The organism is Oerskovia sp. NPDC057915, from assembly GCF_042887685.1.
Lineage (GTDB): Bacteria > Actinomycetota > Actinomycetes > Actinomycetales > Cellulomonadaceae > Oerskovia.
In genome coordinates this window covers 1-56,816 of sequence record NZ_JBHVOS010000022.1, presented here as the reverse complement: position 1 = coordinate 56,816, position 56,816 = coordinate 1, and the positions used below count along the sequence as shown (strand labels likewise).

49 protein-coding genes (1 of these 49 running past the window's edge) are annotated in these 56,816 nt (G+C 72.9%); 24 read left to right on the top strand and 25 right to left on the bottom strand.

The window, feature by feature from the left end:
• A protein-coding gene (locus tag ACFVQ3_RS14965; protein WP_387640533.1) for an LLM class flavin-dependent oxidoreductase crosses the window boundary here: on the top strand, nt 1-554 show its 3' portion. It extends 457 nt beyond the left edge of the window; the window shows 554 of its 1,011 coding nt (coding positions 458-1,011); its start codon lies off the left edge, out of view; the stop codon is at nt 552-554.
• A gap of 67 nt (nt 555-621) precedes the next feature.
• On the opposite strand, the gene ACFVQ3_RS14960 is transcribed toward ACFVQ3_RS14965, so the two are convergent.
• Together ACFVQ3_RS14960 and ACFVQ3_RS14955 are read right to left on the bottom strand one after the other, a co-directional pair.
• Nucleotides 622-996, bottom strand: a complete 375-nt coding sequence (locus ACFVQ3_RS14960) for a UBP-type zinc finger domain-containing protein (RefSeq protein WP_387640530.1) — start codon at nt 994-996, stop codon at nt 622-624.
• Nucleotides 993-1,655, bottom strand: a complete 663-nt coding sequence (locus ACFVQ3_RS14955) for a hypothetical protein (RefSeq protein WP_138827149.1) — start codon at nt 1,653-1,655, stop codon at nt 993-995. Before ACFVQ3_RS14955 ends, ACFVQ3_RS14960 begins: the two co-directional genes overlap by 4 nt.
• A gap of 510 nt (nt 1,656-2,165) precedes the next feature.
• Here ACFVQ3_RS14955 and ACFVQ3_RS14950 point away from each other — a divergent pair.
• From ACFVQ3_RS14950 to ACFVQ3_RS14940, 3 genes are all read left to right on the top strand, one after another.
• Entirely contained in the window at nt 2,166-2,336 is a 171-nt protein-coding gene (locus ACFVQ3_RS14950) for a hypothetical protein (RefSeq protein ID WP_387640527.1), read from the top strand.
• Nucleotides 2,337-2,497: 161 nt separating this feature from the next.
• Nucleotides 2,498-5,464 carry an AAA family ATPase gene (locus tag ACFVQ3_RS14945; RefSeq protein WP_387640525.1) on the top strand — a complete coding sequence of 989 codons (2,967 nt, stop codon included), beginning with the start codon at nt 2,498-2,500 and terminating at the stop codon, nt 5,462-5,464.
• Nucleotides 5,465-5,492: 28 nt separating this feature from the next.
• Nucleotides 5,493-6,353 (top strand): 2,3-bisphosphoglycerate-dependent phosphoglycerate mutase, encoded by an 861-nt coding sequence (locus ACFVQ3_RS14940; RefSeq protein WP_387640523.1) that lies wholly within the window; start codon nt 5,493-5,495, stop codon nt 6,351-6,353.
• A gap of 1 nt (nt 6,354) precedes the next feature.
• Here ACFVQ3_RS14940 and ACFVQ3_RS14935 read toward each other — a convergent pair whose 3' ends face one another.
• The 3 genes from ACFVQ3_RS14935 to ACFVQ3_RS14925 are packed head-to-tail and all read right to left on the bottom strand — an operon-like array spanning nt 6,355 to nt 8,767.
• A complete protein-coding gene (locus tag ACFVQ3_RS14935; protein ID WP_387640520.1) occupies nt 6,355-7,515 on the bottom strand; it encodes a hypothetical protein in 1,161 nt (386 codons plus the stop codon).
• Nucleotides 7,512-8,207 carry a SigE family RNA polymerase sigma factor gene (locus tag ACFVQ3_RS14930; protein WP_387640517.1) on the bottom strand — a complete coding sequence of 232 codons (696 nt, stop codon included), beginning with the start codon at nt 8,205-8,207 and terminating at the stop codon, nt 7,512-7,514. Before ACFVQ3_RS14930 ends, ACFVQ3_RS14935 begins: the two co-directional genes overlap by 4 nt.
• Entirely contained in the window at nt 8,204-8,767 is a 564-nt protein-coding gene (locus tag ACFVQ3_RS14925; RefSeq protein ID WP_387640514.1) for a hypothetical protein, read from the bottom strand. The genes ACFVQ3_RS14930 and ACFVQ3_RS14925 overlap by 4 nt, the downstream gene beginning before the upstream one ends.
• Nucleotides 8,768-9,059: 292 nt before the next feature.
• Here ACFVQ3_RS14925 and ACFVQ3_RS14920 point away from each other — a divergent pair, with 292 nt between their 5' ends.
• Complete coding sequence (locus ACFVQ3_RS14920; protein ID WP_387640511.1) at nt 9,060-10,847, top strand: AMP-binding protein; 1,788 nt, start codon at nt 9,060-9,062, stop codon at nt 10,845-10,847.
• 84 nt (nt 10,848-10,931) lie between these two features.
• Here ACFVQ3_RS14920 and ACFVQ3_RS14915 read toward each other — a convergent pair whose 3' ends face one another.
• The 7 genes from ACFVQ3_RS14915 to ACFVQ3_RS14885 all read right to left on the bottom strand — a co-directional run bounded on the left by ACFVQ3_RS14915 (nt 10,932) and on the right by ACFVQ3_RS14885 (nt 17,299).
• On the bottom strand, nt 10,932-11,330 hold the full coding sequence (locus tag ACFVQ3_RS14915) for a low molecular weight phosphatase family protein (RefSeq protein ID WP_387640508.1): 399 nt from the start codon (nt 11,328-11,330) through the stop codon (nt 10,932-10,934).
• A gap of 97 nt (nt 11,331-11,427) precedes the next feature.
• The gene (locus ACFVQ3_RS14910; protein ID WP_387640505.1) at nt 11,428-12,201 is read right to left on the bottom strand and encodes a GNAT family N-acetyltransferase; all 774 of its coding nucleotides are present in this window, start codon (nt 12,199-12,201) and stop codon (nt 11,428-11,430) included.
• Between the two features lie 138 nt (nt 12,202-12,339).
• Complete coding sequence (locus ACFVQ3_RS14905) at nt 12,340-13,656, bottom strand: hemolysin family protein (RefSeq protein ID WP_387640503.1); 1,317 nt, start codon at nt 13,654-13,656, stop codon at nt 12,340-12,342.
• A 111-nt stretch (nt 13,657-13,767) separates the two neighbouring features.
• Nucleotides 13,768-14,352, bottom strand: coding sequence for a dienelactone hydrolase family protein (locus ACFVQ3_RS14900; protein WP_387640500.1), 585 nt, complete (start codon nt 14,350-14,352; stop codon nt 13,768-13,770).
• Nucleotides 14,353-14,367: 15 nt separating this feature from the next.
• Nucleotides 14,368-15,558, bottom strand: a complete 1,191-nt coding sequence (zapE, locus tag ACFVQ3_RS14895; protein WP_387640497.1) for a cell division protein ZapE — start codon at nt 15,556-15,558, stop codon at nt 14,368-14,370.
• Nucleotides 15,559-15,747: 189 nt separating this feature from the next.
• The gene (locus ACFVQ3_RS14890; RefSeq protein ID WP_387487249.1) at nt 15,748-16,128 is read right to left on the bottom strand and encodes an SHOCT domain-containing protein; all 381 of its coding nucleotides are present in this window, start codon (nt 16,126-16,128) and stop codon (nt 15,748-15,750) included.
• Nucleotides 16,129-16,267: 139 nt separating this feature from the next.
• A complete protein-coding gene (locus tag ACFVQ3_RS14885; RefSeq protein WP_387640495.1) occupies nt 16,268-17,299 on the bottom strand; it encodes a LacI family DNA-binding transcriptional regulator in 1,032 nt (343 codons plus the stop codon).
• A 235-nt stretch (nt 17,300-17,534) separates the two neighbouring features.
• Between ACFVQ3_RS14885 and ACFVQ3_RS14880 the strand changes: the two genes are divergently transcribed.
• From ACFVQ3_RS14880 to ACFVQ3_RS14845, 8 genes are all read left to right on the top strand, one after another.
• Nucleotides 17,535-18,473, top strand: coding sequence for a carbohydrate ABC transporter permease (locus ACFVQ3_RS14880; RefSeq protein WP_387640493.1), 939 nt, complete (start codon nt 17,535-17,537; stop codon nt 18,471-18,473).
• A gap of 3 nt (nt 18,474-18,476) precedes the next feature.
• A complete protein-coding gene (locus tag ACFVQ3_RS14875) occupies nt 18,477-19,403 on the top strand; it encodes a carbohydrate ABC transporter permease (protein WP_387640490.1) in 927 nt (308 codons plus the stop codon).
• A 90-nt stretch (nt 19,404-19,493) separates the two neighbouring features.
• Complete coding sequence (locus ACFVQ3_RS14870; protein WP_387640487.1) at nt 19,494-20,834, top strand: ABC transporter substrate-binding protein; 1,341 nt, start codon at nt 19,494-19,496, stop codon at nt 20,832-20,834.
• 89 nt (nt 20,835-20,923) lie between these two features.
• Complete coding sequence (locus tag ACFVQ3_RS14865) at nt 20,924-22,978, top strand: beta-galactosidase (protein WP_387640485.1); 2,055 nt, start codon at nt 20,924-20,926, stop codon at nt 22,976-22,978.
• Between the two features lie 180 nt (nt 22,979-23,158).
• Nucleotides 23,159-25,477, top strand: a complete 2,319-nt coding sequence (locus tag ACFVQ3_RS14860) for an RICIN domain-containing protein (RefSeq protein ID WP_387640483.1) — start codon at nt 23,159-23,161, stop codon at nt 25,475-25,477.
• A complete protein-coding gene (locus tag ACFVQ3_RS14855) occupies nt 25,441-26,676 on the top strand; it encodes a discoidin domain-containing protein (protein WP_387640481.1) in 1,236 nt (411 codons plus the stop codon). The genes ACFVQ3_RS14860 and ACFVQ3_RS14855 overlap by 37 nt, the downstream gene beginning before the upstream one ends.
• Nucleotides 26,677-27,107: 431 nt before the next feature.
• Nucleotides 27,108-29,273 carry a SpoIIE family protein phosphatase gene (locus ACFVQ3_RS14850; protein WP_387640478.1) on the top strand — a complete coding sequence of 722 codons (2,166 nt, stop codon included), beginning with the start codon at nt 27,108-27,110 and terminating at the stop codon, nt 29,271-29,273.
• A gap of 66 nt (nt 29,274-29,339) precedes the next feature.
• Nucleotides 29,340-30,353: a sigma-70 family RNA polymerase sigma factor gene (locus tag ACFVQ3_RS14845; RefSeq protein WP_387640475.1), complete on the top strand. Its 1,014-nt coding sequence runs from the start codon at nt 29,340-29,342 to the stop codon at nt 30,351-30,353.
• 66 nt (nt 30,354-30,419) lie between these two features.
• On the opposite strand, the gene ACFVQ3_RS14840 is transcribed toward ACFVQ3_RS14845, so the two are convergent.
• The 4 genes from ACFVQ3_RS14840 to ACFVQ3_RS14825 all read right to left on the bottom strand — a co-directional run bounded on the left by ACFVQ3_RS14840 (nt 30,420) and on the right by ACFVQ3_RS14825 (nt 32,381).
• Nucleotides 30,420-30,902, bottom strand: a complete 483-nt coding sequence (locus tag ACFVQ3_RS14840) for a DUF1269 domain-containing protein (RefSeq protein WP_387640473.1) — start codon at nt 30,900-30,902, stop codon at nt 30,420-30,422.
• A 106-nt stretch (nt 30,903-31,008) separates the two neighbouring features.
• The gene (locus ACFVQ3_RS14835) at nt 31,009-31,371 is read right to left on the bottom strand and encodes an SHOCT domain-containing protein (protein WP_387640470.1); all 363 of its coding nucleotides are present in this window, start codon (nt 31,369-31,371) and stop codon (nt 31,009-31,011) included.
• Between the two features lie 85 nt (nt 31,372-31,456).
• On the bottom strand, nt 31,457-31,888 hold the full coding sequence (locus ACFVQ3_RS14830) for a DUF6325 family protein (RefSeq protein ID WP_387640467.1): 432 nt from the start codon (nt 31,886-31,888) through the stop codon (nt 31,457-31,459).
• 73 nt (nt 31,889-31,961) lie between these two features.
• Nucleotides 31,962-32,381 carry a hypothetical protein gene (locus ACFVQ3_RS14825; protein WP_387640465.1) on the bottom strand — a complete coding sequence of 140 codons (420 nt, stop codon included), beginning with the start codon at nt 32,379-32,381 and terminating at the stop codon, nt 31,962-31,964.
• Nucleotides 32,382-32,531: 150 nt separating this feature from the next.
• On the opposite strand from ACFVQ3_RS14825, the gene ACFVQ3_RS14820 reads away from it, so the two are divergent.
• Complete coding sequence (locus tag ACFVQ3_RS14820) at nt 32,532-33,758, top strand: cation:proton antiporter (RefSeq protein ID WP_387640461.1); 1,227 nt, start codon at nt 32,532-32,534, stop codon at nt 33,756-33,758.
• Nucleotides 33,759-33,860: 102 nt separating this feature from the next.
• Nucleotides 33,861-35,159 carry an AI-2E family transporter gene (locus ACFVQ3_RS14815; protein ID WP_387640459.1) on the top strand — a complete coding sequence of 433 codons (1,299 nt, stop codon included), beginning with the start codon at nt 33,861-33,863 and terminating at the stop codon, nt 35,157-35,159.
• Nucleotides 35,160-35,226: 67 nt separating this feature from the next.
• Here ACFVQ3_RS14815 and ACFVQ3_RS14810 read toward each other — a convergent pair whose 3' ends face one another.
• Nucleotides 35,227-39,168 carry a VWA domain-containing protein gene (locus tag ACFVQ3_RS14810; protein WP_387640456.1) on the bottom strand — a complete coding sequence of 1,314 codons (3,942 nt, stop codon included), beginning with the start codon at nt 39,166-39,168 and terminating at the stop codon, nt 35,227-35,229.
• A gap of 171 nt (nt 39,169-39,339) precedes the next feature.
• On the opposite strand from ACFVQ3_RS14810, the gene ACFVQ3_RS14805 reads away from it, so the two are divergent.
• The 4 genes from ACFVQ3_RS14805 (at nt 39,340) to ACFVQ3_RS14790 (ending at nt 43,711) form a co-directional block, all read left to right on the top strand.
• On the top strand, nt 39,340-39,768 hold the full coding sequence (locus ACFVQ3_RS14805) for a universal stress protein (protein ID WP_387640454.1): 429 nt from the start codon (nt 39,340-39,342) through the stop codon (nt 39,766-39,768).
• Nucleotides 39,769-39,924: 156 nt separating this feature from the next.
• Nucleotides 39,925-40,617 (top strand): hypothetical protein, encoded by a 693-nt coding sequence (locus ACFVQ3_RS14800; protein WP_387640451.1) that lies wholly within the window; start codon nt 39,925-39,927, stop codon nt 40,615-40,617.
• A gap of 185 nt (nt 40,618-40,802) precedes the next feature.
• Nucleotides 40,803-43,049: a histidine kinase gene (locus ACFVQ3_RS14795; RefSeq protein WP_387640448.1), complete on the top strand. Its 2,247-nt coding sequence runs from the start codon at nt 40,803-40,805 to the stop codon at nt 43,047-43,049.
• Nucleotides 43,046-43,711 carry a response regulator gene (locus ACFVQ3_RS14790; RefSeq protein ID WP_387640445.1) on the top strand — a complete coding sequence of 222 codons (666 nt, stop codon included), beginning with the start codon at nt 43,046-43,048 and terminating at the stop codon, nt 43,709-43,711. Before ACFVQ3_RS14795 ends, ACFVQ3_RS14790 begins: the two co-directional genes overlap by 4 nt.
• Nucleotides 43,712-43,874: 163 nt before the next feature.
• On the opposite strand, the gene ACFVQ3_RS14785 is transcribed toward ACFVQ3_RS14790, so the two are convergent.
• Nucleotides 43,875-44,930, bottom strand: a complete 1,056-nt coding sequence (locus tag ACFVQ3_RS14785) for a 2,3-butanediol dehydrogenase (protein ID WP_387640442.1) — start codon at nt 44,928-44,930, stop codon at nt 43,875-43,877.
• 270 nt (nt 44,931-45,200) lie between these two features.
• Between ACFVQ3_RS14785 and ACFVQ3_RS14780 the strand changes: the two genes are divergently transcribed.
• A complete protein-coding gene (locus tag ACFVQ3_RS14780; protein ID WP_387640439.1) occupies nt 45,201-46,256 on the top strand; it encodes a 5'-3' exonuclease H3TH domain-containing protein in 1,056 nt (351 codons plus the stop codon).
• Between the two features lie 27 nt (nt 46,257-46,283).
• On the opposite strand, the gene ACFVQ3_RS14775 is transcribed toward ACFVQ3_RS14780, so the two are convergent.
• Nucleotides 46,284-46,424 (bottom strand): hypothetical protein, encoded by a 141-nt coding sequence (locus ACFVQ3_RS14775; protein WP_387640437.1) that lies wholly within the window; start codon nt 46,422-46,424, stop codon nt 46,284-46,286.
• A gap of 179 nt (nt 46,425-46,603) precedes the next feature.
• On the opposite strand from ACFVQ3_RS14775, the gene ACFVQ3_RS14770 reads away from it, so the two are divergent.
• Entirely contained in the window at nt 46,604-47,530 is a 927-nt protein-coding gene (locus ACFVQ3_RS14770) for a carbohydrate kinase (RefSeq protein ID WP_387640434.1), read from the top strand.
• Between the two features lie 115 nt (nt 47,531-47,645).
• Here the strand turns inward: ACFVQ3_RS14770 and ACFVQ3_RS14765 are convergent, their stop codons facing one another.
• From ACFVQ3_RS14765 to ACFVQ3_RS14740, 6 genes are all read right to left on the bottom strand, one after another.
• On the bottom strand, nt 47,646-48,386 hold the full coding sequence (locus ACFVQ3_RS14765) for an ABC transporter ATP-binding protein (protein WP_387640431.1): 741 nt from the start codon (nt 48,384-48,386) through the stop codon (nt 47,646-47,648).
• Nucleotides 48,383-49,288 carry an ABC transporter permease gene (locus tag ACFVQ3_RS14760; RefSeq protein WP_387640428.1) on the bottom strand — a complete coding sequence of 302 codons (906 nt, stop codon included), beginning with the start codon at nt 49,286-49,288 and terminating at the stop codon, nt 48,383-48,385. The genes ACFVQ3_RS14765 and ACFVQ3_RS14760 overlap by 4 nt, the downstream gene beginning before the upstream one ends.
• A complete protein-coding gene (locus ACFVQ3_RS14755) occupies nt 49,285-50,292 on the bottom strand; it encodes an ABC transporter substrate-binding protein (protein ID WP_387640425.1) in 1,008 nt (335 codons plus the stop codon). The genes ACFVQ3_RS14760 and ACFVQ3_RS14755 overlap by 4 nt, the downstream gene beginning before the upstream one ends.
• The gene (locus ACFVQ3_RS14750; protein WP_387640422.1) at nt 50,289-50,750 is read right to left on the bottom strand and encodes a 4Fe-4S dicluster domain-containing protein; all 462 of its coding nucleotides are present in this window, start codon (nt 50,748-50,750) and stop codon (nt 50,289-50,291) included. The genes ACFVQ3_RS14755 and ACFVQ3_RS14750 overlap by 4 nt, the downstream gene beginning before the upstream one ends.
• Entirely contained in the window at nt 50,747-52,516 is a 1,770-nt protein-coding gene (locus ACFVQ3_RS14745; protein WP_387640420.1) for an FAD-dependent oxidoreductase, read from the bottom strand. Before ACFVQ3_RS14745 ends, ACFVQ3_RS14750 begins: the two co-directional genes overlap by 4 nt.
• 727 nt (nt 52,517-53,243) lie before the next feature.
• A complete protein-coding gene (locus ACFVQ3_RS14740; RefSeq protein ID WP_387640418.1) occupies nt 53,244-53,750 on the bottom strand; it encodes an RrF2 family transcriptional regulator in 507 nt (168 codons plus the stop codon).
• A 116-nt stretch (nt 53,751-53,866) separates the two neighbouring features.
• On the opposite strand from ACFVQ3_RS14740, the gene ACFVQ3_RS14735 reads away from it, so the two are divergent.
• The 3 genes from ACFVQ3_RS14735 (at nt 53,867) to ACFVQ3_RS14725 (ending at nt 56,560) form a co-directional block, all read left to right on the top strand.
• Nucleotides 53,867-54,172, top strand: a complete 306-nt coding sequence (locus tag ACFVQ3_RS14735) for a hypothetical protein (RefSeq protein WP_387640416.1) — start codon at nt 53,867-53,869, stop codon at nt 54,170-54,172.
• A gap of 118 nt (nt 54,173-54,290) precedes the next feature.
• On the top strand, nt 54,291-55,250 hold the full coding sequence (locus tag ACFVQ3_RS14730) for a zinc-binding dehydrogenase (RefSeq protein ID WP_387640413.1): 960 nt from the start codon (nt 54,291-54,293) through the stop codon (nt 55,248-55,250).
• Entirely contained in the window at nt 55,247-56,560 is a 1,314-nt protein-coding gene (locus ACFVQ3_RS14725; RefSeq protein WP_387640410.1) for an alpha/beta hydrolase, read from the top strand. Before ACFVQ3_RS14730 ends, ACFVQ3_RS14725 begins: the two co-directional genes overlap by 4 nt.
• Nucleotides 56,561-56,816: the final 256 nt, after the last annotated feature.

Here is a 56,816-nt window from a genome sequence, read left to right as displayed (position 1 = left end):
TCGCTCCGCCGGTCCTCAACGGGGTGCGCGGGCCCAGGTCCCTGGAGGTCTCGGGCCGCGTCGCCGACGGCACGATCCTCGACATGCCCGTGACCCCCGAGTACCTGGGCGTCGTCCGCGCGGCGGTCGAGCGCGGGCGGTCCGCGGCCGGTCCGGCCGCCCCGCCCGAGCACACGCTCGTCGCGTTCTCGCTCGCCGTGGTGCACGACGACGTCGCGACCGCCCGCGAGATCGTCCGGCCCGCACTGGCCACCTTCGGCGCCGCCGACTGGTCCGCGCAGATCGACCCGCTGCCGTTCGCGGCCGCGTTCCGGGAGCTGCGCGACGCGAGCCCGAGCCCCGAGGCCTTCGCCCGCACGATGCCCGACGAGTGGGTCGACCGGCTCGCGATCGTCGGCCCGCCCGACGTCGTCCGTGCCCGGCTCGCCGCGCTCGAGACGAACGGCGTCAGCAGCGTCGTCGTCGTGCCGACGAGCCCCGACCCCGAGCGGCCCGACGACCCGTTCGCGGCGCTCGACGCGCTCGCACAGGTCGTGTCGTCCGCCGAGAAGTGATCTGACGCCCCTGATCCGCGCGGATCAGGGGCGCCACCTCACGGCTCGACCAGCTGGCACCCCGTGCTCAATGGATGAGCTCGCGCCAGTTCTCCGGGACCCGCTGCGCGGGCCCCGGCGTCGTCTGGTCCTCGGGGTGCGCGATCGGCGGGGCGAGGTCCGGTCCCTCGAACGACTGCTCCGAGACGTAGTCCCAGTACCAGTCCTCACCGGGCTCGTACGTGCGCATGAGCCGATGACCGGTCTCCCGGTAGTGCGCCGTGGCGTGCTGGGAGGGCGACGTGTCGCAGCAGCCCACGTGACCGCACTGCGCGCACCGCCGCAGGTGCACCCACCAGCCGTCGGACGACTCGCACTCGGCGCAGCCGGGACCGCTCGGCGGCACCGTCAGGTCGAGGGACTCCTCGAGGCCGGGGGTGCCGCCGTCGTCGGCCGCCGTCAAACCTGCGCCCCGACGCTCCGGACGACCGGCTCCCAGTCGCTGGGCTCGAGCGGCTCGGCGGGCTCGGCCGCTGCCCAGCCCCTCGCTGCCTCGATCGTCGACGAGAGCAGCTCGTAGAGCGCGTCGTCGGCGTCACGGGAGCCCGCCTCCGAGATGCCCTGGACCGCGGCGGCGACGATGCTCGGAGCGGCGTCGCGCGCGAACCGTGCGGGACGCAACCGCGAGCCCTTGCAGAACGACTCGGCCCAGGCCGCCGTGCGCGGCACCATGTTCAGCGCGTCCTGCGACGCCTGCGTCCGGGTGCCGGGCTCACGGCCCTCGAGCTGGTCGAGCATGCGCTCGCCCGCGATGATCGCGACCGCGAGGACGTCCTGCCGGTCGCTCGGCGAGACGGGCAGCGCCGTCTGCGCCGCGCGCAGCGAGATCCACACGCTCCAGCGCGGGTCGTCGGACCGCAGCCCGATCACGGACGGGATGAGGATCGCCAGGCGTGGCCTGGCTGCATCGCTCGTGAGGTCGTTGACCGCTCGCGCGAGCATCGCGACCAGCGGGTGCGTGCACTGGGGATGGTCGCTCCAGCGCTCGCCGGCCAGGTACGACGCGAGCTCCATGAAGCACGCGCCCTTCTTCGGGTTGCGGTGCTTGCCGCGTCCTAGCATGGGTAGCACGTCGTACGTCGATGTCACGAGGGCACCTCCATCAAGGGGTCCGGTCCATTCCAGTCTGCGACCGGTACCCGGTGTTGGCAACGGGTGGGCACCTACCCGCTCGCCGGGCCGGGCCGACGTGGCAGCGCCGTGTCGCCGGAGCGCCGGTCGAGCCACGCGAGGAACGGTCCGACGACGATCGCCGCCGGCACCTCGTGACCCGCCGCGCCGGGGTGGTAGCCGTCGCCCTCTCGCACCTCACGTCGCCATAGCCGGCTCCGCACGGTCCCCGTGGACGGGTCGACGAGGGCCTCGTCCATCTCGCCTTCCGGACGGTCGTCGCCCGGCGACCTCACCCCTAAGGCACCTCAGACCACCTCAGGCGAGATACGCCGTCGGGCCTGAGGTGGTAGGGGCCCAGAACCTACCCGCTCGACCGATGCACGACGGGCCCGCTCAGCACGAGAGTGAGGATCACAGCGGGCACCAGGTCCGCTGCCGACGAGCAGGACGGGAACGACCATGAACGAGATGTACGTGATGGGCTTCGAGACCGAGGTGGCCTATCGCCAGCAGCAGGTCCGCGCGGACTACGACCACCAGGAGAACGTGCTGATGCACTGGCTCCGCAACCACCGCCCGGGGCACAGGACGCACAGTACCCACGCGAACTCCACCGGTCAGAGCGGATGACGGAGCCCTCTTCCGGTCGGGTGGGCCGAGGACGACCGTCGCCCTCGGCACCGCCAGGACCCCGGTTCCCGGCCGGACCGGAAGAGGGGTTCGTCACACCGGGCGGCGAGTATCAGGAAACTTCGTGGCAGGCGTCACAGGCCACTGCGAGGATGGGCGGTATGCCGCGCCCCTCCCAGGCCCACTTCGTCGCACGAGCGCACCAGCTCGACGTGATCGCCGCGGCAGTGGGCCGCGCTGCCGCCGGGGACCCCGGCGCGATCCTCCTCGGCGCCGACGCCGGGGTCGGCAAGTCGCGCCTCCTGGTCCGCGCCGCCGAGCTCGCGCGGGGCACAGGAGCCACTGTCGTCGTGAGCCACTGCGTCGACCTCGGCGACGTCGGCCTGCCCTACCTGCCGTTCACCGAGGCGCTGTCCGAGCTCCGGTCGAGCCACGAGGTCGTCGACAAGACCATCGACGCGCGGCCCGCGCTGGGCCGCCTCCTCGACGCGGGCCCCTCCGCCCTCGACGGCAACGGCGAGGACCAGGCCGGTCGCCTCCAGCTCTTCGAGAGCATCACGGCCGCGCTCACGGCCCCGGGGCGCCCCGGTGCCCCGCTCGTCCTCGTCATCGAGGACCTGCACTGGGCCGACCCGTCCACGCGCGACGTCCTGCGCTTCCTCCTCGCGCGGCTGCGCGCCGACCACCTGCTCGTCATCGCGAGCTACCGCACCGACGACCTCCACCGGCGCCACCCGCTGCGGCCCGTGCTCGCCGAGCTGCGCCGCCACCCGCGCGTCGACCACCTGGCCCTCGACCCGTTCACCCCGGGCGAGCTCAAGCAGTTCACGACCGCCGTCGCGGGCCGGTCCCTGCCCAAGAACGACTTCGAGCGCGTCATGAAGCGCTCGGAGGGCAACGCGTACTTCGCCGAGGAGCTCGTCGAGGCCGGCCCGCAGGCCGACGCCCTCCCCTGGTCCCTCGCGGACGTCCTGCACGCCCGCCTCGAACAGCTCGAGCCCGACGTCCAGCAGCTCGCCCGCATCGCGTCGCTCGCGGGGCGCGTGGTCGCCGAGCCGCTGCTCCGGGCGGTCGTCGCGCAGGACCTCGGCGTGTTCTCCCTCGGCGGGCTCCGTCCCCCGGGCGGCGCCCTGACACGCGCGGCGTGCGAGCAGGCGTTCGACGCGACGCTCCGTGAGGCCGTGGCCCACCACGTGCTGACGGTCGACGGCGGCAAGATCGCGTTCCGCCACGCCCTGCTCGCCGAGGCCATCTCGGCCGACCTCCTGCCCGGCGAGCAGGTCGCTCTGCACCGCGCGTACCTGGCCGCGCTCACCGAGGACCCGTCGCTCGGCTCTCCCGCGCAGCGGGCCCACCACGCGCTGTCGGCGCACGAGACGACGACGGCGCTCGTCGCGTCGCGCGAGGCCGCGCGCCGGGCGGGACGCGTCCTCGCGCCCAACGAGGAGCTGCGGCACCTGGAGCAGGTCCTGCGCCTGTGGGACGTCGTCCCCGAGGCCGCGGACCTCCTGGGCGAGGACCGTGTCGACGTGGCCGTCGCGGCGGCGTCCGCGGCGAGCCGTGCGGGCGAGCCGGACCGGGCGGTCGCGATCGCGCGCAAGGTCGTCGAGATGACCGCGGAGAACCCGCTGCGGCAGGCGTCGCTGCGGCACGTGCTGTCCCTTCACCTGCTCGGGATCGAGCACGTCGAGGAGGTCATCGAGCACACCGCCGCGGCCCTCGCGGTGCTGCCCACCGAGCCCCCGTCGAAGGACCGCGCCTGGACCCTCGCGACACGGGCCCGCGCCGCGATGAACCTCGACCGGGCCGACATGGACGTGGTCGCCCAGGAGACCGCCGAGGAGGCGATCGCGGTGGCTCGCGCGATCGACGCCCCCGACGTCGAGGCCGACGCCCTGACCACGCTCGCGGTGCTCGAGGTCGACGACGCGGAGCGCGCCGTCCAGCTCCTCGCGAACGCGCGCGAGCGCGCCCAGGCCGCAGGGGACCTCCTCACGGAGATGCGCTGCTGGTACAACATCGCAGCCAACCGCTACTACTCGGGGGACCTCGAGCAGGCTCTCGTCGAGGCGCACACGGGGCTCGAGCACGCGGTCGCGGCCGGTCTCGGCTGGAACGGGTACGGGGTCGAGCTCCGCCTCTTCGGCGAGCTCGTCCGGTACGCCACGGGTGACCTCCGCCCACCGCCCACGTCCCCCGACCCCATGCCCCCGAGCGCGGTCGCGGCGCTCTCGGCCGCCCAGCTCTACGCGGCGGTCGCGCGCGGTGACGAGGGCGTGATCGAGCGTGCGCGCGCGCTGCGTCCCGAGTGGCGGCGCGACGGGCAGATCGCCCTCATCGCGGGCGGGTGCATGATCGACGCGCTCGTCTGGACGGCGCAGCGCGAGGAGGCGCTGACGCTCGCGCAGGAGCTCATCGTGTACCTGGGGCGCACGTGGAGCGACTACTTCCTGGGCCGGATCTGGATCTCGGCGCTCGCCCTGACGGCGCTGGCCGACGCGACCGAGGAGCGTCGGCTCGTGGGGGCGCCCGTGGACGACCTCGTCGCGCAGGGCGACGCCCTCCTCACCGAGGCGGAGACCACGGCCCAGCGGGGACGTCCGCGCGGCGGCAGGCTCGGCCCCGAGGGCATCGCGTGGCTCGTGCGGGCCCGCGCCGAGCACAGCCGCCTCACGGGGACGAACGACCCGTTGCTCTGGCAGGAGGCCACGGCCGCGTTCGACTACGGGTACCGCTACGAGGTCGCCCGCTCCCGCTGGCGCTGGGCGCAGTCGCTCCTGGGAGTCGGGGACCGCGAGGGTGCCGCAGCCCAGGCGGGCGAGGCTCTCGAGGAGGCCGACGACATGGGCGCCGGGCCGCTCGCGAGCGCGCTGCGGGACCTCGCGCGGCGCGGCCGCCTGGACCTGCCCGGCCTGCGCCGGGGCGCCACGACGGTCCTGACGGACCGCGAGGAGGAGGTGCTGCTGCTCGTCGCGCAGGGCCTGACCAACCGGCAGATCGGCGAGCGCCTGTTCATCAGCGGCAAGACCGTGAGCGTCCACGTCTCGAACGTCCTGGCCAAGCTGGGCGCCTCGGGCCGCACGGAGGCCGTGTCGATCGCGCACCACCGGGGACTGATCGAGGTCTGACGGCCGCGCGTGTGGTTCGCTGGTCGCCATGAGCGCCCCGGCCCCTGGAACCCTCGTCCTGCTGCGCCACGGGCAGAGCGTCTACAACGCCGAGAACCGGTTCACGGGGCTGCTCGACGTCGACCTGTCGGACCACGGCGTCCGTGAGGCCGAACGGGCGGGCTCGGAGCTCGCCGCGGCCTGCGCGCAGGACCCGACCCTCGTCCCCCACCGTGTGCTGACCTCGCCGCTCGTCCGGGCCTCGGCGACCGCGGCGATCGTCGCGTCACGGCTGCCGGGGCCTCCCCCGCTGGTGCCCGAGTGGCGGCTGGTCGAGCGGCACTACGGCGCGTTCACCGACGACCTGCGCGAGTCCGTCCGGGCGGAGTTCGGCGAGACCGCGTACTGGGAGTACCGGCGCTCGTTCGACCACCGGCCGCCGCCCGTCGAGGAGGGCAGCGAGGCCGCGGCGCGGGTCGCGGACACCTTCTCCCGGTTGCCCGACGCCGCCCGCGTCGGCATGCGCCGCGACACCGAGTCGCTCGCGGACGTGGTCGACCGGCTCGCCCCGCTGTGGTCGACGGTGCGCGAGGCCCTCGACCGCGGCGAGAACCTGCTCGTCGTGGCGCACGGCAACTCGCTGCGGGCGTTCGTCATGCTCGTCGACCGGCTCACGGCCCCTGAGGTCCAGGTCCTCAACGTCCCCACGGGGCTCCCGCTCGTCTACCGCTTCGAACGCCACGTGCCCGACGACGCAGCGCACCCGGGCAGGGACCCCCACCCGGGTGCGCAGCGAGACGCCCAGGCGGCCGGTGCCCACCTCGTCCCCGTGCGCCGCGGCGGTCTCTACCTCGACGCGGACCGCGCGGCGGTCGAGCTGGCCGACCTGGAGCGACGCGGCGGGACGTGAGTCACGAACCCACGCGGAGAGACCCGTCGCCCCTGGGGCTCCTCTCCACCTTGCACTGCGCCAGGTCGGCGGTCGCACCGATGATCTGGTCCTCGTCCTCGGTCGTGAGACCTTCCCGGAACATCGACTCGACGTCGTGCACGCCCGCGCGGCAGCGGAACAGCTCGCGACTGCTGCCCGAGCCCATGACGACGACGTCCTCGTCGGGCACGGACTCGACGAGCGCCGCCCATCGGGGGTCCTCCACCTGGCTCTGGATTGCAGCCCGGCTCTGCGCGTCATAGGACACCGCGCACCCGTCGACCCGCTCCGTGCAGGGCCCCGTCGCGGAGTAGTCGGCCGTGAAGGAGGCCGCCATCACGGGCGCGAACGAGGTCTCCTTCGTCAGCGCGAGAGCGAAGGGCGCCAGCGCCCGCTGAGGGATCGGCAGCGTGGGGGCGATCAGGAACGTGCCGGTCGACCCGTCGACCTGCGTGAAGGGGTCCCAGGACGAGACGAACGTCCCCGGCTCGTCGTCGACGTGCTCGCTGAACGTGGTGCCGAAGACGAATCGGCCGCCGTCGGTGTCGACGACCGCAGCGGAACCGAGGGTGGAGACGACCACCGTCGTCGGTTCCGCCCCGCCTCTGAGCCGTCGGAGCTCGGCCTCGTCCCCCGCAGCCACCTGGATGCGCTGCCTCTCCAGCGGCGCGTAGCCGAGATCGGCCATCTTCTTGATCGTCGCGGGATCTTCCCGGTCGACGCTCGCGACCGAACCTCCGGCTTCGAACTCGACCGTCGAGATGAGGAGGAACCGGTCGCCGTGCGCACCGGTCTCGATGCCCGTGTCGAGCACCACCGTCTCGTCCGGGAGCTCGTAGGTCGCGGCCTCGGCGACGGCCGTGATCCCGAGGGCGACCTCTCGATGCACGATCTCGGTGGTCAGGGTCTCGGAGGACGAGGCGGGCGCGAGGTCGTGAACGACCTGGCTGGGGAGGCCGCTCGCGACCCCGACGCCGAGGACGGCGCACACGGTGAGCACGGCGGTCCCGGTGGCTGCCCGCCGGGCCGTGGCCTTGCGCCGGCTCGTGAGGAGCACGACGGGCAGGTCGAGCGTCGAGGGAGGGACCGAGTCGGCCGCGGCGTGCAGACGGTCGAAGAGGTCGTCGTGCGGTCCGGTCATGAGGTGCTGCCCTTCCGGGAGGAGTCGTCGAGGATCGTGCGGAGCCGGGCGAGGGCCCGGGACGCGGTCGACTTCACGGTGCCGACCGGGATGCCGAGCTCTCGGGAGACCTCGGTCTCCGAGAGGTCGAGCATGTGCCGCATCACCACGACACGACGTTGCTTGAGCGGGAGCTGCAGGAGCGCGCGGACGACGAGGTCTCTGTCGTCAACGGTGGCGGGCACCGCGCCCATCGAGGAGCCGGCCCGCGGTGCGGCGGAGGTTCCCTCGGAGTGGTCGCGGAGGTCGTCCGGGCCGGACAGCACCTCACGGCGGGTCCGCCGCCACGTGTCGACCCGCAGGTTCGCGAGGATCCGTCGTGCGTACACGAGCGGGTCGCCGTCGCGGGCCCTGGACCATGCCCGGTAGGTCCGTTCGAACGTCTGCTGCGTGAGCTCCTCGGCGCGGTGCTGGTCGCCGCACAGGAGGTAGGCCATGCGGTGCAGCGGCCCGACGGCCTGCTCCATGAACGCCGTGAACTCGGCGTTCCTGCTCGCGCGCAGGACCGTGCCGTCGCTGCACTGGGCGTCCTCGGCGAGGAACCCACCGTCGAAGTCCTGGTCGAAGGGGTCCGGTGGGGCGCCGTCGGGCACTCGTCGCGGATCGTCCTGCAGGCCGTCGCCACCGCCCACGAGCGGCAGGACCGCGGTCACGGCAGCGCCCCGGTCGTCACGGGCGGCAGGTGTCGGACCGGGAGCCCGACCCGACGGGACTCGATCAGCTCGACGTCCCGCGTCAGGGCGTCGAGGACGTGCCTGCTCAGGAGCGAGCGCTGCTCGGGGGTGAAGGTGCCACGACCCCGCGCCCCGAGGCCGTCGGGACCTCGCTCGAGCCGGTCCAGGGCCACGATGCGGTCGAGCAGCCTCAGGGCCTCGACCCGCTCGGCCCTGCCGGTCGCGTACGCGACGACCGCCCGGTCGGCGAGCGCCCGCCGGGCACCCGGGGCGCCCGGGACGCCGGGGGCGCCGCCGATGCGCGAGCCGTCGAGCAGGACTCCGCCCAGCGGTCTGCGCACCACCAGCCACCCCCTGTCGTCGTCGGTCGCCACGAGCCGGGCGCCGCGCACCGTGACGTGGTGCGAGGCGAGCGACCACCGGACGATGATCGCGCACACGGGCAGCGCGAGAGCGACGAGGACCACGCTGAGGACCGGTTGTGGTGAGGGCCAGGTCAGACCGACCGCGAGGAGCGAGCCCCCGACGCTGCCGACCACGACCACGACCGACCCCGCCGGCCCGTCCAGCCTGTCCCGGAGCCGCCCCCTGACGGCTCGAGACCTCGCTGGAGCGGGTCCTGACGACGCGCTGCTGCCCCCCGCGGCCCGTGCGCCGGAACTGCTCGGCGGGGGTCGGTGCGTTGTCCTCACGACCAGAACACGCAGCCGCAGGGGCAAAGGTTCCATCCGGTGGGGCACCAGCTCGCTCCCCGGCTCCTCACAGGTGACGCCGAGGTTCCTCGCACGTGCCGCACACATAACCTACGCATCCGTAGGTTACGGTGTAGTAGTGAACACCTTGGCAAAGCAGCCCTGGCTGAGTCGGTACTCCCCAGGGGTTCCCGCAACCGTCGACGTCCCCGACGAGCCCGTGACCGCGGCGCTCGCCCGAGCCGCTGCCCGCTGGCCAGACAGGGTCGCGGTCGACTTCTTCGGCGCCACCCTCACGTACGCGCACCTGGTCGAGAAGGTGGACCGCGCAGCGAGCGCCCTGTCCTCGCTCGGCGTGCGCAGCGGCGACCGGGTCGCGCTCGTGATGCCCAACAGCTCCTCGCACCTCGTCGCGTTCTACGCCGCGCTGCGTCTGGGGGCGACGGTCGTGGAGCACAACCCCACGTACTCGTCCGACGAGCTGGCCCACCAGCTCGCGGACTCGGGCGCGACCGTCGCGCTCGTCTGGCAGAAGGCCGTCCCCACGGTCCTCGCCGCGAAGCCCGGCACCGAGCTGCGCACCGTCGTGTCGGTCGACATCGCCCGCGACCTGCCGCTCGTCAAGCGCGTCGCGCTGCACCTGCCCGTCAAGGCGGCACGCACCCAGAAGGCCGCGCTGCGCGGCCCGGCGTCCGCCGGCGTCCCCGACTGGCACCGGCTCGTCGCGAGCGCCGGACCGCTCGACCCGTCCACGCCCCAGCCCGCGGCCGACGACGTCGCCCTCCTGCAGTACACGGGCGGCACGACGGGCACGCCCAAGGGCGCGGTCCTGACCCACCGCAACCTCGTGGCGAACACCGTGCAGGGCCAGGCGTGGGCGTCGTTCCGCGAGGGCGAGGAGACCGTCTACGGCGTCCTGCCGTTCTTCCACGCGTTCGGCCTCATGTTCTGCCTGACCCTCCCCGCACGGATCGGTGCGACGCTCGTCGCGTTCCCCAAGTTCGACGCCGAGTCCTTCCTGGTCGCGCAGAAGCGCCGCCCCGCGACGTTCCTCCCGGGCGTCGCCCCCATGTTCGACCGCATCGCGGCCGCGGCCGCCACGGCACGCGCGGCGGGCAAGCCCGTGGACCTGCACTCGATCCGGCTCGCGTTCGCGGGAGCGATGCCCATCAGCCCGACGACGGCGCGCACCTGGGAGGAGGCGACCGGCGGTCTGCTCATCGAGGGCTACGGCATGACCGAGACGTCCCCGGTCGCGCTCGGCAACCCCGTCTCGGTCGACCGCCGTCCCGGCACGCTGGGCCTGCCGTTCCCGAGCACCGACATCCGGGTCGTCGACCAGGACGACCCGACGAAGGACGTCGTCCCCGACGAGGACGGCACGGTGCGCGGCGAGCTGCTCATCCACGGGCCGCAGGTCTTCCAGGGCTACTGGAACCGCCCCGAGGAGACGGCCCACCAGCTCCTCGACGGCGGGTGGCTGCGCACGGGCGACGTCGTGACCGTCGACGCCGACGGCGTGGTCACGCTCGTCGACCGCATCAAGGAGATGATCATCACCGGCGGGTTCAAGATCTACCCGTCGCAGGTCGAGGACCACCTGCGCCTCATGCCCGGGATCCGGGACGTCGCCGTCGTGGGCCTGCCGGGCGAGGGGTCGGACGAGCGGGTGGCCGCGGCCGTCGTGCTCGACGAGGACCAGGGCACCACGAGCGGTCTCCCGATCGACCTCGCCGCCGTGCGCGAGTGGGGCGAGCAGAAGCTCGCGCGCTACGCCCTGCCGAAGCACCTGTTCGTCGTCCCCGACCTGCCGCGCTCGCAGATCGGCAAGGTGCTGCGCCGCGTCGTGCGGGAGAACGTGCTGGGCAAGCCGACCGACGGCGAGGGACCGGGACACACGACGGGCGGCGCGGCACCGACCGCCTGACGGTCCCACCTCCGAACGACGCGAGGCGCCTCCCGACCCGGGGAGGCGCCTCGCGTCGTTCCTGGGAACGATCCCGTGCCCTGGTCAGGGAGCCAGCAGGTCCCGCACGTGTGCCGCGATGTCGTCACGCACGAGCCGCATGCGCTCCATGCCCTCGATCCCGCGCAGCGAGGGCTCGTCGGTGTCCCAGACCACGACGGGCGTCCCGTCGTCGGTCGTCACCTGCGCCTCCCGGCCGAGGACGACCACGACGTCCGCGGCCGCGACCAGCTCCGACGTCAGGGGCTTGGGGTGCTCACCCGACAGGTCGACGCCGACCTCCTCGAGCGAGGCGACCGAGAGCGCGTTGAGGCTCGACCCGGGCGAGGTCCCGGCCGAGTCGACCCGGACGTCGGGCGCGATCTTGCGCGCCAGCCCGGCGGCCATCTGCGACTTGCCGCCGTTCTTGACGCACACGAACAGGACAGATCGGGGGGTGCTCATCGGGGTCCTCCTGGTCGTCGGCCGACCGGCTGTCGGCCTGCCTGGTCGTGCTGGTCGCGGTCCCAGGCTACCGGTGGCGCACCCACGGACCCGAGGATCAGACGGTCGAGCCGGGCGAGACGACCTCCCACGTCCCGAGCTGCGTGAACCCGGCGCGGACGGCGAGCGCCCGGGACGCGGTGTTGTCGACCTGGCAGCGGTACTGCGGCTCGTACCCCTGGGAGAGGGCGTAGCGGCTGATCGCCCGGACGATCCGACGGGCGTGCCCCCTCCCCCGAGCGTCGGGGAGCGTCAGGACACCGGTGTCCGCCAGGCGGGACCCTCCCCAGGGGTACGTGCTCGCGGCGGCCACGAGCCGTTCGCCCTCGAACGCACCGAACACGGCCCAGTGGTCCAGCTCGACGTAGGCGTCGTCGAGGTCCTGCTCGGGCGCGCTCTCCTCGAACGCGGTGAAGGCTGCGGCGTCCTGGGTGGTCAGCCGTCGCACGCCGGGCGCGTCGGCCTCGGCGCGCAGCTCGGCCTCGGCCCGAGCGGTGAGGTGGAAGACGCAGTCGGCCTCGTGCAGCGTGATGCCCGCGTCCTGCAGAGCCCGGCGCACGGACGCCTCGGTGACGGCCCGTCGTCCGGCGACCTCGAGGAGCGCCGCGACCTGCGGGGTCACCGCGACCAGGACGACGCCGGGACCGTCGATGGGAGCGGCCGGGTCGGCCGGGCTGCCGGAGGAGCCCGCGCCACGGGTCGTCAGCACCGTGACGCGACGGTCCTCGGCCAGGCCAGGGTTGCTCACCACCGTGAGCACGGCGTCCCGGTACAGGACGTCACCGCCCACGAGCGGCGCACGCCAGAAGTCGGTGATCGTCTGGGAGAACATGGCGGGCTCCTCGGAGGTCGCGGGCAGCGACCTGCTGCGCGTTCCGCACGGTACAGGTGCCCGGGAACGCGCTCACCCCTTTTCACCGGCCACCTGTGCGCGACCCACGCGCACTCTGGGGCGAGGCTGGCGCGCGGGTCAGCGCCCGCCGTCGGGCACCTCGCCCTGGGGGCCGGGGAGCGCCGAGAGCGTGACCTGACGGATGCGGCGGTCCTCGATCGCCGTGACGGTCAGCCGGTGCCCGGGGACCTCGACCGCGTCGCCGACGGCACCGAGGCGTCCCAGGCGCGAGATGACGAACCCGGCGACGGTCTCGTAGGGCCCGTCGTCGAGCCGCACCCCGCTCTCCTCCGCGAACGCCTCGATCGTGAGGCCCGCGTCGAAGTCGCCCTCCGCGAGAGGCGCGTGCGCCGGGTCGTACTCGTCCCGGATGTCCCCCACGAGCTCCTCGACCAGGTCCTCGAGCGTGATGATGCCGTCCGTCCCGCCGTACTCGTCGACGACGATCGCGAGGTGCACCCCCGTGCGGCGCATGAGCGCGAGCGACGGCAGGAGCTGGTTGGTGCCCGGCAGCTCGAGCACGGTCCGGGCCACGTCGCGCACGGTCCGCAGGTCGGCACCGGCGGCCGTCGCGGCGTCGTCCGGCGCGCCCAGCAGGTCCCGCACGTGCAGGAACCCGACGACGTCGTCGAAGTCCTCGCCCGTGACCGGGTACCGCGAGTACGGCTGGGAGCGCACGATCGAGGCCGCCTCCGGCAGCGTCAGGTCGCCCGGCAGGAAGACGACCTCGCCGCGCGGCCGCATGGTCTCGACGACAGACCGCTTGGCCGCGGAGAACACGTCGGTGAGGATGCGACGCTCGTCCTCGGGCAGGCCCTCGTGCGCGATGACCATGTCGCGCAGCTCCTCCTCCGTCATCTCCTCGCTGCGCGCCGTGGGGTTGCCGCCCAGCAGGCGCACCACCACGTCGGTCGACCGCGACAGCAGCCAGATCACGGGACGCATCGCGGTCGCGAACCGGTCGAGCGGGGGCCCGACGACGAGCGCGAACTGCGCCGAGCGCTGCAGCGCGATGCGCTTGGGCACGAGCTCGCCCAGGACGAGCGACAGGTACGAGATCACGAGCGTGAGCGCCACGAGCGAGAGCGTCGACGCGAGACCGGACGGCAGACCGAGCGACTCGAGCGCCGGGACGAAGTCGGGCGCGAGCGTCGACGCGCCGTACGCCGCCGACAGGAACCCGGCCACCGTGACGCCGATCTGCACCGCCGCCAGGAAACGGTTCGGGTCGCGTGCCACCCCCGCGACCCGGGCTCCCCTCGGTCCACGGTGCTCGAGCTGGTCGATCTGCGAGTCGCGCAACGAGACCAGCGCGAACTCGGTCCCGGCGAAGACACCGCCGACCAGCACGAACACCAGGACGAGCGCGACGTTGAGCAGGGTTCCAGAGTCCATCGGGGGTGTTCCTCCGGTCGGGGGACGGTGGAACTGGACAACGAGAGGCGCCACCGGGCGGTTCCCGGCGACCGGTGCCGAGCGCGCCGCAGGGGCACTCGGCGCCCGCCGTCAGCCCCCGATACCGTCGAGGAACCGGATGACCCGCTCGGTGAGCAGGCGCGCCGCGTGCTCGTCGTAGGAGGGCAGGCTCGCGTCGGCGAACAGGTGCGCGTCCCCGGGGTAGAGGAACAGCTCGGCCTCGCCGGGCGCCGCCTCGACCAGGGCCCGGGCGGCGTCGAGGTCCCCCTCGTCGACGAAGATCGGGTCGGCGTCCATGCCGTGGATCTGCACGGGGACCCCGAGCGGCCAGCCGTCCCCGAACTCCGACGTCGGGACGCACGAGTAGAAGAGCAGCGCGCCCTGCGCGCCCTCGCGGGTCTGGGCGAGCATCTGCGCGGGCAACACACCGAGCGAGAACCCGGCGAAGACCAGCTCGTCGGGCAGCCCGTCCGCGACGCCGGCGCCGCGGGACAGGATCGTGTCGAACCCGATCTGCTCGACGTACCCCATGCCGCTCTCGATGTCGGGGAAGGTCCTGCCCTCGTAGAGGTCCGGGAGGTGCACGACGTGCCCGGCCTCGCGCAGCGTCTCCGCAAACGCGCGGACCCCGGGCGTCAGTCCGAGCGAGTGGTGGAAGAGCAGTACCTCGGCCATGGGGGCTCCTTCGCGTCAGGGCGCCGGGGGCGGCGCCGCCCTCCCGATCATCGCGCAGACCGCCCACGCGCGCCGGGTGCGGGGACGCCCCGGGGGCCCGAGGTCGACGGTCAGCGACCGACCGGCACCGGCCCCAGCCGTCGCAGCAGCGCGAGACGGCTCGCCGTGCTCGACGTCGAGCGCGACACCCTCCTCGCCGTGCCGACGCAGCGTCTCGTCGGGGTCCTGGTGGGCCAGGACGTGCAGCGGCACGTCGCGGTCGCACAGCACGTCGACGAGGTTCGCGAACCGCTGCCCCGTGTCGGGGGCCTGTGCGCCCAGGGCCGGGACGCCGTCGAGCACCACGGACCCGAAGCGGTCGGCGAGGTGCAGGACGTCCGAGACCGCGGTGCGTCCCGCGCACCAGTGCTCGAACCCCAGCCACACCGTGGCGTCCCGGACGGCGAGGACCGGGTGCTCGCGCGACCCGATGCGCACGGTCGTCGCCTCGGCGGGCTCGGGGCGCGCGAGACCGGCGGCCGCGAGCCAGGCGTCCGTCGCGGGCCACACGAAAGCACCGCCCCGGAACCCGCGCAGGTCCGCGCTCGGTGAGCGCCGGTGGTCGCGGTCGCCGCCGATCTCGACGACGTCGAGGCGCGCGGTCAGCAGGTCGATCGTCGGGACGAACAGGTGGTGGTAGGCCGGGCTCGGCATGAGGCCCGACGGCGGGTAGTTCGACGTCAGGACCACGCGCACCCCGCGCTCGTCGAGGGCCCGGACGGCCCGGGCGACGAGCATCGCGTCGCCCGCGTCGTGCACGTGGAACTCGTCGAAGCACACGAGCCGGGCATCGCCGAGGATCGCGTCGAGCGCGGCGTCGATCGACCCGCGCTGGAAACGCTCGCCGTGGAGGCGGCGCAGGAAGTCGTGGAAGTGGACGCGGACCGTCGCGGCGGAACCCGCGAGCGGGGCGACCGCTGCGAGGAACACGTCCATGAGCCACGTCTTGCCGCGCCCGACGGGGCCCCAGAGGTACAGGCCGCTCAGCACGTCGGCGGCGGGTTCGGCGAGGTGCGCGGCGAGCGTGTCGAGCGCCCGGACAGCGGGCTCCTGGCCAGGATCGACCGCGAAGCCGCGGAGGGCGGCGTCCAGCCCGACGGCGTCGCGCACCACCGTCAGCGGGTTCGCCGGGGCGTCGATCAGGTCCCTCGGTCGCGCCTCGTCCACGCGTCCGAGGGTACGCGACGGGTCTCGACGAGCCCGAGCCGTGCCGAGCCGAGCCCCCGCGCGCCGGCAGGGGGCCCAGGCCTGCGCCTGGGCCCCTGCCGAGGACCGATCGGTGCGAGCCCCCCGGCTCGCGAGGTGGGTCGACGGGAGCGGCGAGCTCCGCCGTCGGGCCGTGGAGAGCTCCAGACGTCAGGCGAGCGCCTTGGCCTTGAGCGACGCGAACTCGTCGGGCGTGATGGTGCCCGCGTCGAGAAGGGCCTTGGCCGAGGCGATCTGGTCGGTCGGCGACTGACCGCCCGTCGCGACCTCCCGGATGTAGGAGTCGGCCTGCGCCTTGGCGGCGCTCGCCGCGGCGAGGTGCCGCTCGGTCATGCCCCTGCCGCGGGCGATGATGTAGATCAGCGCCGTGAGGAACGGGACGAAGACCAGCCCCACGATCCACAGCGCCTTCCACCATCCGCTGAGCGTGTGGTCGCGGAACAGGTCGGTCAGGATCTGGAAGAGCACCATCAGGTACGCGATGAAGACGAACCACCAGATCAGAAGCCAGAAGAAGTCCCAGAATTCCATGATGAAGCCCCGTTCGACGATCTCCGACGCTCGCGAGCGCGAGGCGCTGACGTCAGGTTAGTGACGGGCGTCACGATGCGCGCGGCGAAACGGGCGGGTTCCGGGTGAAGCGCCCCTGATGCGAAGGTCGCGGGCGCCGTCAGCTCCTCGGCGGTGCGGTGCTGCTGCGGACCATCAGGGTCGTGGGGACGAGCGTCGTGCCGGGCTCGGGGGCACCGTCGTCGGACCGCACCTGCCGCAGGACCCCGTCCACGCACCGGCGGCCGACCTGCGTGAAGTCCTGGTGAACCGTGGTCAGGGGCGGGCTGTAGGACCCCGAGTCGGGCACGTCGTCGAACCCGACGACGCTCACGTCTCCCGGCACGTCGCGCCCCGTCTCGCGCAGCGCCCGCAGGATGCCGAGCGCCATCTGGTCGTTCGCGGCGAAGACGGCCGTGCACCCCGGCTGGTCCGCGAGCAGGAGGCCGGCCCGGTAGCCGGACTCGGCGCTCCAGTCGCCCCGGAGCAGGGGCGGGACCTCCCGTCCCGCGTCGACGAGCGCCCCCTGCCAGGCGTCGACGCGGCGCTGCGAGGCGAACGAGTCCTCGGGACCGGCGACGTGCCACACGGTGCGGTGCCCCAGCCCCAGGAGGTGGTCGACGGCGCTGCGCGCACCGGCCGCCTGGTCGGTGTCGACCACGACGTACTCGGAGCCCGCGTCGGAGTCGACGACCACGACCGGGATGCCCGGCGGGAGGGCGATGTGCGAGCGGCCCAGGAGGTGCACCTCCATGACGATGATGACGGCGTCGACCGCGAGCTCGCCGAGGCGCGAGAACGCGCCCTCGACACCGCCGGGCGTGGGGACCGCGACCGGGATGAGGGTGATCGCGTACCCCTCCTCGGCGGCCGCGACCGAGATCGCGTCGAGCGTGCGCATGTTGCCGGTCGTCGAGAGGGTGAACATGATGACTCCGATGGTCCGGAACTCGCCCCACTTGAGGGCGCGGGCGGCGCCGTTGGGCCGGTAGCCGAGCTGCTTCATGGCGTCGAGGACCTGCTGACGGGTCTCCTCCACGACGCCCGCGTGACCGTTCGACACGCGCGAGACGGTCTGCGCGGAGACTCCTGCGAGCTTCGCGACGTCGGCCATCGAGGCGCGGCGTACCCGCTTCGGGGTGTTCGTCGTCATCGGGCTGCTTCCTCCTGGGATCCGCACCCTCCGCCCCGACGCTCGCCCGAAGCTTCTCCGCCTGCGGACTTGACGCGCCCGCCGAACGGGTGTGACGATCAGGCTAGTCGATGTTTACGCAAACATCCATCGAGGTTCGTTCGGATGTTTGCGTAAACCTCCTCGGGACAGAGTTGATCCGCACCAGGACGTCGAACAACAGCGTTCGACCCGCCGAGACCAGCAAGGACTCGTCATGACAGTGATGTCACCACCGACGGCCACGCCCACCGGTGCGCCCGCCGGCGCCCGACCACCCCGCCCCCGCCGTACCGGGCGGTCATGGAAGGGCTGGGGCTTCATCGGCCCGTTCATGCTCGTCTTCGCGCTGGTCTTCCTCGCGCCGATCGTCTACTCGATCTACCTCAGCCTCTTCCGCAAGCAGATGATCGGCGGGAACTCGTTCGTCGGGCTGGAGAACTACCAGCAGGCGTTCTCCGACCCGCAGTTCTGGTCGGCCGTGGGCCGCGTCGCCCTGTTCCTCGTCGTCCAGGTCCCGATCATGCTCGTCATCGCGCTGATCGTGGCCCTCGCGGTCGACTCCGGGCGGCTCTACGGGAGCAGCTTCTTCCGCATCTCCATCTTCCTGCCCTACGCCGTGCCGGCCGTCGTCGCGACCCTCATGTGGGGGTTCATGTACGGGACACGGTTCGGGCTCGTCGGCAACATCAACGACGCGTTCGAGATCTCGCTGCCCAACCCGCTGTCGCCCGACCTCGTGCTCGCGTCGATCGGCAACATCGTCACGTGGGAGTTCGTGGGCTACAACATGCTCATCTTCTACGCCGCGCTGCGCGTCATCCCGCGCGACCTGTACGAGGCCGCCGAGCTCGACGGCGCGAGCCAGCTCCGCGTCATCACCGCGATCAAGATCCCCGCGATCCGCGGCTCGCTCGTCGTCGCGACGATCTTCTCGATCATCGGCAGCTTCCAGCTCTTCAACGAGCCCAGCATCCTCAAGAGCCTCGCGCCCAACGCGATCACGACGTACTTCACCCCGAACCTCTACGCCTACAACCTGTCGTTCTCCGGGCAGCAGTTCAACTACTCCGCGACCGTCGCGATCATCATGGGCGTCCTCACCATGATCGTGGCGTACGTCGTCCAGCTGCGTGGCATGAAGAAGGAGAGCTGAACGATGTCCGCCTCCCCCGTGACCCTGCGCCCCGCGAGCCGCCGCTCGCCCTCCGCGCTCCGCCCCGACCGGCGCGGCAGCGTCGAGAAGCCGCGCCGCAACGTCCTGCTGACCGTCCTCGTCGGGATCGTGCTGGTCTACAGCCTCGTCCCGCTCGTCTGGCTCGTCATCAACGCCACCAAGACCCAGTCGAGCCTCCTGAGCTCGTTCGGCCTCTGGTTCAGCGGCGACTTCAGCCTGTTCAGCAACATCGCCGACACCCTCACCTACGACGACGGCATCTTCGTCCGCTGGCTCGGGAACACCCTGCTGTACGTGGTGCTCGGCGCGGGCGGCGCGACGTTCCTCGCCGTGCTCGGCGGCTACGCCCTCGCCAAGTTCGACTTCCCCGGGAAGCGTGCGATCTTCGCGGTCGTGATCGGTGCGGTCGCCGTCCCGGGCACCGCCCTCGCTGTCCCGACCTTCCTCCTGTTCAGCCAGATGGGACTGACCAACACCCCCTGGTCGGTCATCATCCCCTCGCTCATCTCGCCGTTCGGGCTCTACCTGATGTGGACCTTCGCGGCCGACGCGATCCCCACCGAGATGCTCGAGGCCGCCCGCATGGACGGCGCCGGGGAGTACCGGACGTTCTTCAGCGTCTCGCTGCCCCTGCTCGGCCCCGGCATCGTCACCGTCCTGCTCTTCACCATGGTCGCGACCTGGAACAACTACTTCCTGCCGCTGATCATGCTCAAGGACCCGAGCTGGTACCCCCTGACGCTCGGGCTCAACGCCTGGAACGCGCAGGCCGCCACCGCAGGCGGCGAGGCGATCTTCCACCTCGTCATCACGGGCGCGCTCCTGACGATCCTGCCGCTCATCGTGGCCTTCCTCTTCCTCCAGCGCTTCTGGCAGACCGGCCTGTCCGCCGGCAGCGTCAAGGCCTGACGAGCCCGGCACGAACAACCCCCTGCACCACCCGGACCCGGGTCCCCGGGACGGCCCCCTCGTCTCACGACGACGTGAAAGGAACACCTCATGAAGACCCCCTCCGGGCGCGCGACGCTGCGCGCCACCGCCCTCACCGCGACCCTGGCGCTCGCCCTCACCGCCTGCAGCTCGGGCGACTCGGGCAGCGGCTCGGCCGACGCCTCGCCCGACGCGGTCAAGGCAGCCCTCGAGGAGGGCGGCAAGCTCACGGTCTGGGCCTGGGAGCCCACGCTCGAGGCGGTCGTCGAGGGCTTCGAGGACAAGTACCCGAACGTCGACGTCGAGCTCGTCAACGCGGGGACCGGCAACGACCAGTACACCGCCCTCCAGAACGCCGTCTCGGCCGGCTCGGGCGTGCCCGACGTCGCCCAGATCGAGTACTACGCACTGCCGCAGTTCGCCCTGTCGGACGCGGTGGCGGACCTGAGCGCGTACGGCGCCTCCGACCTCGACGGGACGTTCACACCCGGCCCGTGGTCCGCGGTGCACTCCGGCGACGGGATCTACGGCCTCCCCATGGACTCGGGCCCCATGGCCCTGTTCTACAACAAGGAGATCTTCGACAAGCACGGCGTCGCGGTCCCCACGACGTGGGACGAGTACCTCGCCGCGGCCCGCACCCTGCACGCCGCCGACCCGAACCTCTACATCGCCAACGACACGGGCGACGCAGGCTTCACGACGAGCCTGATCTGGCAGGCCGGCGGCCAGCCGTACCAGGTCGACGGCTCGGACGTCACGATCGACTTCACGGACGAGGGTTCGACGGCGTTCGCCACCACGTGGGACCAGCTCGTCTCCGAGGACCTCGTCGCACCCATCAGCTCGTGGAGCGACGAGTGGTACCAGGGCCTCGGCAACGGGACCATCGCGACCCTCGCGATCGGTGCCTGGATGCCCGCCAACCTCGAGTCGGGCGTGCCCGACGGCGCGGGCAAGTGGGCGGTCGCCCCCCTGCCGCAGTGGAACGCCGGGGAGAACGCGAGCGCCGAGAACGGCGGCAGCTCGCTCGCCGTCCCGGCTGCGAGCACGAAGCAGGCGCTCGCCTACGCGTTCCTCGACTACGCGAACGTCGGTGAGGGCGTGCAGACGCGCGTCGACGGCGGCGCCTTCCCCGCGACGTCCGCCGAGCTGGCCTCGGACGAGTTCCTCGGCACCGAGTTCCCCTACTTCGGCGGCCAGAAGGTCAACGAGGTCTTCGCGGAGTCGGCGGAGAACGTGCGCCAGGGCTGGTCGTACCTGCCCTTCCAGGTCTACGCGAACAGCATCTTCAACGACACGGTCGGCCAGGCGTACGTCTCGGACGAGACCATCGCCGGCGGCCTCGCGGCGTGGCAGGACGCGTCGGTCAAGTACGGCAACGAGCAGGGCTTCTCGGTCAACAAGTAGTCCCGCACGGGTGCCGGCCGACCTCCGGCCGGCACCCGCCCCTGGGGCGGACCTGCCCGCCCCCACGCACCTGAACGAAGGAAGTCACCATGTCATCGACCCCCACGCCGCACCGCTGGCTGCGGTGGCCCGAGGACCGCGCGACGCCGCGGCTCGGCTTCGGAGCGGACTACAACCCGGAGCAGTGGCCCCGCGAGGTGTGGGCCGAGGACGTGCGGCTCATGCGGGCCGCCGGGGTCAACATCGTCTCGGTCGCGATCTTCTCGTGGGCCCGGCTCCAGCCGACGGCCGACACCTGGGACTTCGCCTGGCTCGACGAGATCATGGACCTGCTGCACGCGAACGGCATCGCGGTGGACCTCGCGACCGCGACCGCGTCCCCTCCCCCCTGGCTCACGACGGCGCACCCCGAGATCCTGCCCGTGACCGCGACCGGCGAGACCCTGTGGCCCGGCGCACGCCAGCACTGGCGTCCCACGTCCCCCGTGTTCCGCGAGCACGCTCTGCGGCTCGTGCGCACCATGGCCCAGCGCTACGGCGGCCACCCGGCGCTGGCCGCGTGGCACGTGTCGAACGAGCTGGGCTGCCACAACATCTACGACTACAGCGACGACGCCGCCGGCGCGTTCCGCGACTGGCTGCGCGCGCGCTACGGCCCGCTCGACGAGCTCAACCACGCGTGGGGCACCGCGTTCTGGTCGCAGCGCTACAGCGCGTGGGACCAGGTCTTGCCGCCGCGCCTCGCGGCGTCGCACCCCAACCCCACGCAGCAGCTCGACTTCAAGCGCTTCTCGTCCGACGCGCTCAGGTCGTACCTGCGCGCGGAGCGCGACGTCCTGCGCGACCTGACCCCGGACGTCCCCGTGACCACGAACTTCATGGTCATGGGCGAGACCAAGGGCATGGACTACGTCGACTGGGCCGACGAGATCGACTTCGTGTCCAACGACCACTACGTCCTGCCGGGGGTCCAGGCGCACGACGAGCTGTCGTTCTCCGCGAACCTCACGGGCCACATCGCGGGCGGTCTGCCCTGGTTCCTCATGGAGCACTCGACGAGCGCCGTGAACTGGCAGCCGATCAACGTCGCCAAGAAGCCGGGCGAGCTGGTCCGTGACTCCCTGACCCATGTCGCGCACGGCGCCGACGCGGTCTGCTTCTTCCAGTGGCGCCAGTCCCGCGCGGGTGCCGAGAAGTACCACTCGGGCATGGTCCCGCACGCAGGCGAGGACAGCGAGGTGCACCGGACGGTGCGCGAGCTCGGAGCGACGCTCGGAGCGCTCGCCGAGATCGCGGGCTCGGAGCAGGTCCCCGCGCGTGCCGCGATCCTCTTCGACTGGGAGTCCTGGTGGACGAGCGAGCTCGACTCGCACCCGAACAACTCGCTGCGGTACCGCCAGGAGGCCCTCGACTGGTACTCGGCGTTCCTCGCCGCGGGCGTGCGCGCCGACGTCGTCCCGGCCCGGGCGGACCTCTCCGGGTACGACGTCGTCGTCGCCCCCGTGCTGCACGTCGTCCCGGGCGCGCTCGCCGAGCGGCTCCAGGGGTTCGTCGAGGGCGGCGGTCATCTGGTCACGACGTACTTCTCGGGGATCGTCGACGAGAACGACCACATCCACCTCGGCGGCTACCCCGGCGCGTTCACCGACCTCCTGGGCATCCGGGTCGAGGAGTTCGCACCGCTGCTCGAGGGCGAGACCGTCCTGCTCGACGACGGCAACGAGGGCTCGCTGTGGTCCGAGCCGATCACGGTCACCGACCCGTCGGTCGAGGTCCTCTCCTGGTACAAGACCGGCGAGCAGGGCGGGCGCCCGGCCATCACGCGTCGCCCCGTCGGGTCGGGCTCCGCGACCTACGTCTCGACGCGCCTCGGCACGGGCCTCGAGCCGCTCGTCCGCTCGCTCCTCGACGACGCGCACGTCCCGGGCGAGCTGCCCGGTGCGGTGCGCGGCAGGGTCGAGCTCGCGGTCCGCGGCACGGACGACCACGAGTTCTGGTTCCTCATCAACCGTACGGCCGAGCAGGTGGACGTCGACGGCGTCGCGGGGGACGTGCTCGTCGGCCGCCGCTCGGGCGGAGCACCGGACGGCACGGTCGTCCTGCCGCCTCGCGGCGTCGCGGTCCTGCGCCGCCCCAAGGACTGACCGACAGGCCCCCGCCGGACCCGGTACCGCCCACCCGACGAGAGCCGCACCCCGCACCACACGACCAGCACCACCGTCCCTCCCGCGTCCACGGACCGGCACCTGCCCGCGCGGCACGTGCCGGCCCGCGGCGTGCACGTCGCCAGATCCGCAGAGTAGCGAGAGAGAGGCAGTTCAAGGATGAACGCAGGAGCATCGAGAAGGTGGGTCGCCGCACTGAGCGTCGCCGCCGTGACCCTGAGCTGTGGTGCGTTGAGCGCCACGGCCCAGGCTGTGCCGTCGGGCGGTGCGCTCGCCACGGGCGTGGCCGCGGACACGGGCGTCGCCGCTGGACCCGGCGTGACCGTGCGACCCGACCCGAGCTACGCCGGCAAGGCGTTCGAGGGCTGGGGGACGAGCCTCGTCTGGTTCGCCAACGCGACGGGCGACTACCCCGACGAGGTGCGCGACAGGCTCGCGGACATGGTGTTCGGCGACGAGGGCCTCAACCTCAACATCGCGCGCTACAACGTGGGCGGCGGGCACGCGCCCGACGTCACGGACTACCTGCGCGCCGGCGGCGCCGTCGAGGGATGGTGGAACGCGCCCGAGGGCACCACGCGGACCGACGTCGACTGGTGGGACCCCGAGGACCCGGCCGACTGGAACGAGGACGCCGACGCGACCCAGCGCTGGTGGGTCGACCGCATCAAGGACGACGTCGACACGTGGGAGACCTTCAGCAACTCCCCGCCCTACTTCATGACCCCGAACGGCTACGTCTCGGGCAGCTTCAACGCGACCGACGACCAGCTCAAGACCGAGAGCATCGACGACTTCGCGGCGTACATGGTCGGCGTGACGGAGCGGCTCGAAAAGGCGCACGGGATCGAGGTCGGCACGATAGACCCGTTCAACGAGCCCAACACCAACTACTGGCGGACCACGCTCGACTCCTCGGGCAAGCCGACGGGTGGGCGCCAGGAGGGCGCCCACATGGGCCCCGCGCTCCAGCAGAAGGTCATCCGGGCGCTCGACACCGCGCTCGAGGGGGCAGACACCTCGGCCGGCATCGCGGCCATGGACGAGACCAACCCCGGGACGTTCACGACCAACTGGAACACGTACCCGGCGGACGTCAGGGCCAAGGTCGACCAGCTCAACGTCCACACGTACGGGACGGGCCAGCGCACCGCGGTGCGCGACATCGCCAAGGGCGAGGGCAAGCGCCTGTGGATGAGCGAGGTCGGCGGGTCCTGGAGCAGCACCGGGCAGGACTTCGAGAGCATGGAGTCGGGGCTCGGCAGCGCGCAGCACATCGCCGACGACCTGCGCGAGCTCGAGCCCTCGGCATGGGTGTTCTGGCAGCCCGTCGAGGACTACACCAACATGGCACCGGGCGGCGAGAGCGCCGAGGGCATGAACTGGGGCGAGATCCAGATCCCGTTCGACTGCACCGCCGAGGACACGCTCGAGACGTGCCCCATCTACACCAACACCAAGTACCTGACGACGCAGAACTTCACGCACTTCATCGCCCCCGGTGACCACCTGGTCGGCGTCGACGACACCAGCAGCACGGCAGCCGTGGCCGCCTCGGGCGACGCGGCCACCGTGGTCCACGTCAACAGCACGACGGCGGAGCGCGCCGTCACGCTCGACCTGTCGGGCTTCGGCAGCATCGAGGCGGGCGCGACCGTGACACCGTTCGTCACGAGCACCGCGGGCGCTCTCGTCGAGGGCGCCCCGGTCGCCGTGACGTCGGGCGCGGCCACGCTCACCGTCCCGGCGGAGTCCGTCACGACGTTCGTGGTCGACGGCGTCGCGGGGGTCGCGCAGGACGCCTCCCTGGTCCAGGAGGGCCACGTCTACCGCCTCCAGGGCGTCCAGTCCGGCAAGTCCCTCGCCCCCGCGGCGAACGGCTCGGGCGTCGTGGTCCGCACGAACGACGCGGCAGTCTCGGCACAGGTGTGGGAGCTCGCTCCGCTCGGCGCCCCCGAGGGCTCCGGGTCGCACACGACGCGCTACACCGTGACGTCCGCGGCGAACGGCAAGCAGCTCGCGGTCGTCCCCGACGGCACGGCCGTCCTGGTCGACGCGTCGGAGCAGCCCACCACGACCGCTCAGTGGATCCTGTCGACGACCGGTGACCGGACGTACACGCTCGTCAACGCCGCGAGCGGGCGCGTGCTCGAGGTCGGCGGCCAGTCCTCGACCGACGGCGCCCCGGTCTCCACCTACACCGCCAACTCGGGCCAGAACCAGCGCTGGCGCCTGTCCGACGAGACCGTGCTCAGCACGACCCCGGTCGAGGCGTTCACGGTGCCGGGGACCGTCCCGACCCTGCCGACCACGGTCGTGCCCGTCTACCGTGACGGCGCACGCGGCACCCTGCCCGTGACGTGGGACCTCCCGGCCGGGTCGGCGTGGGCCGAAGCCGGCATCGTCGAGGTCCAGGGCACGGTCACGACCCCCGGGGTCCCGTGGCCGCCACCGCAGAGGTCGTGGTCGACACGCTGACCACGACGCTGCCTGCCCGTGCCAAGGCCTACGCCGGCGGCACGCCCGTCCTGCCCGCCACGGTCCCCGCGGTCACCGCGGGCGGCCGCCAGGTCGAGCGCCCCGTGACCTGGGCGGCCGCCCCCGCGGGTGCGTTCGCCGAGGTCGGTGTCGTCGAGCTCACCGGGACGGCCGACTCCGGGCTGGGCGAGGTCCTGCCCGCGACGGCCCGCGTCCAGGTCACGGCCGCGGTCGACGAAGGCGCCACGTCCGCTCCCGGGACGACCGCCTCCGCGACCTTCACCGAGCCGGGCTACTCGGCCTCGGGGATCGTCAACGGCAGCACCACGGACAAGGCGTGGTCCAACTGGAAGTCCTCGGGCAAGAACGCCACCGACACCCTCACCGTCACGCTCCCCGCGGACCGCGACGTCACGCACGTCGTGACGACGTTCTACCGTGACGGCTCGACCGCGAGCTGGGCCAAGGACCTTCGGGTCCAAGCCCTGGTCGGCGGCGCGTGGAAGGACGTGAGCGCGTCGGTCGCGGTCAGCGGCGACACGAGCCGCGCCCCCGTGGTCGACGTCCCCGTGGACGTGCGCACCTCGGCCGTGCGGGTCGTCATGACCGCACGCCCCGACACGCACATGGTCGTGAGCGAGGTGCAGGTGCTCGCCAAGGCCCCGGGCACGTCCTCCGACACGGCGCTCTCGGGCCTCACGGTCGACGGCGAGGCCGTCGCCGGGTTCGACCCCGCGACGACCAGCTACCAGGTGCAGACCGAGGCCGGCGCGACGCTCGTCGTGGCCGCGGTCGCCGTCGACCCCTACGCGACGGTCGCCGTGACGCAGGCTGGGGCGTCCCCGGGAACAGCCTCGGTCGCCGTGACCGCCGAGGACGGGACCGTGTCGACGACGACGGTCGAGCTCGTGACCCAGGCCGACCTGAGGGTGGAGCCGACCGTGCGCGCACAGTGCACGGGGCGGACCGCGACCCTCGTCGTGCGGGCGGTCAACGCGGGCGACACCCTCGTCGACGTCGTGGTCACGACCCCGCTGGGCACGAAGACCTTCCGGGACGTCGCGCCCGGGAAGTCGGCGAGCCAGACGTTCTCGGCCCGCGCCCAGACCCTGGCCGCCGGCACCGTCACCGTCACCGCGACCCGCGAGGACGGCGCGACCTCCACCCAGCAGATCGGCTACCAGCCGGCCACCTGCTGACCCGCTCCGACCACCGTCACCCACAGCAGACGGCGTGCCCTCCTGCCGGGGAGGGCACGCCGTCGTCGGACGTGCGGCTCGCCGAGGGTGACGCGCGTGCCTGCCGAGGGTGACGCGCCCACCCGCCGACGGTAACCACCCAAACGGCCGAGGGTGACGCCCCGGACGGTCGACGGTGACCGCACGGTCGCCCCCGGCAGGCTCCACCGTCGCCCTCGGCGGGCGCGAGCGTCACCCTCGGCGGGCGCGCACGTCGCCCTCGGCGGGCGCGAGCGTCACCCTCGGCGGGCGCGCACGTCGCCCTCGGCGGGCGCGAGCGTCACCCTCGGCGGGCTCCACCGTCGCCCTCGGCGCGGCCGGGCGCGCCCTGTGGATCGATTCACCCCACGCTTCCCGATGACGGACGCGAGCCCGCAGGCCATACTGAGGCGGTGACCGAGGCCCAGGCGATCTTCGAGCTGGTCGAGGCGGGTCTCGGGACCCCGACAGCCGACGAGTCCTTCGACCGCTTCGCCCGCCTGGCCATGCGCCAGCTCGGCGTCCCGACCGCCGCGGTGTCCCTCGTCCTGTCCGACGAGCAGGTCTACCCCGGGGCGCACGGCATGCCCGAGGACATCCAGCTGAGCCGGCGCATGCCGCTGACCCACTCGTTCTGCCAGCACGTGACCAACGACCGCGAGCCGCTCGTCGTGCCGGACACCCGCAAGGACGCCCGCGTCTGGGACAACCCGTCCATCCCGGAGTTCGGGGTCCTCGCGTACGCCGGGTTCCCGATCTTCGACCAGCGTGGCCGCGTCGTCGGGACGCTGTGCGCGATGGACGACGAGCCCCACGACTGGACCGACGCCGACCTCGCGACCCTCGCCGACCTGACGGCCGCGTGCACGTCCGAGCTCCAGCTGCGCATCGCGCACGAGCGTGCGACGAGGATGCAGAACCTCGCCATCCAGGCGACCCGACGCAACCGCCTCCTGCTCATGCTCAGCGAGGCCTTCGCCGACGCCACCTCCGTCCAGGACGTGGGCGAGACCCTCGCCTACGTGGCGTCCTCGGCGATCGGCGCCCGGTACGCGGGTCTCGCGGTCGTCGACCCGTCGCGCAAGAGCCTGACGTTCACGAGCATGGACCACCTGGAGCCCGGGCTCTCGCCGTCGTACCGGTACGCGCGCATCGACGACCCGGACCGTGTCCTGTCCTTCGTCGCGCGCACCCAGGAGGCCCTGTTCTTCCGGGACGAGGCCGAGATCCTCGCGGCCTTCCCCACCGTCTCGGAGGCGCTCGACGAGAGCGTGGGCGCCCGGGCGCTGCTGCCCGTGCTCTCCGGCACGACCCTGCTCGCGGTCATCTTCCTCGGGTGGGAGCAGGGCAAGACCGCCGACGACGAGTCCCTGTCCCGTGCGGGCCTGGCGGGATTCGTCGCGCACGCCCTCGAACGCGTGAAGCTGCTCGAGGAACGCCGCGACGCGGCCACGACGCTCCAGGCCGCGATGCTCACGGCACTGCCCGACATCCCGCACCTCGAGCTGGCGTCGACGTACTCGCCCGCTACCCTCACGGACCAGGTCGGCGGCGACTGGTACGACGCGGTGGTGCACGACGAGGACGCCTCGGTCCTCATGATCGGCGACGTGACCGGCCACGACATGCGGGCGGCTGCGGAGATGGGCCAGCTCCGGTCGATGCTCCGGACCTTCGCCTGGAGCCACGACGAGTCGCCCTCGGCACTGCTCCGTCTCCTCGACCGCGCGAACACCGGGCTCTCCCTCCACGCGAGCGGGACCGCCGTCGTCGTCCGGCTCGACAGACGTGGCGACTTCTACGACCTGTCGTGGTCCAACGCGGGACACCCGCCGCCCCTGGTCCTGCGGTCCGACGGGAAGGTCGAGCTCCTCGACACCCGGCCCGACATGATGCTGGGGTTCGTGCCGAACGCCGCGCGCAGCGACCACATGACCCACCTCGGCCCGGGCGACACCCTCCTGCTCTACACGGACGGGCTCATCGAACGACGCGGGGTTCCCCAGAGCGCGCGCCTGTCCGGGCTCGCCCAGGCCCTCGCGTCGCTGCGGCACGGATCGACGCTCGCGCTCCCGAACGCCCTGGTCCAGCGCCTGGTCGGCAGCGACCAGCGCGACGACATCGCAGTCCTCGCGGTCCGTGTCCGGGCCGCGGTCGACTCCCACCCGACGCCCGCGTGCCCCACCCGGATGACCCGCGACGTCGAGCACACGACCGCGGCGATCTCGCCGGCCCGGCGCTGGGTCGACGACATCCTGGAGAGCTGCGGGATCAACCGCGACCAGCGGCGCACCATCATGCTGCTCGCGAGCGAGACCCTGACCAACGCCGTCCAGCACGCCCAGGGACCGCTCGAGGCGGTCGTCGAGGTGTGGCCCGCGACCGTCCGGATCGGCGTCCGCGACGCCTCCCCCGACGAACCGACCCTCCACGACCCCGAACCGCACGAGACCGGGGGGCGCGGCATCCAGTTCCTCGACCGGTTCGCCGACCGCTGGTTCGTCGAGCAGAAGACGTCGGACGGTCCGGGCAAGACCGTGTGGTTCGAGCTGGCCCGCGAAGAGGCCCTCTCCCGCTGACTGTGTCGGCGGTGCGCGCTACGGTGTGAAGTGGCGCACATCGCCGCGCGCCCACGAGAGGACACCATGACCGAACGCACAGCGACCGTCGCGGACGAGGACCTCGGGGAGCTGCTCGACCAGTACCGGTCACAGCTCACGGGCTACTGCTACCGCCTGCTCGGCTCCTCCTTCGAGGCCGACGACGCGGTCCAGGACACCATGGTCCGCGCCTGGCGCTCCTACGACCGTTTCGAAGGCCGCTCCGCGCTGCGCTCCTGGCTCTACCGCATCGCGACGAACGTCTGCTTCGACCACATCGCCCAGCGCAAGCGCCGGGAACGCCCCATGGGCCTCGGCGCTGCGCAGACGGCCGAGGAGAGGAACCTCGGCGAGCAGCTCTCGGAAGAGACGTGGGTCGAGCCGGTGCCCGACGACCGTGTGCTGCCCCGGGACGGCGACCCGGCCGACGTCGCAGTCGGGCGCGAGTCCATCCGCCTCGCGTTCGTCGCGGCCCTGCAGTACCTGCCGCCCAAGCAGCGCGCCGTCCTCATCCTGCGCGAGGTCCTGCGCTGGCAGGCCAGCGAGGTCGCCGAGCTCCTGGAGACGTCGGTGCCCTCGGTCAACAGCGCGCTCCAGCGGGCGCGGGCCACGTTGTCGGCCCAGGCCCACTACGGGTCGGCTCCCGGGGCGGACGGTGCCAACCTCCCGACCGTGCCCGTGGACGAGGACAAGAACGAGCTCCTGGAGAAGTACCTCGACGCGTTCGAGCGCTACGACATGCCGGCCCTGGTCGCGCTGCTCCACGACGAGGCCACGCTCTCGATGCCGCCGTACGCGCTGTGGATGCGGGGCCCGGTCCAGATCGAGCGGTGGATGGTCGGGCCGGGCGCGGAGTGCCGAGGCTCGCGCATGGTCCCGGTGCGGGCCAACGGCACGTTCGGCTTCGGCCAGTACCGGGTCTCGCCGACCGGCGGGTACGACGCCTGGGCGCTCCAGGTCATCGACACCGCCGACGGCAAGGTGACCGGCATCAACGCGTTCCTCGACGTCGAGGCCTGGTACCCGCTCTTCGGCCTGCCGCTCCACCTCGACGCGTAGGACGCACGGGAGGGTGGGGCCGGGATCCCGGCCCCACCCTCCCGTGCTGCGGTCCGCTGGTCGCGATCAGTCGAAGGTCTCGAGGAGCACGCGACGCTCCTCCTCCGTGAGGTTGGTGGCGATGAGGTCACCGTGCAGACCGTGGAAACGCTCGCCCACGCGGTCCAGGTTGCCGTCCTCGGTCACGGCGAACAGCGCAGAGGTGCCCTCGGTGACCTGAGCCCTGATGCGGTCCAGCTGGTCCTTGTTCAGCCCCACGGCCTCCATGGACTTGTGGATCGCTCCCAGGGCCGCGCCCGCGGCGACACCGATCACGGGCACGAAGAAGAGAGCACCGAACAGCAGCCCCCAGAACGCGCCCCAGCCGGTCCCGCGCCACTCGTCCTCGTGCGTGTGGCGCGTCGTGGGCTTCTTCGCCCCCTCGGGCCAGGTCACGATCGCGCGGTCGACGATCTTGATCAGGCCCTCGGACGCCGCGTCCCTCAGGACGCCGGACGCGGTCTCGGCGCCCCCGGGTGTGTCGAACGACCAGACGGTGAAGGTAGCCATCGTTGTCCTCTCGGGTGGTGCGGGTGGTGCGGGCGAGCCACGTGAGCCGCGCAGTGGCGCGAGCCACGCAGGGAGCGCGGCAAGCGCGAGCAGCGGCGAAACGGCGTCAGGCGAGCAGCTTGGCCTTCGCGGCGGCGAACTCCGCGTCGCTGAGGACCCCGCTCGCGTGGAGCTGGCCGAGCTGTTCGATCTGGGCCAGGAGGTCGCTCCCGCCTGCGGCAGGGGCTGCGGCGGCAGGGGCTGCGGGCGGGGCCTGGGCCGCCTGGGCCGCCGCGGCCTGCTGCGCGTAGAGCTGTTGCTGCTGCGCCTGCTGCTGCGCCTCGTACTGCTGCTGCTGCGCCTGCTGCTCGGCCTTGCCCTGCTGGTGCCGGTTCACGGCTCCGACCGTGGCGGACGCCGTCCCGGCGACGACGGCCGTGCGGGCCATGGTGCCCAGCAGACCTGGGCGTCCTACGCGTCGTAGTGGCATGGTGTGCTCCGTTCCTCGTGCGGTGATGTCTGCCTGATGTCCGTGTGCGTGGTGGCCGTGCGGTGGTCCCGTCGGGGTGCCGGGTTCAGACCTCGAGCTCGGCGAGCTCGACGATCTCGTTGACGACGTCGGCAGGGATGCGTTCCTGCGCGATCACCGCCGCCCCGGCGTCGCGCACGGCGCCGACGAACTGCCGCGCCCAGGAGTGCTCGACGATCAGGACGAGGGCGGACGTCCCCGGTTCGAGGTTCGACGCGACGTCGTCGATGTCCTCCTGCCCCGCGAGGCCCGAGCTGCCGAGCTGCGTCTCGGTGATGTCGAGCTCGTCGCCGAGGTCCTCGACCTCGATCACGTCGATCTCCCCCCCGACCCCCTTGCGGATCACGGTGAGGTCGAGGAGCGTGACGACGTCCGACCCGAGGAGGTCCGCGATGGCGATCTTCACCGCGTCGGGGACCCGCTCGGAGGGGAAGGCGATCGCGACGAACTCGACCGGACCGAACTGTGTCGTGGCCATGGGTGGTGCTCCGTTCTTCGGGGTTGCGGGTGCGGGACGGGGTGGAGGGCGGACGAGCGACGTCAGGCAGCGGTTACGGCAGCGACGACGCCGACGCCCGCTGCGCCTCGTCGCCGTGGACCACGAGCGCCCACAGCACGAAGATCCCCAGGACGATCGTCACGACGGACCACCAGGGGCTCGCGGGGAGCGCGACGAACTGGGTCAGCACGTTGAGCACGACGAGCACGATCGCGACGAGCCGTGCCCATCCGCGCCCGGCGAGGAGCGCGAAGCCCACGATCACGAGGAGCACCCCGACGACCAGGTGGATCCACCCCCACGTGGACACGTCGAGCACCACGATCCCCTGCTCCCCCAGCCCGACGAGCTTCTCGGGGGAGAACGCGGCGACGAGGCCGCTGATCGCGTTGAACAGCCCGAGCGTGACCAGGACGATTCCCGCGAACCACACCCAGCCGACCCATCCCGTGACCTGTGACGAACGCGCCATGGTGCCTCCTCGCACACGTAGGACGGGTGACGTCGTCCTGGCCGTGACCGGCCCGGCGTCACCCTGGAAGTCTCGCTTCCCTGATCGTGGCACCGGACTCCCGTGTCGGCATCCGCTGCGCGAGCGACCGCGCACCACCACTATGGGTCCATGGAGCTGGGGTTCACGGGCGGGATCGCGCTGGTCGTCGTGCTCGGGGTCGTGGGGCAGGTCGCCGCGAAGGCGCTCCGGGTGCCCTCGATCCTGCTGCTGCTCGTGCTGGGGCTCCTGGCCGGTCCGGTGTCGGGTCTCGTCGACCCCGACGTCCTCCTGGGCGACGACCTGTTCCCGCTCGTGTCGATGGCGGTCGGCCTCCTGCTGTTCGAGGAGTCGCTCAAGCTCGACATGAAGCGGCTGCAGGGCGGGGCGCGGCGTCCGGTCGTGCTGCTCGTGACCCTGGGCGCGGTCCTGACAGGGGTCGGCGCGACGCTCGTCTGCTGGTGGGTGCTCGACCTGCCGCTGTCCCGGGCCGCGGTGATCGGGGCGATCCTCATCGTGTCAGGTCCGACCGTCGTCGGACCGTTGCTCGCGATGATCCGGCCGAAGCAGCCGCTCGAGTCGGTGCTGGCGTTCGAGGGGATCTTCATCGACCCGATCGGTGCGACGGTCGCGCTCGCGATGGCGAACATCGCGCTGCACACGGCCCCCGTGAACCTGGGGATGACGGCGTTGTCAGGGGCGCTGACGGGAGCGGTTGCCGCGGCGGCGTACGTCGCAGCCGTCCGGTGGGGCAAGGTCCCGCCGGCGACGGAGGTGTCGCTCGCGTTCGCCACGGCGCTCGCGACGTACGCGGTGGCGGAGGCGTTCCACGAGGAGGCGGGCCTGTTCGCGACCACGACCCTCGGCATCGTGCTCGCCAACCAGCGCTGGGCGCGGATCGAGCCGCTGCACGAGTTCGGCAGCCACGTCGGTCTGCTGCTCATCGGGACGCTCTTCATCCTGCTCTCCGCGCGGGTCGACCTCGACGCGCTCGTGGCGTACGCCCTGCCGACGCTCGCGATCGTCGCGCTCCTCGTCCTGGTCCTGCGTCCGCTCGTCGCGTCGATCGCGACGACGGGCAGCGTCCTGTCGAGCCGAGAACGGGTCATGGTCGGCTGGATGGCTCCGCGCGGGATCGTCGCTGCGTCGACGGCGTCGGTCTTCGCGCTGCGCTTCGAGGACGACGGCCAGCCGTTCGAGCAGCTGGTCCCGGTGGTCTTCGGGGTGATCCTCCTGACCGCGATCGTGTACGGGCTCACGGGTCCGTGGGTCGCGACGCGCCTGGGCGTGCGGTCGCCCGGCCCGGAGAACCTGGACGACGACGGCGTCCCGGTCGCGGAGGAACGCGCACCCGGGTGACGAGCGGTCGCACCGCGCGTCGCGCAGGCTCTCTGCACGAGACCTTCCCGCCCGACGGCGTGGGCGCACCCCGCGCGCGCGGGCGTTCGCTACGTTCGCCCCATGACGAGCGACGCGAGCACCACTCCGGAGCCGGCCCCTGGGCCGTCGGCCACCTCGGGCACCGACCTCGACCGGCCCCGCGACTTCCTGGCGCTCTCCCCCGACGACCCGCGCAAGCCGCCCCGCTGGCTGCCGCGCGCGCTCTTCATGACCGTGGTCGCGGTGTTCGTCGGGATCTTCGCCTGGTACGCGATCGGCACCCTCGAGAGCCTCGGCGTCAACATCCTCATCGCGTTCTTCATCGCGCTCGCGCTCGAGCCGATCGTGGTGTGGCTCGTCCGGCACGGCTGGCGGCGCGGTGCGGCGGCGGCCACGGCCCTCATCGGCGGGCTGGTCGTGGTCGTGGGCATCTTCGCGCTCTTCGGCAACCTGTTCGTGCAGCAGCTCGTCCAGCTCGTCCAGTCGATCCCGGCCCTCTACACCGACGTCCAGGAGTTCGTCTCGACGCGGTTCGACATCGATCTGCCGAGCTCCGACGAGCTCCTCAAGCAGGGTTTCAACGAGTTCGGCGAGGACGTCGCGTCGGGTGCCCTCGTCGTCGGGACGACGATCGTCGGCGTGATCTTCGCGTTCCTGACGATCATGCTCGTGACGTACTACCTGCTCGCGGCGGGCCCCAAGTTCCGGGTCGCGATCTGCCGCTGGCTCACGCCGAACCGTCAGCAGGAGGTCCTGCGCCTGTGGGAGATCACGCAGGTCAAGGTCTCCGACTTCATCAACTCGCGCATCGTCCTGGCAGCGCTGTCGAGCGTGTTCACGTTCGTCTTCCTGCTGATCGTCGGCACGGACTACGCCCTGCCGCTGTCGGTGTTCGTGGGCGTCGTGTCGCAGTTCGTCCCCACGATCGGTACGTACATCGGCGGTGCGCTGCCCGTGATCGTGGCGCTCACGTCGCAGGGGCTGCCGCAGGCCCTCGCGGTCCTCATCTTCATCGTCGCGTACCAGCAGCTCGAGAACCTGTACTTCTCGCCCAAGGTCTCGGCACGGGCCCTGGAGATGAACCCGGCGGTGTCGTTCGTGGTCGTGCTCGCGTTCGGGGCGGTGTTCGGTGCGCTCGGGGCGTTCCTGTCGCTCCCGATCGCCGCGACCATCCAGGCCGTCGCGAACACGTACATCCAGCGGCACGAGCTCGTCGACTCCCACATGCTGCACGACCCCGGCCACGGGAAGGACGACGACCCGGACGAGGGCCCGGACGAGAAGGACGGCGGACTGACGCGACGCCGTCGGGCGAACCGCAGGGCCGGGCGCGACGCCGCGCGGACCGTCGACGAGCGTCACGCCGACGGCATCGAGTAGCCCGCAGCACCCTTTCCGGCGCGGCGTGGGCCGCCCTCTCGGACGGGACGGCGGCCCACGCCGTCCCCTACTCCCGTGCCCGACGGCGGACGCGCACCAGGAGCGTCCCGAGCAGCACCAGGAACCCGGCCCCGGCGACGAAGCCCGCCACCCCTGCGCCCGTGAAGGCCAGCCCACCGGTCGTCGGCCCACCGGTCGCCGGCGGCCCGACGACGGGCGGGACCTCGTGCGTCGTCGTGCACACCACGCAGCCACCGCCCGGGCCCGGCGTCGCGAGGTTCGTGACCGTGACGCCCCGGGCGTTCGACGCGAGCCGCACCTGGTAGGTCAGGGTCGCGGTCGCCCCTGCCGTCGTGAGGTCGGGGACCTCCCAGGTGAGCGTCGACCCCGAGATGGTGGCACCCTCGGGCGGCGCGACGAGGGCCCCGTACGCGAGGACCTTCGACAGGTCGTCCGTGACGACGGCCCCCGAGACCAGGGCGTCCGTCGTGCTCGTCGCGGTCAGCGTGTAGGTGATCGTGCTGCCGGGCGAGACCTGCGTGCCCGAGGCCGGGTCGCTCGACTTCGTGAGCGTCCACGCCGGGGTCACGTGCGACGTCGTGCGGCAGGCCTCGGCCGGGTCGACGACCGCGAGCGCCGCCGCGGCCGTGCCGTCCGTGGCGACGGGTTCCACGGCCGCCGCCGCTTCGACGGCGCCGTCGGTGGCCGCCGCCGCGAGGTCGAGCGAGGACGCGAGCACCCTCACCGTGTCGCCCTGGTCGGCGGGCGCCGGGGGCTCGGGCTCGACGCAGGGCTCGGCCCCGGGAACAGTAACCACGTTGGTGAGCGTGACCCCGTACGCGCCGTCCGCGACCCGCACCTGGTAGGTGACGGTCTCGGTGTCGACGAGCTCGCCGACGTCCCAGGTGAGCGTCGTGCCCGTCAGCCCGGCGCTGCCGGTCGAGGTGACGATGCTTCCCTCGACGAGCGTCGCGTTGTTCAGCACCGCGGCGAGGTCGTCCGTGACGACGACGTCGGCCCCGAACCTCTCACCGGTCGGCGAGACCGTCACGGTGTACGTGATGACGTCCCCGGGCAGGACCGTCGCACCGCTGCCGGGGTCGCTCGTCTTGACCGCGGTGAACGGGCCGGGTGTGTCGGCGTTCGTGAACGAGCAGCTCGCGGTGTCGAGGCGTTGGAGCGTGAAGGTGAGGCCCCGTGGCTGTTCGACGATCGTGCACGCGGCGGCGGTCTGGACGTACCCCTCGGGCAGACCCGACTCGCTGACGGTGTAGGTCACCCCGGGACGGACGGTGATCGGCGTGGCGGTGTTCGAGCCCGTGACCGTCTGCGCCACGACGCCGGGCGGGACGGTCCCGAGCGGGGTCACGGTGAGGCTCCAGTCGGACGGCACCGCGGTGCCGCCGAACCGGTTCTCGACGAACTTCTGCACGTTGACCGTCGCCGCCTGGTTCACCGCCGTGCAGCGGATCCACCGGCCCAGCGGTACGTTGACGCCACCGTTGAGGCCGTCGGAGAAGCCGGGGATGACCGTGGTGCCGTCCGCCGCGAGCTCGACGCACAACCAGCTCCCGGACGACCCCGGCACCAGGACCGCGTTCGGACCCGTGGCCTGGGCGTAGTTCGGGTCCCCGCCCGACTCCGCGAGGGGATAGACGATCCCTGGTGTCACGAGCGCCGTCGCCCCGGACGACCCCACGACCCCGTTGGGTCCGGGGAGGGCGCCGCCGGGCGCGACCGCGTCGAGCGTCCACCCGGTCGGGGCGGCCGGGCCGCCCTGGACCTCCTTGGCGAGGGTGAGCGTGCTGGTGCACGTCACGACGTTCGTGATCACGGCCGAGTTGGGACCGGCGACGAGCGTGACGGAGGACGGGAGCCCCACGTCGACGGTCGCACCGTTCACCGCGGTCACGCGCTGGCTCGTGATCGTGCACCCCTGCAGGCCGTTGGTCGTCGTCTCGGCGATCGCGACCGACTGGCCCTCCTGGAGGCCCGTCCGGGGGACGGTCCACGGTTGCGGCGTGCCCGCGACCGACGCCGCGGCGGTCAGAGCCGCGGGCTGCTGACCGTCGGGGTAGGTCTGCCCGTTCACGACCCACGTCTTGTTCAGCACGAGCGAGGCCACCGGGCTGGGGGCGCGGTTGTAGATCGTGCAGGAGACCGCGGCCGTGGTCGACACGGGCACCAGGAACCCGGTGTCGCCGCTGTTGGTCACGGTCACGTCCGCTCCGGTGGCGAGGTTCGTGCAGACCGCGTTGGCGCCACCGACCTGCTGGAGCGTGAACCCGCTCTGCTGCGTCTCCATGACACCGACGGTCCCCGAGGTGGTCCCGCCCGCGAACGTCAGGTCGAAGTTCGCGGCCCCGGTCCCGACGGCGGTGGTGGTCGTGGTCGGCGCGTTCACGGTGACGCCCGCGCTCTGCGACTCGGAGGTGAGCTCCCACCCGCCGGCCGGCTGCGCCCCCTCGATCGACCCGGGCGGGGCGCTCGGCGGGACGACCTGCTTGACGACAGACACCGACCCCGCGCAGCTGCCGAGCGCGAGCTCCCGCAGCTGGTCGCCGGCCTCCTCGTAGTCCGTCGTCTGGAAGTAGTCGGTGCCCGCGAGCTCGCCGGAGATCGCGCGGAGGTTGAGCCCGCTCCCGACGCTGTCGATCCCGTCGCCGACACCGAACGCGACCATGTGCGTCCCCTGCGCCTTGACCGCGTTGGCGCTGAAGACGCCGTTCTCGGTCTCGCGGAGTCGCGTGAAGTTCCCGGGACCTTCCTGGTTGCCGTAGAAGGTCGGGTTGCCGTCCGTGATGACCACGGCGACGTCGTAGGTCTGCGGGTCGGTCGCCACCTGGTAGATGCCCCGGTCCCAGTTCGTCCCGCCCACCGCGGTGTAGGAGTTGATCCGGTCCGTGACGACCTGGGCGCTCTCGGGGGTCGAGACCGGGGTGAGGGCAAGGTTCGGGTTGTTCGCCGCGGGCGCCAGGGAGCTGAAGGTGAAGAGCCCCATGTTGGACGGCGTCCCGGTCAGCGATGCGACGAACTGGTTCGCGGCCGCCTTGAGCTCCGGCAGGTCGGGGGCCACGGAGCCGGACAGGTCCAGCACGAGCGCGACGTCGATCCCGCACTGCGCGGGGAACGTCGGGTTGTCGCGCGAGCTCTGCCAGATGCCGCCGGAGGCCGTCGCGTTCGTGTTGCCCGTCGCGAGCATGAAGCTGCCCTGCGACGTGTAGGTGCTCCCCGCCCGGAGCAGCGTCCCCGTGCGGAACTCGTACGGTGTGATGGTGGAGCCGCTGCTCCCGGTGCCGAGGTCGGGGTTCGTGTACCAGCCGGTCGGCGCACCGGACTGGACGACCCAGAACCTGCGGTCGTAGTTCGAGGCGTTGAGCTGGGTGTCCGGCACGACGAACGAGCAGTCGCCGTCCGCGTCGGACACGCACGTCGCCCAGGCGTCGGCGACCGGGGTCGTCGGGGCGTTCACCCCGTCGTAGAGCTGGAGCGTGACACCCGCGAGCGGCCCGACGGCGACCAGGCTCGTCCGGTCGCTGCCGACCTTGACCGTGATGACCGCGTTGTTCCCCGTCGCGGGCGGGACGAGGAAGGGCGTCACGCCGGGGTCCGTCGGGGCGTCGGCCTCGGCGGCGGTCGCCTCCGGTGCCGGCGCCGGTCCCGGCTCCGGGACGGCGGGCCCGAGCACCTCACCGCCGCCGGGGGGAGGTGTGCCCGGCGGCGTCGCCGGGTCCGTGGGTGCCGCCGGGCCCGTGGGCGCCGTGGGCGCCGTGGGCGCCGTCGCGTCCGTGGGTGTCTCCGGGGCGCTGGGGGTCTCCGTCCAGCCCGGTGACTCCTCGGGCGCGGGATCCGTCACCTGCCCCGGCGCCGTCGGCGGAACGGTCTCCGCCCCTGCCGGGGCGACGAACCCGACCACGAGGAGCGACACCGCGGCGACCGCTGCCACCGCTCCGGGCAGGGCCCGACGAGCCCCTGGGCGTGAAGAGCCGATGTACCGTGCACGTCTCATTGCCGTCCCCTTGCAGGCGCAGATCGTTGCTGGCGGTCGCGTCGACGACGACGCGGCTGCTTCTCAGAGTCGCACCGGTTCGTGGACGAGGCGACTCAGGCGCGCGTTCACCGCGCACCACCGGCAGCGGCTCCCCCGACGCATCCTCCACGCCCGTGGCACGATGGACAGATGATCCGACCCCTGCTCGTCGGAGTGCACCCGGGCCAGCACCCGGACGTCGTGCAGCGCGCCGCGGGTTTCGCGCACGCCCTGGGGACGACGGTCGTGTGCGTGTGGGTGGACGCCGGGCCCGTGCCCGACGACGGGCCCGCGACGCAGCGCCTGCGGGACGAGCTGGACCGTGCGCTGCACGGGACGGGCGTCGCGTGGAGCCTCGTCGTCGCGGGCGACGGCGACGTCGCCCGCCAGCTCGACGAGGCCGCCGTGAGCCACGACGCCGCGATCGTCGTGGTCGGCGCGCACCGTGCCGGGGCCGACGGGTGGCGCAACGAGGCGCTGGGCGGTTCGGTCGCCGGGAGGCTGTCGCACCTGCAGCACCGGCCCGTCGTGGTGCTGCCCGTGCTGCCCGCGCCTGCCGAGGAGCCGGACGAGGACTGAGCCCGCGTCGGGTGCCCGGGTGCCCGACCGGACCGCCCGGGCTCCCGGGACATCTGCCTCTGCCGCCCGGGACACCTCCCGCCCCACGCTCGTCGTGTCAACCACCCACGGCCGACGCCCGTCCGGGCCCGGCCCCACGACACGCAGGGGTCCACCATGACCGCACGACCGACAACCTCCGTCACCTCCGGGACCGACCTCGCCCACGGCCATCCCGCCCGCGCCTCCCGCGCCTGGGCGTGGACCGGCGTCGCAGCCGGTGTCCTGGGCATCGTCTCGATCCAGGCCTCGATGGCGCTCGGCGCGAACTGGGAGCAGACCGCCGGTGACGCCGACGCCGTCGTCGCCGACCTCGCGGGCAAGACGTCCACGCTCCTCGTCTTCCACACCGCGACCGTCCTCGTCGCGGTCCTCGTCCTGATCTTCGCGGCGGGGCTCAAGCGCCGGCTCGACGTCCAGGCACCGGCGGGCAGCCTCCTGCCGACGGTCGCGGGCTCGGGCCTGGTCCTGACGTCGGTCGCCGCGCTCATGGGCTCGGGGCTCGACACCCAGTTCATGTTCGGGTTCGCCGAGCTCGACAAGATCGTCCCCGAGTCGGGCGCGTTCTACGCCGACTGGACCGCGACGATCCCGTGGCTGTGGGTCGGCGCGGGCCTGACCGCGGTCGCGGTGGCCGTGGCCTCGCTGCGGCACGGAGCCGCGCCTCGGTGGATCGGCGTCGTGAGCCTGCTCCTGGGCGGTCTCACGCTGCTCGTGGGCATCTCGCCGCTGCAGTACATGGCGGGCTTCGTGGGCCCGCTGTGGCTCACCGTCGCGGCGCTCGGCTTCGCGCTGGGCGACCGGCGCTGACCTGCCCGACGGCGCCGCCCACCACCGTGGACCCGTCACCACCCCCACGGCCCACCACGGGCCGCACGACCGGTCCCGCCCCTGCCTCCAGGGGCGGGACCGGTCGTGGCCGTGCCGCCGGGTGCGGGGGTGGAATCGCTCCCGACCCCTGTCGCCCGGGTGGTCGCGCCCCCTACCGTGGCGCTGTGGACGCTGTCGCAGGGGACGAGCCACCGGAGTCCTCCGGCGGCTCGGCCGTGCCCGCGGTCGCCGGTGCGGGAGCTGCGGAGGCTGCAGGGGGTGCGGAGGCTGCGGCCGGCCGGTCCTGGCGCCGGGCAGCGTTCGGCCGGGCCGCCCTCGGGACCGGTGGCCTGCCGCGGACGGCCCTCGTCATCGCGGTCGCCTCCTGGTTCTTCGGGGTCTCGGCGCTCGTCCTGCAGCTCACGTCGGGCGTCGACCTGCTGCTCGGCGACCTGCTGTTCGTGGTCGTCGACGCCATGGTGGCGCTCGTCTACGGCACGGTCGGCGCGATCGTCCTGTCGCGGCGGCGGCACGTCGTCGGGTGGCTGGTGTCGCTCGCGGGGATCGGCGGCGGGTTCGCCGCGCTCGGCGGGGCGTGGCGCAGCTTCGCGAGCACGCACCCCGACCTGCCGCCGCTCGAGCCGCTCGCCGCGGCGTACGGCCTCGCGTGGGTGCCCGGGACGGTCGGGCTGTTCGTGCTCGTGCCGTGGTTCGTGCGCGACCACCCGTTGTCCGTGGGCGCGTGGCTCGGGGTGGCGGGCGGCGCCGGGTCGATCCTCTTCTTCCTGCTCGCGCCGGCCGACGACCCGCGGCCCGCGATCCTCGGCGTCGTCGTCATGGGGCTCGTGACCGCGGCCGCGACGTGGTGGCGGCACCGGCACGGGCCGCCCGAGGAACGCCGGGGCCTCGGGCTGCTGGCCCTCGGCACGGCGGTCATGGCCCTGTCGTTCCTCCCGCTGCTCGGGACGTGGAGCTCGCCCGACGTGATCCTCGCGCTGCCCCTGACCCACCTCGCCTGCCAGGCGCTGTTCCCCGCGGCGCTGCTCGTCTCGGTCCTGCGCAACCGGCTGTGGGGGCTCGACCTCGCGCTGAGCCGCGCGACGATCGGCGCCCTCCTGACGCTCGCCCTGGTCGCGGTCTACGTCACGCTCGTGGTCGCGGTGACCGCGCTCGTCGGCAGCCGACCGCTAGCCCAGGTCCTTGCAGCCGTCGGGGTCGTGCTCGCGGTCCAGCCCGCACGCACGTGGCTCCAGCGGCGCGTGCGCTCCCTGGTCTACGGCGAGACGGCCGACCCGGGGCGGGCCGTGCTGCGCATGGGCCGCCAGCTCGGCGTCGCGGCGACGGCCGACGGGCTGCTGCACGGGCTCGTCGCCTCGACGGGCGAGTCGCTCAAGCTCGAGTCGGTCACGCTCACGAGCGGCGGGCGCCCGGTGGGTGCGGGGACACCGCCCCGCGCGGCCTCGCTCGTGGGTGGCGTGCCGGCCGCGGGCGACGCGCCACCCGCCGGGACGAGCCCCGGGGCGGGCTCCGGGCCGGAGACCGTCGGTCTCGGGGAGCCCGGGACACCTCCGACCGTCGAGGCCTCGTGGGGTCGGCCCACGTCGTCCCACGTCACGCACGTGCCCGTCGAGCACGGCGGCCGGGTGCTCGGCGACCTCGCCGTCACGCCCCGCGCGGGCGAGCGCCTCGACGACCGCACCCGCGACGCGCTCGCCCAGCTCGTGCCCGTCGTCGCCGCGGGTCTCGCGCTCGCGAGCGGCGCGCGCGACCTCGAACGGGCCAAGGACGCCGTGACCCGGGCGCGCCTCGCCGAACGGCGACTGGTCCGCCGGGAGCTGCACGACGGCGTCGGGCCGTGGTTGAGCGGGCTGCGGCTCGGGCTGCAGGGCGCGCGCAACACCCTCGCCACCGACCCGGCCGCCGCGGCCGCCGTGCTCGAGGCGCTCCAGCGCGAGGTCGAGCAGCGGGTCGGGGACGTGCGTACGCTCTCGCGCAGCCTGCTCCCGCCGGCCCTCGACGAGGCCGGGCTCGAGGCCGCGCTGCACGACCTCGCCGACCACCACGACGCGGGCGGCTTCACGGTCGAGCTGCTGTGCGATCCGTGGGACGACCTCGACACGCGCATCGCCGCCGCGGCGTACGCGATCGCGAGCGAGGCGGTCATCAACGCGTCCCGCCACAGCGGGGCCACGGGCTGCCGCATCGAGGTCACCGCCCACCCGCCGGGGACGCCCGGGACGCCCGACGGGTGGACGCACCTGGTCGTGACGTGCGACGACGCGGGCTCCGGCGTCGGGCAGGACGCGCGGGCAGGCGTCGGGACGCGGTCCATGCAGGAGCGCGCCGAGGAGCTCGGTGGGACGCTGGAAATCACCCCGCTCGCACCGGGAACGCGCGTGCGGGCCGTCCTCCCCCGGAAGGTCCTGCTGTGAGCGTGATCCGCGTGGCCCTCGTCGACGACCATCCCGTGTTCCGCATCGGGATGGCCGCACTCCTCGACTCGTTGGACGGTGTCCGCGTGGTGGCGCAGGCCGCGAGCGCGGCCGAGGCGCGCGCGGTGCTGACGGCGCCCGACGACCTGGACCTGGTCGTCATGGACCTCGACCTGGGCGACGGGTCGGGCGTCGAGCTCACACGGGACCTGGTGCGCAACCGGCCGGACGTGCCGGTGCTCGTCATGACGATGCACGAGGACGACGACTCGGTCGCTGCGTGCCTGCGCGCCGGGGCGCGGGGCTATCTCGTGAAGTCGGCGTCACCGCACGAGGTCGAGCGGGCCGTGCGGGCCGTCGCGAACGGCGAGCTGATCCTCGCGCCGGGGGTCGCGGCGCGGGCCGTGGCGAACGTGCTGGGTGGTGCGCGGACGGCCGTGCCGTTCCCGCAGCTCACCGACCGCGAACGCGAGGTGCTCGCGCTCGTCGCGGCCGGGCTCGACAACACCGCGATCTCGCGACGCCTGTCCCTGAGCACCAAGACGGTCCGCAACTACGTCGCGGGCGTGCTCGCGAAGCTGAGCCTGCGCGACCGCGCCGCGGCGATCGTGGCCGCCCGGGAGGCGGGCCTGGTCCCGGACCGGGCGGCGTCACCCCGCTGAGCCGGCGGCCCCCGCTGAGTGCGGAGCAGTTGTCGTGCATCCGGCTGATCGACGACAACTGCCCCGCACTCACGGCGCCTCGACGTGTCGGTCGTGACGCAGGACCGGGGAGCTCGCGCCACCCTCCGCGCCGACGGTGCGCGCCGCCGTCGGGCCGGTTCCGTCACGGGTGGACGAGGATCTTCACCGCGGTCTCGTTGCCGCGGACGAGGGTATCGAAGCCCCTGCTGACGAGGTCGTCGAGCGGGATCCTGGCCGTGATGAACGGGGCCAGGTCGATCTTGCCCTCCTGGACCAGCCGGATCGTCTCGGCGTGGTCGCGCACGTAGGCGATGGTGCCGCGCAGGTCGATCTCCTTGAGGACGAGCTTCTGCATGTCGACCGCTGCCGTCTTGCCCCAGATCGACACGACCACGATCACGCCCGCGGGGCGGACCGCGTCGAAGAGCTGGTCGAGGACGGCGTTGACGCTCGTGCACTCGAAGGCCACGTCGACGCCCTTGCCGCCCGTGATCTCGCGGACGCGGGAGATCAGGTTGTCCTGCGTGGGGTCGACGACGTGGTCGGCGACGTGCGTCTCGCGCGCCGTGGTCTTCCGCGCCTCGGAGACCTCGGACATGATGACCGTGACGCCTCGGGCCTTGAGGACCGCGGCCGTGAGCAGACCGATGGGGCCCGCGCCGCCGACGAGCGCGACGTCGCCGGCCTTCGCGCCCGAGCGCACGACCGCGTGGTGCCCGACCGACAGGGGCTCGATGAGCGCCGCCTGGTCGAGCGGGATGTCGCCCACGGGGTGGACCCAGCGACGGTCGACGACGACCTTCTCCGAGAGTCCGCCGCCACCGCCCGCCAGGCCGATGAAGCCCATCTTGACGCACAGGTGGTAGTTGCCGGCCTCGCACTGCGCGCACTCGCCGCACACGAAGTACGGCTCGACGACGACGGACTCGCCGACCGCCAGGTCGTCGACACCCTCGCCCAGCGCGGTCACTGTCCCGGAGAACTCGTGCCCCATCGTCACGGGCATCTCCTCGTGGGTCAGCGGGTGCGGGCGTCCCGGCGCGGGGACGAAGATCGGGCCTTCGAGGTATTCGTGCAGGTCGGAGCCGCAGATCCCGCACCACGCGATGTCGATCGCGACCGCACCGGGCCGCAGCTCGGGGGCCGGGACGTCCTCGATGCGGATGTCTCGTCGTCCATGGAATCGTGCAGCCTTCATGTCCTCGCCACGCCTTCTCTCGTTGGTCGCTGGGTTCCTGACAGACAGCACGGGAGGTGCCGCCCAGGAGCCCTGGGCTCTTGCCACCATAGGTGCGTGACCTGCGGGAAAGTTCCGCCAAAGGTCCCGAACCGGATGTGACATGCCACTCGTCCGGGCGTCAGATCACCTCGGTCGCGACGTCGGGGGCGGCGCTTCGGCGGGCCTCGGGACGACCCGGGCGCGACGCCGGAGCGGCCCCCGTGGGCGGCCGCCGGTACGTTGGGGACCATGACGGACCCGGCGACGCCCGCTCCCCTGCGCGACACCCAGCTCCCCGGCAGCGGCGGCCTGCTGCTCCTCGACTCCGCGTCGCAGTACTTCCGCGCGTTCTTCGGCGTCCCGGACTCGGTCAAGGCCCCGGGCGGCACACCCGTCAACGCCGTGCGCGGCTTCCTCGACACCATCGCGGTGCTCGTGACCGAACGTCGCCCCGCGCGCCTGGTGGCCTGCTGGGACGACGACTGGCGCCCCGCGTTCCGAGTCGACGCCATACCGTCCTACAAGGCCCACCGCGTCGCGACCGAGGTCGCCGGCACCACGGGCATCGAGGAGGTCCCCGAGGCCCTGACCGCACAGGTCCCGATCATCGTCGACGTCCTCGCCGCCCTCGGCGTCGCACGGGTCGGCTGCCCCGGCTACGAGGCCGACGACGTGATCGGCACGCTCGTCGAGCGCGAGTCGGTCCGTCGGCGGGCCCTGCGCGAGGCGAGCGGGGAGCCCGGGGCGAGCGGCGCCGTCGGGCCTGCGTCGCCCGGCACCGGACCGGTCGAGGTCGTCACGGGCGACCGCGACCTGTTCCAGCTCGTCGACGACGACGTGCCCGTGCGCGTCCTGTACACCGCGCGCGGCCTCAAGAAGCTCGACGTCGTGGACGTGGAGCGCCTGGCCGAGCGCTACGGCGTGACGTCCGGCCAGGCGTACGCCGACATGGCCGCGCTGCGCGGCGACCCGAGCGACGGCCTGCCGGGCGTCGCGGGCATCGGCGAGAAGACCGCGGCGGGTCTGCTGGCCCGGTACGGCGACCTCGCGGGCATCCTGCACGCTCGCGACGAGGGCGACAAGGGCCTGAGCCCCACCCAGCGCCGCCGACTGACCGAGGCCGCGGACTACCTCGACGTCGCGCCGCTCGTGGTCCAGGTCGCGCGGGACGCGCCCGTCCCCCCGGTGCCCGACGGCGTCCCGTCCGTGCCTGCGGACGCTGCGGCCCTCGACGAGCTCGCCTCGCGGTGGGGGCTGCGGTCGAGCGTCGACCGGGTCCTGGAGGCGTTCGCCTCGGTGCGGTGAACGGGGCGGGCGCCAGCCGAGCGCCCGTCAGCGGCGGTGTGCTCGACGGTGACGGCGACGCTCGTCGCCGCGCAGGCCGCCGAGGAACGCCCGGACGACGATCGCCACGAAGACCAGGATCGCCACGACGACGGCGATGTTCACGACCTGCCAGGGCTCGATGTCCACTGCACCTCCCGTGCTCGGCGCCGTCCGCGGCGGGCGCTCCCGTCGCGCGTCGACGCGCTGCAAGGAGGGTCCCACAAGCGGGCCGTGCCGTACAGATCCCTGTCACCTCGGTGGTTGACACCGCTGTCATCGGTGCAGGATCGTACGGAGACGTCGCCCCCGACCGGCCTGGAGCCCTGATGCCATCTCACGCCCCGCACGTCCTCGTCGTCGGCGAAGCGCTCGTCGACGAGGTCCGACGTGCCGACGGCACGACCGACGAGCACCCCGGCGGCAGCCCCGCCAACGTCGCACTGACCCTCGGCAGGCTCGGGCGCGAGGTCCGCCTGGCGGCCCACCTCGGCCGCGACGAGCGCGGCGAGCAGATCCGCACCTGGCTCGCCGACTCGGGCGTAGCCCTCACCCCCGGGTCCGACGGCGCCGCCGCCACGAGCGTCGCACGCGCAGTCCTCGACGGGGCGGGGGCCGCGACGTACGACTTCGCGATCACCTGGGACCTGGCCCCCGGCACCGGCGCCACCGACTCGACGCTCGCGGTCCACACCGGGTCGATCGCCGCAGTCCTCGAACCCGGCGCGACCGCGGTCCACGACCTCGTCCTGGCGGCGCGCGACCGCGCGACCATCACCTACGACCCCAACGCGCGCCCCAGCCTCATGGGGACGGCTACCGCGGCCCTCGCTCGGATCGAGCCCCTCGTCGCGGCCGCCGACGTCGTCAAGGTGAGCGAAGAGGACGTCGAGTGGTTGTCTCCCGGCGCCGACCCCGTGGAGATCGCGCGGACGTGGGCCGCCCGAGGACCCGCGATCGTCGTCGTGACGTTCGGCGGGGAGGGAGCCGTCGCGGTGTGCGCGGCGGGAGAGGTCCGGGTGGCGGCACCACGGGTCGAGGTCGTGGACACCGTGGGCGCCGGCGACACCTTCATGGGAGCGCTCATCGACGGGCTGTGGGAGCGGAACCTCCTGGGCGCCGCGAGGCGCGACGCGCTCCGGGCGATCGACCTGGACATGCTGACCGCGGTGCTCGAACGGTGCGTGGCCGCCGCCGCGATCACGGTCTCGCGCGCGGGCGCAAACCCTCCGCGGTGCGAGGAGCTACCCGCCTGACCGCCGACGGTGACTGCGCCGGTCGCCGACGGTGACCGAGTCTGCTGCCGAGGGTGACCGTGCCGTCACCCTCGGCGGGCACGACCGTCACCCTCGGCGACAAGGTACGTCACCCTCACGCCGCCCCGATCGCCTCCTCGACCCCCAGCTCGAGCAGCAGCCGCCGTCGGAAGTCCCCGAACCCCGGCACGCCACGCCGCCGCGGCCGGTCGAACGGCACGTCGAGCTCGACCCCGACCTTTCCGTCCTGCAGCACGGCCACGCGGTCGGCGAGCAGGATCGCCTCGTCGACGTCGTGCGTCACGAGCAGCACCGCGGGCTGGTGCTCGTGGCACAGCTCGGCGACGAGGGCCTGCATCTTGATGCGGGTCAGGGCGTCGAGCGCCGCGAAGGGTTCGTCGAGCAGGAGCAGCCGGGGGTTGCGCACGAGCGCCCGGGCGAGCGCGACACGTTGCGCCTCTCCTCCGGACAGGGTCGTGGGCCAGGCCGCCTCGCGACCGCCGAGGCCGACCTCCGCGAGCGCCGCCGAGGCCGCGGCACGCCGGTCGCGCGTGGCCCGCTGCCCGAGGATCACGTTGGACCCGACCCGCTTGGACGCCACGAGCCGCGGCTCCTGGAACACGACGGTCCGCTCGGCGGGGGCGTCGACGGTCCCCGAGTCGTGGTCCTCGAGACCGGCGAGGATGCGCAGGAGGGTCGTCTTGCCGCTGCCGCTGGCGCCGAGCAGCGCGACGAACTCTCCGGGCCGCAGCGTCAGCGAGAAGTCGGCGAGGATGGTCCGGTCGCCGTACGACTTCCCGACGTTCTCGACCCGCACCGTCGGTGCGGCGACGTCCTGCACGATCGGCGTGCTCATGGCTTTCTCCCGAGTCGCTTGTAGGGCAGCAGGATGCGTTCGAGGGCGCGCACGACGAGGTCGACCGACAGCCCCCACACCGCGTAGATGAGGACGCACACGACGAGCACGTCCATCTGGAAGTACTGCTGCGCGGACACCATGAGGAACCCGATGCCGCGCGGCGCGTTGGACATCTCGGCGACGATGAGCGCGAGCAGCGACACCGACAGGGACACCCGCAGCCCCACCAGGACCGACGGGATGGCCTCGGGCAGGATGACGTGCCGGACGAGCCCCAGCCCGCGCAGCCCGAAGACCTTGCCCGCCTCGAGGATCTTGCGGTCGACGTTGCGCACTCCGCTGTGGGTGTTGAGGTAGAGCGGGAACAGCGCGGCGGCCGCGATGATGATGATCTTGGGCCGCTCGTCGATCCCGAACCAGAGGATGAGCAGCGGCGCGATCGCGAGGAACGGGATGGTGCGCAGCATCTGGAGCGTGGGGTCGAGGAGCTGGTCGCCGAGGCGGAACAGGCCTGCGACGACGCCGAGCGTGAGCCCGAGCAGCCCGCCGATCGCGAAGCCCACGGCCACGCGCCCGAGCGACACCGACAGGTTCTCCCACAGCACGCCCGTGCTCACGAGCTCGACGAACGCGTCGCCCACCTGCCAGGGCGCGGGGAACTGCTTCTCGTCGATCCACCCCTGGGCCGAGCCCAGGAACCAGAGGGCGAGGATCGCGGTGGGCACCGAGGCGCGCAGCAGCACGTCGCGCGGTGAGCGCCTCGTCCTGCCCGACGACGTCGCACCCCTCCGCGCCCCGGCCTCACCGGGGGCGGTGGTCGGCACCGTACCGGCGGCTGCCGGTGCAGCGACCGGGGGCGTCTGCGCGCCGGCGCGCGACGTCGTCGTGCCGGTGGTCACTCGACGCCCCACGTGCTGACGTCGAACGCCTTCGGGGCGGCCCCGGAGCCGACGAGGAAGTCGAGCGTCGACTGCACGGTCTTGAGCCCGTCGGGGTCGATCGCCTGGGTGCCGTACTGCCAGAGCTCGGCCTCCTTGACGACCTCGACGGGCGAGCCGGTGGCGTCGAAGACCCACTGCGCGTACGCGTCGTGGTCGGCCTCGATCTTCGCGATGCCGGCCTCGGTCACGTCCCAGACCGCGGCGGCGAGCTGCGGGTTCGCGTCGTAGGTCTCGCGCGAGGTGAGCGAGACGCTGGTGGCGAGCAGGTCGGGGTCGTCCTCGCTCGCCTTGGACAGGACCGGGAAGTCGTTCTGGAGGCGCCAGATCCCGGCCGTCGTCGCGGGGACGGGGACGGCGTCGATGTCGCCGCGCTGGAGTGCGGGCAGGGCGTCGGCGAAGAGGAGGTTGACGAGCTCGACGTCCTCCAGGACACCGGCACGCTCGAGGACCGCGCGGCCGTACTTGTCGAAGTTCGAGCCGAACTGGAGCCCGACCTTCTTGCCCGCGAGCTGGTCGATCGTCGTGACGCCACCGGACTTGGTGAGGAACCAGATGTCGGAGGACGGCTTCGCGATGACGAGCGCCGGGACGTCGAGACCGCTGGCCTTCGCCTGCGTCGCGGGGGTGTCACCGATGAAGCCGACCTGGATGTCGCCCGTCTGGAGGGCCTGGACCACCGGCGGCCCGTTGTTGAACCCGACGAACCCCTCGTACTCGTAGCCGTGCTCGGCGAGGATGTCGTCGGCGATCCCGGTCTCGACCGCGTACCCGAACGGCCCGGTCGCGACGGGCGTCTTGCCCGCGACGCCGTTCCAGGGGCCGCCCGTGGTCAGGGGCGTGAGCTCGGCGGCTGCGCCCGACCCGTCGCCCGAGGGCGTCGCGGCCTCCGACGTGGAGCAGGCCGCGAGCGCGGCGACGAGGGCGAGCGACGCCAGGGCGGCGAGGGTGCGGTTCCGGCTCATGAGGGGGCTCCTTGGAGGTGGGTGGTGCTGTCGGGGTGGTTGCCGGGCGGGGCCGGGGCGAGCGCGGCCGAGCGGTGGTAGTCGACGTCGGAGGAGAGGACGGTCTGTGCCGGTGCGTCGGTCGGCGCACGTGTCGCGGCAGCGTCCTCGGTATCGGTTCCGGTCTTCCGCGGTGCACGCCGCCACCCGACCCGGTCCCGGTACAGGCCCAGGAGGTCGCGGTCGAGCAGGTCGGCCTCGTCGAGGAACGGCGAGCCTGCGGGTTCGGGCGTGCGCGACGGGGACACGAAGATCGCGTCCTCGGGGCAGTACGCCTCGCACTGGAAGCAGGTCTGGCAGTCGGAGTGCCGTGCGATGGTCGGCACCCCGCCGTCGACCGCCTCGAAGACGTTGGTGGGACAGATCCGCACGCAGATGTCGCACGACGTGCAGCGCGCGGCGTTGAGGATCTCGATCACGACGCCTCCTCGGTCCGGGTCGGTGCGGTGGTGGTGGTCAGGGCGGTCGCCACGGCGCCCACCGGGCGGCCGGACCGCGTCTCGGCGCTCCGGGTGACCGGGTAGGGCGCACCGGCCGCGCCAGTCACGGGCGGCTCAGGGTCCGGCACGACCCACAGGTCTCGCAGCCCGCCCGTGAGCAGGCGGCGCGCCTGCTGCGGGTCGGTGTCGGGGAAGTCGGTGCGCGTGTGCATGCCGCGCGTCTCGGTGCGGTGCAGCGCGGTGCGGTCGGCCCAGCGCGCCATCGCGAGCATGCCCGCGGTCTCGCGCGTGCGGATCGCGTCGGGGCCGCGCACGTCGGGGGGCACGAGCTCGGTGCCCGCGCGGTCCCACAGGTCGTCGAGGACGTCGAGCGAGCGCACGAGGCCGTGGTGGTGACGGAAAGCCGACTTGTCGATGGGCAGCATCTCGTCGCGAACCGCTTCGGTGATCTCGCGCCACGCGTCCGCCGCGGCCGACCGCGGGCGGTGCGCTCCGCCGTCGGGCCGGAGACCGAGCGTGCCCGTGGGGTCGAGGCGCACACCGCGGGTCGACGGGCCGCGGTCCGTCGCCAGGGCGGCCGCCGCCCGGCCCGACCACGTCCCCGACGCCACGGCCCACGCCAGGTTGGGTCCGCCTGCGCCGGTCGCGGCGCCGACGACCCGGTCGCGCGCGGCGACGTCGCCCGCCGCGAACAGGCCCGGGACACCGGTCCACGCGTCGCGGTCGAGCACGTGGATGCCGCCCGTGCCGCGCACCGTGCCCTCCTGGACCCAGTCCATGGGGAAGCGCTCGGTGAACGGGTCGACGCCCAGCTTGTCGGTGACCATGAAGAAGTTCGGCATGGCGGCACGCAGGGTCGGGCGCACCTCGGGCCCGAACTGCGTGAACTGTGCCGTGATCGTCCCGCGCAGCGAGGCCCCGAGGAGCTCGGCGCGGCTCTTGTGCAGGTTCTCGTACGCGATGGGGACGCCCTCGTGGTCCCAGTAGGAGGCCGTGACGAAGAAGCCGTTCTTGTCCATCGAGGTGCCGAACGGGACCATGCCGTAGAAGTTGGAGAACTCCATGCTCGACAGGTGCGCACCCACCTCGGCGGCCATCAGGTGCCCCTCGCCCGTGTTGACGTCGCCGCCCAGGGAGTGGGACTTCCAGGTGGTCCCGCCCGTCGCGAGCACGACGGCGCCGCTCGCCACGCGCCACGCCCGCCCGGTCTGGCGCTGGTAGCCCTGGGCGCCCGAGACGACGCCCGCACCGTCGACCAGGAGCTCGAGCGCTGGGCTGTGGTCGAGGACCGTGACCCCGTTCTTCTTGACCTTGCCGCGCAGGAAGCGCAGGTAGTCGGGCGACGAGCCGGAGAACGACCGCTCACCGGGGTGGCGGGCAAAGGGGTTCGGGGCTGGGGCGGTGCCGCGGGCTCCACCTGCCGCCGGGCGCGACCGGCGCGTGCGCTCGTACCCCCACTCCTCGATGAGCGCGGTGCGGTACCAGGCCTCGTCGAGGACATCGTTGGTCCAGTCGCGGTCGGTGAGGTAGCCGCCCTGCTCCTCGCGCGGTGTGATCTCCTCGTCGCGGCGGTCGGCGTCCGGCGGGACGAGCCAGTGCCCGACGCCGGCGGTCGCCGCGACACCGCTCGTGCCGCAGTAGCCCTTGTCGACCAGGACGACGCTCGCGCCCTGCTCGGTCGCGGCGATCGCGGACCAGGTCGCGGCGGGGCCGCCGCCGACGACGAGGACGTCGGCGTGGAGCAACAGGTGCTCGGCGGAGTCCTCAACCAGGGTCGGGCGGGGGGCGCGGTGCGCGGGGCGCCGGGGCGTTCCGGGGCTCGAGGAGGCTCCGGGGCGTGGGGAGGCTCCGGTACCCGAGGAGGCTCCTGGGGCTCGCGGAGTACGGGACGAGGAAGAGGGCACAACCATGAGGGGTCGCTTTCGGGGGGCCGCGACCTGGTCGCGGGTGCACAGGGGCGCCGGTGGGGGCGGCGCGGGGAGGCTGTCTCGTCGGTTCAGACGGGCCGACAGCAACAGCCCGGCGCGGTGGCGCGGAGCGCGCGGTGCGTCGGCTCGGTGTGCATGAGAGGGACGCTAGTTGAACTGGACCGAAACGGTCCAGATTGACCTGACGGATGAGACAAGGTTTCGCAGTGTTAACCGCGGAGCGTCAGGCCGCCCCCGCCTCGCCCCCCCCCCCGACGCCGAGGGTGACGTTGTGGACCGCCGACGGTGACGACGCGGGTAGCCGACGGTGACGCCCTGGGTGGCCGACGGTGACGTCATGAACTACCGACGGTGGCGGGCCGTCGGCCTCGGGGGGGCAGCCACTCCCCCTCGGTGGTCCGGATGGTCACCCTCGGCGAGCATCACCGTCACTCTCGGCGGGTCGGACCGTCGCCCTCGGCAGTCCGCATGGTCACCCTCGGCGGGTCGGACCGCCACCCCCGGCAGTCCATACCGCCATCCTCGGCGAGCAGCACCGCCACCCTCAGCGGTCCGCCTCTCCCCCACCTCGCAGCTCCACCTCGTCGCCGAACGGGCGCGTCACCCAGGCCTCCGAGTCCCCGACGAGGTGAGCGACGTCGTCGGGCAGCGTGCCCGACGCGAGGTCCGCGATGGTGACGTGCTCCAGGACCGACCGCATCGCGACCCGCAGCGCGACCCACGTCTGCTGGAGGGCCGCCGCGGACTCTGCGTACGACGTGTCCTCGGGCTGGACGCCCGCGATGTTCGCGAGCGGGCCGTCGATCGCGCGGATGACGTCCGCGACCGCGATCCTCGCGGGCGACGCCGCGAGACGGAACCCTCCCTCGGCGCCCCGACGGCTCTCGACCAGGCCCGACCGGCGCAGCTGGTTGAGGATGCCCAGGAGGAACGACCCCGGGATGTGCTGCGCCTTGCCGACGCGCTCCGCGGTCACGAACCCCTCGTCGTAGGCGACGGCGAGCTCCACGCACGCGCGGACGGCGTAGTCGATCTTGGCGGTGATGCGCATGGGCCCAGTATGCCGACGCCATGTTTCCGATCGTGCAGGATTATCGGGTGAAGCGCCCCGCCCGACCGGGCCGTACGGGTTCGGCCCGGGCGCCCGAGGTGTGCGAAGGTGCAGCGGTGACTTCGTACCGGGTGAGCCTCGTCGTCGGGATGCTGCGCCCTGGCGCGTCCCCGGAAGCCGTGCTGCCCGCGGCCGCCGCAGCGGCGCGCGAGATGACCGAGGTCGAGTCCTACGACCTGGGGATCGTGAGCGGCGAGGCCCGCGTCACGGTGCGCTACCTCGCCGAGGACGACGACCAGGCGGCCGAGATCGCCCGCGCGGTCCGTACCGCGGCCGGCGCCCTCGTCGACGTGAGCGGTGCAGTCTTCACGCGCCGCTACGGACCGAGGTGGCACCCTGTCGCGGGTGGCATCCACCGCTGACCTGCACGTCCACCCCCTTCGGGAGCCCACCGGGGCGGGCGTTCTCACGGGCCGGACAGGGATCGTGTCCCGTCCGGGCTCGGACGCGCTCCGCGCGGGTAGACCGTAGGTTGGACACATGCTTGCCGCCTACGTGACGCACTTCGACCAGCAGGACCCGCTCGCAGGACTGACCGTGGGAGACCTGCCCGCTCCGGAGCCACGGGAGAGCTGGTCGGTGGTGGACGTCCGGGCCGCGAGCCTCAACCACCACGACCTGTGGTCGCTGCGCGGGGTCGGGCTGCGCGCCGAGCAGCTCCCGATGATCCTCGGCACCGACGCCGCGGGCATCGCGCCCGACGGCACCGAGGTCGTCGTCCACGGCGTGATCGGCGCCGACGGGCACGGGGTGGGGCCGACGGAGTCGCGCACGCTCCTGTCGGAGAAGTACGCGGGGACGCTCGCCGAGCAGGTCGCCGTGCCCACGAAGAACCTGATCCCCAAGCCGCCGGAGCTCACGTTCGTCGAGGCGGCCTGCCTCCCGACGGCGTGGCTCACCGCCTACCGCATGCTCTTCAGCGTGGCGGGGCTCGCCCCGGGCGACCGCGTGCTCGTGCAGGGCGCGGGGGGCGGCGTCGCGAGCGCGGCGACGCGCCTCGCGAGCGCGGCCGGCGTCGAGGTGTTCGTGACGTCGCGGTCGTCGGCCAAGCGGGCACGCGCCCTGCAGAACGGTGCTTCTGCGGTCTTCGAACCTGGGGCGCGGCTCCCCGCGCGGGTCGACGCCGTGATCGAGACCGTCGGTCAGGCCACGTGGTCGCACTCGATGCGTTCGGTCCGACCGGGTGGGACGGTCGTCGTCGCGGGCGCGACCTCCGGCGACGCGAGCCCCGCGGAGCTCTCGCGCATCTTCTTCCAGGAGATCACGGTGCGCGGCGTCACGATGGGCTCGCGCGAGGATCTCGCGGCCCTGCTCCGGTTCCTCGCCCGCACCGACGTGCGCCCCACGGTCGACGAGGTCCTCCCGCTCGCCCAGGCCGCGGCCGGCCTCGCGCGGCTCGACGCCGGGGAGCACTACGGGAAGATCGTGCTCACGACATGACCGAGGACGCGGAGCGAAGGCGCCCGGCGCGGGCCGAGGGGCGAGTGCGACCGACGGCTGGGCGCGAGACCCGGCGAGCCTCCGACGGTGGTACTGACGCCGACCCGGCCGGCGGCACGGCGGGTGGCTCCGCGCCGCGCGGCGGCGAGGTGCGGGCGGCGGGGTCGGCCGGTTCGCACGAGTGGACGGGCTCGCCGCGGATCGCAAGTTCCCGACGACGCACCCGCACCGCGGCGCCCCGCACCCTCACGCTCGCGTCCCTGCGCGCGCCGCTCCTCGAGGGCGGCCCGCTCGTCGCGCCGGTGCCTCGCAGTCCTGCGACCCGCCCCCGCGTCCGACCGCAGCACGGACGGTGGGAGGAGGACGACCTCGGGCCGGACTACCGCCGCCTCACCCTCCAGCTCACACCCGACGACGAGGGCGAGGTCGTCGCGACCCTCGTCCGCTACGACCCACCGACCGAGGAAGCCGTCCGGCCCGCACGCGCGGTGCTGTACGTCCACGGGTGGAGCGACTACTTCTTCCAGACCGAGCTCGCCGAGTACTGGCACGCCCAAGGTGCGGCGTTCTACGCGGTGGACCTGCGCAAGTACGGGCGCAGCCTCCGGCCGCACCAGACGCCCGGATACATGGAGCACCTGCACGAGTACGACGAGGACCTCGAGACCGCCCTCGCCATGATCCATGCCGAGCTCGGTACGCACGCCTCGATCATGCTGGTCGGCCACTCGACGGGCGGGCTCACCGGGGTCCTGTGGGCCCATCGCAACCCGGGACGGCTGCACGGACTGGTGCTGAACAGCCCGTGGTTGGAGCTGCAGGGGTCGTCTACGGTCAGGACGGTGTCCTCCCCCGCGATCCGTCAGCTCGCCCGGTTCCAGCCCAAGGCCCCACTGCCGAACATCGACGCGGGGTACTACGCGCGCACCCTGCGCGACCTCGAGAGCGGCGGGTGGCAGTTCAACCCCGAGTGGCGACCCGTGCCGTCGTTCCCCGTCCGGGCCGGCTGGCTGCGCGGGATCATCGAAGGCCACGCGACGGTCGCTGCCGGGCTGTCCGTCACCTGTCCGATCATCGTCCTGACGTCGGACCGGACCATCATCAGTCCGCGCTGGAGCGAGGACATGCGCCAGGCGGACATCGTGCTCGACGTCGAGCTCCTCGCCCGGCGGGCACCGAACCTGGGGCCCGTGGTGACGATCGCCCGCATCCCCGGAGGGATCCACGACCTCACGCTGTCCGGTCCTGGGCCGCGGCGACGGTTCTATCGCGAGATCACCCGGTGGTTGGCGGGGTACGGCTGGAGCTGACCCAAGCGTTTCCGGTGAGCCGGCCAGATGGCCCGGGCCCTCGAGGACGGAAAGAGCCCCGTGCCGCGTGGGGCGTGCGGGGCTGGGGTTGTCGGGGTTTTCTCGGGGGTTGTCTGGGTGGTGCTGGTGTGTTCTGGGTATGCCAAAGGCCCACCCCGTTCGGGGTGGGCCTTTGGTGAATGGTTGTCCGGCGGCGACCTACTCTCCCACCCCGTCTCCAGGGCAGTACCATCGGCGCTGAGAGGCTTAGCTTCCG

Coding starts and splice junctions, on each gene's coding strand:
- ACFVQ3_RS14840 (WP_387640473.1), bottom strand. CDS start 30,902: ATGGCTACCTTCACCGTCTGGTCGTTCGACACACCCGGGGGCGCCGAG.
- ACFVQ3_RS14890 (WP_387487249.1), bottom strand. CDS start 16,128: ATGGAATTCTGGGACTTCTTCTGGCTTCTGATCTGGTGGTTCGTCTTC.
- ACFVQ3_RS14950 (WP_387640527.1), top strand. CDS start 2,166: ATGAACGAGATGTACGTGATGGGCTTCGAGACCGAGGTGGCCTATCGC.
- ACFVQ3_RS14940 (WP_387640523.1), top strand. CDS start 5,493: ATGAGCGCCCCGGCCCCTGGAACCCTCGTCCTGCTGCGCCACGGGCAG.
- ACFVQ3_RS14830 (WP_387640467.1), bottom strand. CDS start 31,888: ATGGCCACGACACAGTTCGGTCCGGTCGAGTTCGTCGCGATCGCCTTC.
- ACFVQ3_RS14880 (WP_387640493.1), top strand. CDS start 17,535: ATGACAGTGATGTCACCACCGACGGCCACGCCCACCGGTGCGCCCGCC.
- ACFVQ3_RS14885 (WP_387640495.1), bottom strand. CDS start 17,299: ATGACGACGAACACCCCGAAGCGGGTACGCCGCGCCTCGATGGCCGAC.
- ACFVQ3_RS14765 (WP_387640431.1), bottom strand. CDS start 48,386: ATGAGCACGCCGATCGTGCAGGACGTCGCCGCACCGACGGTGCGGGTC.
- ACFVQ3_RS14730 (WP_387640413.1), top strand. CDS start 54,291: ATGCTTGCCGCCTACGTGACGCACTTCGACCAGCAGGACCCGCTCGCA.
- ACFVQ3_RS14755 (WP_387640425.1), bottom strand. CDS start 50,292: ATGAGCCGGAACCGCACCCTCGCCGCCCTGGCGTCGCTCGCCCTCGTC.
- ACFVQ3_RS14805 (WP_387640454.1), top strand. CDS start 39,340: ATGATCCGACCCCTGCTCGTCGGAGTGCACCCGGGCCAGCACCCGGAC.
- ACFVQ3_RS14865 (WP_387640485.1), top strand. CDS start 20,924: ATGTCATCGACCCCCACGCCGCACCGCTGGCTGCGGTGGCCCGAGGAC.
- ACFVQ3_RS14845 (WP_387640475.1), top strand. CDS start 29,340: ATGACCGAACGCACAGCGACCGTCGCGGACGAGGACCTCGGGGAGCTG.
- ACFVQ3_RS14905 (WP_387640503.1), bottom strand. CDS start 13,656: ATGGACTCTGGAACCCTGCTCAACGTCGCGCTCGTCCTGGTGTTCGTG.
- ACFVQ3_RS14770 (WP_387640434.1), top strand. CDS start 46,604: ATGCCATCTCACGCCCCGCACGTCCTCGTCGTCGGCGAAGCGCTCGTC.
- ACFVQ3_RS14910 (WP_387640505.1), bottom strand. CDS start 12,201: ATGTTCTCCCAGACGATCACCGACTTCTGGCGTGCGCCGCTCGTGGGC.
- ACFVQ3_RS14810 (WP_387640456.1), bottom strand. CDS start 39,168: ATGAGACGTGCACGGTACATCGGCTCTTCACGCCCAGGGGCTCGTCGG.
- ACFVQ3_RS14780 (WP_387640439.1), top strand. CDS start 45,201: ATGACGGACCCGGCGACGCCCGCTCCCCTGCGCGACACCCAGCTCCCC.
- ACFVQ3_RS14820 (WP_387640461.1), top strand. CDS start 32,532: ATGGAGCTGGGGTTCACGGGCGGGATCGCGCTGGTCGTCGTGCTCGGG.
- ACFVQ3_RS14725 (WP_387640410.1), top strand. CDS start 55,247: ATGACCGAGGACGCGGAGCGAAGGCGCCCGGCGCGGGCCGAGGGGCGA.
- ACFVQ3_RS14945 (WP_387640525.1), top strand. CDS start 2,498: ATGCCGCGCCCCTCCCAGGCCCACTTCGTCGCACGAGCGCACCAGCTC.
- ACFVQ3_RS14835 (WP_387640470.1), bottom strand. CDS start 31,371: ATGCCACTACGACGCGTAGGACGCCCAGGTCTGCTGGGCACCATGGCC.
- ACFVQ3_RS14875 (WP_387640490.1), top strand. CDS start 18,477: ATGTCCGCCTCCCCCGTGACCCTGCGCCCCGCGAGCCGCCGCTCGCCC.
- ACFVQ3_RS14870 (WP_387640487.1), top strand. CDS start 19,494: ATGAAGACCCCCTCCGGGCGCGCGACGCTGCGCGCCACCGCCCTCACC.
- ACFVQ3_RS14740 (WP_387640418.1), bottom strand. CDS start 53,750: ATGCGCATCACCGCCAAGATCGACTACGCCGTCCGCGCGTGCGTGGAG.
- ACFVQ3_RS14955 (WP_138827149.1), bottom strand. CDS start 1,655: ATGCTAGGACGCGGCAAGCACCGCAACCCGAAGAAGGGCGCGTGCTTC.
- ACFVQ3_RS14860 (WP_387640483.1), top strand. CDS start 23,159: ATGAACGCAGGAGCATCGAGAAGGTGGGTCGCCGCACTGAGCGTCGCC.
- ACFVQ3_RS14825 (WP_387640465.1), bottom strand. CDS start 32,381: ATGGCGCGTTCGTCACAGGTCACGGGATGGGTCGGCTGGGTGTGGTTC.
- ACFVQ3_RS14900 (WP_387640500.1), bottom strand. CDS start 14,352: ATGGCCGAGGTACTGCTCTTCCACCACTCGCTCGGACTGACGCCCGGG.
- ACFVQ3_RS14815 (WP_387640459.1), top strand. CDS start 33,861: ATGACGAGCGACGCGAGCACCACTCCGGAGCCGGCCCCTGGGCCGTCG.
- ACFVQ3_RS14915 (WP_387640508.1), bottom strand. CDS start 11,330: ATGAGCACCCCCCGATCTGTCCTGTTCGTGTGCGTCAAGAACGGCGGC.
- ACFVQ3_RS14785 (WP_387640442.1), bottom strand. CDS start 44,930: ATGAAGGCTGCACGATTCCATGGACGACGAGACATCCGCATCGAGGAC.
- ACFVQ3_RS14800 (WP_387640451.1), top strand. CDS start 39,925: ATGACCGCACGACCGACAACCTCCGTCACCTCCGGGACCGACCTCGCC.
- ACFVQ3_RS14935 (WP_387640520.1), bottom strand. CDS start 7,515: ATGACCGGACCGCACGACGACCTCTTCGACCGTCTGCACGCCGCGGCC.